Raw genomic sequence first — 57671 nt, forward strand, 5'->3', positions numbered from 1 at the left:
TTAACTACATACACAATAATAAGGGTGACTTATGAGCACTAACTCGCATTCAGGCAACGACCTGCGTGAAGTAAAACAACTGGGGATGTGGGCATCAATCACCAGTCTAGGGTATATATTTTGGCTTGTTGGCGGCATGGAGCTGGTTGAGCGAATAGCTTATTACGGCGTAAAAGCCTCCGCGGGTTTATATGCAAAATCCCCCGTGTCGGAAGGTGGCTTAGGTATCGACTTACACGATTACGGCATCATCATTGCTGTATGGGCCATGCTACAAACCTTTATTCCTGTATTTACCGGCGGTATCTCAGATCGTGTCGGTTACAAAGAAACCATTTTTGTTTCGACCATTATCAAAATTTTCGGTTACCTCACCATGGCCATATTCCCAGACTTTTGGGGGTTTTTAGCCGGAGCCATGTTGCTTGCCGCAGGTACAGGGGTATTTAAACCCGGTATTCAAGGTACGCTCGTGCTGTCAACAAAGCGCGAAAACACCTCTATGGCTTGGGGTATATTTTATCAAGTCGTGAATATCGGTGGTTTCCTAGGTCCGCTAGTGGCCGTGCACATGCGCCAGTTATCGTGGGACAATGTGTTTTATGCTTGTGCGGCGATTATCTCATTTAACTTCTTATTTTTATTGGCCTATAAAGAACCAGGTAAAGATGAGCGTTTAGCCAGAGCGGCTAAAGTAAAATCAGGTGAAATCCAGCAAGAAGCGTTATGGAAAGATGCACTGCATGAGCTGAAAAAGCCGATCGTGCTTTACTACATGTTAGTGTTTGCTGGCTTTTGGTTTTTATATAACTCGCTATTTGACGTACTGCCTATTCATATTGCCGAGTGGGTTGATACTAGCATTATTGTCACCTCATTATTTGGCCCTGAAGGCACCAGCAACGGCATTTTACAATTCTGGCTTGGTCTGAATAACGACGGTACCAAGGTGATGCCTGAGGGCATGCTAAATCTTAACGCAGGCATGATCATGACCACCTGCTTTTTAGTCGCTGCCTTTACCGCCAAATACCGCATCACCACCGCGATGTTAGTAGGATGTATTTTAAGTATTGCCGCGATTATGTTGGTCGGTGCATTTAATGCCGCGTGGATGATTGTATTAGCCATTGTGATGTTCTCTTTCGGCGAAATGATGATTAGCCCGAAGAAAAACGAATTTATGGGTAATATTGCTCCTGAAGGTAAAAAAGCCATGTATTTAGGCTTTGTCATGTTACCGCAAGGGATCGGTTGGACATTAGAAGGCTACTTCGCCCCTAAGCTATACCAAATCTATGCTTCAAAAGAGATTATCTCGCGTAATGAGTTAGTCAGCCGTGGCATGAGCCAAAGCGACGTTGATGCGATTCCACAAGGTGAAGCCTTTATGCGCTTAGTAGATTTTACTGGTATGGAAGCTCAGCCATTAACGCATATGCTGTATGAAGCCAATAACATTGGTATGGCATGGTACATCATCGCTGCTATCGGGATTATTTCAGCTGTGGGTATCTTTATCTACGGAAAATGGTTATTGACCATGCAGCGCCAACAAGCCGCGGCGTAATAGCCAGTAGCACTCGATGAGTGTACAGATTCATTAAGCCACAATATCAATACCAATAAGGGAGGCAGCAATGCCTCCCTTTTGCTATCTACGATAAAATGACAGGCTTTATCGAATCTAGAGCGCTTCGCTGCTAGGACGCTACGCGGCTAGAATCTATAAAATCTTAGCAGCGAGTCCAGCCATCATTGTTAGCAAGCCAAAATAACGTTGTCATCCCATAGTAAGAGCCTAGATCGCTTCGCTGCTAGGACTTTACGCGGCTAGAATCTATAAAATCTTAGAAGTGAGTCCAACCATTATTGTTAGCAAGCCAAAATAACGTTGTCATCCCATAGTAAGAGCCTAGATCGCTTCGCTGCTAGGACGCTACGCGGCTAGAATCTATAAAATCTGAACAGCGAAGCAGTCACTACCCATATCGCAGCATTCGTTTTGTTCATTTTCTAGCAGGACAACGTCCGCCCTAGCAGCAAAGCGACCCTAGCAGGACGAAGTCTGTCCTAGCAGCGAAGCGACCCTAGCAGGACAACGTCCGCCCTAGCAGCGTAGCGACCCTAGCAGGACAACGTCCGCCCTAGCAGCGTAGCGACCCTAGCAGCAAAGCGACCCTAGCAGGACAACGTCCGTCCTAGCAGCAAAGCGACCCTAGCAGGACAACGTCCGTCCTAGCAGCGAAGCGACCCTAGCAGGACAACGTCCGTCCTAGCAGCGAAGCGACCCTAGCAGGACAACGTCCGCCCTAGCAGCGAAGCGACCCTAGCTGCACTTATGGATGAAAATCAAACAAAAAAAGAGGGAGGCATTGCTGCCTCCCTCTTGCTTAGTTTCTTAAGTGATGATTAAGAAATGGTTGTTTTTATTCACTTACCTAGTGAGAAGTCGTCGCGTGAACTTTATCAAGGCCGTAAGTTTTACCTTCGGCATGACAAGTTGCACAAGATTCAATCGGTACACCTGCAGCAGACATTACGCTATCACCAGCAACTGTAGCACCATTGCTCTTAAAGTGAGCAAGAGCCGCAGCACCAGAGTGCGCATGACAACTACGACATGCTTCAGCAACAGGAGAGATAAATTCTCCGCCACTGATTGCAATTGAAGTTCTGCCAGAGGTTAACGTACCAGTGCCAGAGAAAAATGGCATAGCATCGCCTGCAGCATTTGCATCTTTATGACACGCTTGGCAATTGGTTTTACTAGCTGGATAGTTAACCCAAGTTTCACCATCTGTACCTAAGTAAATGCCAGCGCCAGTGCTACCCGCAAACATACCGCTGTGGAAACGGTGAGCAACTGTGACTAAGTCACGGTTGTAATATTCTAGGCCTTCAACCACTTCAAACGTTGGTGAGCCATTAGCATCCACACCAGATTGCTTGTACACATCTGCATGATAAGAACCAGGGTAATTGTTGCTATGACAATCGGCACATTGTGTAAAGTTAGTCACACCATGGTTAGGTGATTTAACATGCGCTAAATTGTCATGACATGCATTACATTTCGCTTCATCAGCCGTTGTACGGTCATTACCAGCTTGAGTCGGTGCGCTATAAGCTGTTAGCTCAGGGCTAACAAAACGTAAGTTGTCAGTGGTTTCAACACCCGCTGCAGCAACAGCATCAAACTTGAAGAACTTAGTGACGATATTAGCAGGAACCGCGACGTCACAAGCACCAGTATCTGTGCCTGCACCTGTTGCTAACATAGTATTAATCACTACTTTGCCAGTCGTTGAGTTACCACACATGTTCATTTCTGAAGATACTGAAATTGTTTTTCCATCAAGTTGGTTGGCAGAAAGTGCTTTCGTTAAGGTTATTTTGCCACCACTAACGATAAACATTTCAGGATTAGTTACTGTGTTAACACTCAAACCACGAACATAATCACCATTACTATCAAGAGTACCAATTAACATGTCGTCACCGGATGCTTTCTTGTTCAAGTACTGAGTTAAATCAGTACCATCAGCTGCAACAGCACCATTTAGATTAACGTTATAAACAATCGTTAATACATCTGCAGCAACATCGGCAGAAACAACCTCAAACACTAAGCCAGTTTCGAAAGCATCTCGACGATCAACACCGTGAGCTTCCATTGGGCTTAAACTTCCTGCACCATGACAGCCTGAACAGACCGCATCACTTGAAGGAATAATCCCTCTGTGATTTTCACCGGTAGCTAAATCAACATCAACGTGACAAGACACACACGCCTCAGCATAAATGTTATCGTTCCACTGAGTGCCATTATCATGACAAGCAGTACATTCATTTAGCTCTGTAGGAAAACCAATTTCACCAAACATTTCTTTGGCTTCGCCCGTTAGCGAGTCAGCAATATGATGACCTGCGTGGATAGTGTGGATCATGGCATTGAAGTTAGCGTTATAACCTTTATCAGGATCATCTTGTCCGCCGGCATATGCAGGGTTATGACAAGCCACACAGTTTTCAACTTTTTGATAGTTATGGTGAGCGTCAATGTTAGCGATACGCATATCTGTATCAGCGAAACCTTCCATTGGGCTGTGACATTTAATACATGCCGCATTAGACACTGAGTCTTTTGCTGATACCGCAAGTTCACCAGTAGCAGGAATAAAATCTAACGGTGTCGATAAAATTTTATCGCTGATGCCAGTACCGTCAGCGTCGACCACATCATAGGTGCGGATCATGACACGTACTAAATCATTAGCATTACCACTCGCTAATACAACGGGTGCATTACCTTCATGTGTCCAAGTACCGATGTAAGTACCAGGGTTTGCGGCATCTTCAGTTAATGTACACGCGTCCTTATCACCAGCACTACCGGTAAGGTTACAATACATGCTGTTACCATAGCCATTGGCTAACGTATGGTTAGTCCATAACATTGGCGCACCAGTGTCTGTGGTATTCTCAGACTGACTGGTGACATATAGAGCGACTCTCTCAAGACCAGAGAATGGAACATCTGCATTACCCGTACCTTTACCCGATACGGTAAATTTAATACTAAAAGGTTCGCTACCAACCACAACAATATCGGCTGGATCAAGTTGCAAGTTATAATCGTATGCATTGTTTACGGTAGTTACCGTTAATCCTGCAGAAGTGCCATTAGAACCATCAGCACCAGCAGCACCATCTGCACCAGCAGCACCGTCGGCACCATCACTGCCGTCAGAACCACATCCTGCTAAACCAAAAGCAGCAATGAATGCCGCAGCAAGTAACGTTCTATTATATTTTTTCATTTTAAATCCCCCGATTTAAATGTGTAGGTTTTACACATACAAAATATAAGGAATTAGAGACAAATACCCGCGCGGTGTAACAAACCTGTGATGTTTGGTTGCAAATTCGTTAACAGGAATTGGTGATTTTACTTTTAAGTATCCCAAAATATGAAATAGCCAATTTTATATTTTGTAACCCTAAAGAGGTATTTGTAATGAATGAAAAAGTAGCAAAGGTGATGCAGAACAAAATATGGTTATAAACCACTGATTAAAAAGCTTAAACTATTTCAGCCTAACAGCCTCCCTAACAATAAGCGAGTGCTAATATATTGATATTATGAGTAAAAAAATTAAACCAATAACGCGCGAGTGATATCAATTATCATTTGTTTCACTTCTGCTGAATAGCGTCGATAATGCTCTGCACGTTCAATTAAACAATAATTTGGCATAGGCATCACTGAGTTAAGTCGGTCAAACTCTGAGTCGGGTAAACGCTCAACTCGCAATTGAGGAATTTGCTGTGCAAAAGAGCCCTCATGACAAATAGTCAACGCTAAACTGTCCATGGTCAGCAAATGCCAATACCAATCTTCGAGCTTTTTAACGCACTCAATATCTTCTAAAAGTAAGCCTTCGGTTTGGCAATAAAGCTCTAATGGATCAATACGATTATTAAATCCACGACAACGTAAATACACAATCGAATACTGAATAATGTCTTCAAGTTTTATCGGTTCAGCAACATCCCAAAATGCATGTTGAGTGTGACCCACCACGCATAACGATGTTGCACTACCAATCGGGTGGGCTTCTAACCCGTGGGTATCTTGAGTCTCAAAACCAATACCAAAATCTAAATCGCCGTTATAAATAAGCTCTTCGGTATCGGCTTGCCAACTGTGTAACTTAACCTTGCCAATGGTATTACGCGGGCACAAGCTCAATGCAACGGCAACGCTGGTAATAATACTGGGCGATACCGCAATATTAAGCACAGAATGCTTCTGAAGATTGGTTTTATCTGCCGCCACTCTCTCAATTTGACTCAACATATCGCACAATTGGCAAATAGGTTGATACAAACGCTCAGCTAATGGTGTAGGTTTAAGCCCTTGTTGACGGCGAAAAAACAGCTCATCATTAAAAATAATCCGCAATGAGGTTAAGCAACGGCTAATTTTAGGTGCAGAAACGCTGAGTTCTTTAGCCGCTATATTGGCAAAACCAGTTTCATAAATAATTTTAAACACCATTAAACTAAACACATCTAGTTCACTGACTTTTTTTAGGGCTTGTAAGTCCACATGTCACCTAACGAGCTGTAAAGATGAACATAAATTAGCATATTACAAACAATAAAAAGTTGATCTAGTGCTGAATTATGCAATCTACTTCAGCTTGTGTTAATACACGATATTCACCCGGTAATAAGGCGTTATCGAGCATAATGTTCCCCACGGATTCACGATGTAGAGCAACCACGGGATTACGAAAACGACCAAACATTCGCTTAATTTGATGATACTTTCCTTCCCGAAGTACCACCCTTGCTTGGTGCGTCGACAAAATCGTTAATTGTGCAGGCAAGGTCGTGATGTCTTCAAACTCAAAATACATCCCATTAGCAAAGGCATCGATGTAACTTTCATCAATTGGGTTGGCTAACGTGACAAGATAATGTTTATCGACTTTATGATCTGGCGCCATCAGCGCAGCAGACCACTTTGCATCGTTTGTGATTAACAATAACCCGGTTGAATGTAAATCCAGTCGCCCTGCAATATGTAACATGGTTGGATTAATACCCACGAGTAAACTCAATGCGGTGGGGTGCTTATCATCCACGGTGGCACTGACTACACCGTCAGGTTTATTAAGCATGTAATATTGCTTTTGGTATTGCTGCAGCACCACATCATTACAAACAATATGGCTAAACTCATCGATCTGTAAATCTGGAGATTTAGCCAATTTGTCATCAACAAAGACTTTGTTATCAATCAATAGCTGACGAACCGCTTTTTTTGACACTTGTAACGCACGAGCAATAAACTGATCTAACCGACCACGCTTAGACGCCATAAAACCTCATTAAGAGTGATACCAATTTTATTAAGAATACCTTATTCTGTAACAGGACTACATTAATAAGGAGTAACATGCTTTCGCAACCTGCTAGTACAGATTTGCGCCCAGACATGACCACAGCCGAATTTAAACAGGCGATCAAGTCACTGGACCTATTTTTACAAGAGAACATTTTTCAAAGTGCCATTAACGACACTTTAAATAAGCGATCGCAGTTTTTCGACTCTCTATTATGCCTCCTTTGGCAAGCTCTCGAGCTAGACAATAACCATATTTCACTCAATGCAGTAGGCGGTTATGGGCGACAAACCTTGCACCCATTTTCAGACATTGATATCTGCATCATCCACGACGGACAACTGTCGGCAACCGACGGCGCTAAAGTCAGTGGTTTTTTAACCCAATTGTGGGATATCGGTCTCGACTTAGGCCACGCCGTTCGTAGCCTAGATGACACGTTTCAAGCCTGTAAAGACGATGTCACCATTGCCACCAGCTTGCTTGAAATTCGCCATTTATACGGTAACACCGACCACCAGCAAATCGTTTTAGAGGCATTATACGGCCAGGATTTATGGCAAAGCCAAGCGTTTTTCAATGCCAAACTGAGTGAACAACAAGAGCGCCATGCCAAAGCTCAAGGCACCTCATTTAGTATTGAACCCAACTTAAAAACCAGTCCGGGTGGAATTCGCGATATTCAAACTCTCACGTGGGTTGCCCGTAAACATTTTGGCGTAGCCAGCATGCAGTCATTACGACGCTTTGGCTTTTTAACCAACGATGAATACTCAGAGCTAATGGAATGCCAACACTTTTTGTTTAGGGTACGCTTTGCCCTGCACCAAGCTGCTCAACGCTCAGAAAACCGTTTATTACTGCAACATCAAGCCGAAGTCGCTAAATTAATGGGCTTTGGTGATGGGATGCCAAACGGAGAAAGTGGCAACATTGCCATTGAGAAAATGATGCGTCAGCTGTTTAGGGCAATGAAACGCATTGGTGAATTAAACAAAATTTTAATGGCCTATTTCCAGCGGGAAATCATTCCGCAACTCAATCCCGACATTATCCCAATTAACGATAACTTTGAAATTGTCGACCAATACATTCATGTACGTGATGAAACGGTATTTATCGACCGCACTCAAATCATGGCGCTGTTTGAGTTTATCGCGATTCATCATGACAAAATTATCGGTATTACCGCCGAAACGTTGCGCTCACTGCGCCAAGTAAGACGCCGCTTAATGGGCGACTTACAAGACTTTCAGCGTTGCCGCGAACAATTTAAAGCCATTTTTAACCACCCTCAGGGCATGGGGTTAGCTATTACATTAATGCATCAGCATGGTATTTTGGCCTCTTACTTACCGCAATGGCGTGAAGTCGTTGGCCAAATGCAATTTGATTTATTCCATGCTTATACGGTCGATGAACACACCCATAAGGTGCTTAAAAACATTTATGCCTACGGTAAAGACATTAAAACGCTCGACAAAGATTTAGCGTTAGCAGCTGATATTTACCAAAAAATGTCTAGCAAATCGACCTTGCTATTTGGGGCGTTGTTTCATGATTTAGCCAAAGGCCGCGGCGGCGACCACAGCGAACTTGGTGCGGTAGACGCCAACATGTTTGCCATCTTTCATGGTTTAAAAGTGTCGCAACAAAAACTGATTAGTTGGCTGGTAGAAAACCATTTATTAATGTCTATCACCTCGCAGCGAATGGACATTTACGATCCTGAAGTGGTGAACAGCTTTGCCAAAAAAGTCGGCACTTTAACCCGCCTAGATGCCTTATATTGTCTCACCATTGCCGATATTCAAGCGACTAACGATGACTTATGGAACGATTGGAAAGCCTCGCTATTAAAAGATTTGTACTTTATTACCCGTAAAGCATTACGTGGCGGCTTTGAAAATGTATTGCAAATTCGTACTCTGGTGCGCGAGCACAAACAGGAGGCGCTCAACCTGTTAAATGCAGACGAAGCCACAACCGTAGCCATTAAAACCTTATGGAAACGTTTACCCATCGCGTTTTTTAGTAATGCCGAAGCAGAAGATATTGCCAGGTACACTCAAGCGATATTGCTGCACAACCAAACCCCGGTTGCTGACGGCGAATACAACACCTTAATATTACTCGATGACGCTGTAGTTAAAGGTTGTAGTGACGTATTTGTGTATACCAAAGACAGACATGGGTTGTTTGTTAAATTATTTAATACCCTCGCGGCATTGCGTATTTCGGTCAAACAAGCGCAAATTGCCCGCACGAAAGATGGTTATGTTGTTGAAGCCTTTAAAGTGCTCGATTTTGATGAGAAACCGATCACCAGCGTCCAACGCCGTAAGCAAGTGATGAACAAGTTACATCAAGTGCTAGACAACGATGTCACGTTGCCTAAAAAGCGTGAGTCTAGGCGCCATCAAAGTTTCGACAATCAACCGAGCATTGAGTTTTTGTATTCACGTAAATCGACACGCACATTAGTCAATGTATCGGCCTTAGACACTAGCGAATTTATGGAGCAAATCGCCAGTGCCTTTAGAACTCTCGACCTTAATATCCACTCGGCCACGATCAGCACGGTCGGTGAACGGGCAGATAACGTGTTCTCAATATCCAATAAGCAAGACCAGCAATTAACAGCAGAAGAACAACAACAACTGTCTGTTGAGTTAGTCAACGCCATCACCGGCTAAATAACACACATTAGCCATAGTCATTGATTTGTACTTTGCTTTGAGCAAATCAATGGCTATGCGATAATCTCAACAATTTCATTGTCGATTTTAGGTCATCATGTCATCAGCGTTTACGTACACCAGCGAATATGTACTCGATAAAGCTTACTTTGAAGAATGCTTTACCCAGTCTGTCGACCCAAAAATACCACCCAAGCAATACCTTAAAACCGCAATATTTGCGATTATCGGGTTAGGCATATTACTGCTCGATAACGTCAGTCAATTAGCGGTGAGCAGTAAAGAAACCTACTATTTAGGGTACTTCTTTATTGGTTTAGCCGTGGTCGAATGGCTAAGTATCCGCTTTAAAAAAACCTGGTGGTTATGGCGACAAATGATGAGTAAAGCCGCGGGTGACACAGTAACACTCGTCATTGATGATCAAGGTATTCATAGTCAATCGACTCATGTAAATCAACAAATTTTATGGACTGAAGTTTACCGCATCAGCCAAACCGATGCGGGCTTTTTAATTGCACTGCAAAAAAGTACAACCTACTTGTCTAAACGTTGTTTAGATGCTGCAAGTATCGAGTTTATTACTAGTAAACAATCGTAAAAAAGCTAGGCTAATGCCTCGCTAACGCGTTGCTGAATATGGCTGAGCACATCCTGTTCAAACCAAGGATTACGGCTCAGCCAAATATTATTACGCGGGCTGGGGTGCGGCAGAGGGACGCAAAGTGGCCCAAAGCTGCGCCATTGTTTTACTGTTTCGGTGAGGGTTTTGGGTTTGCGAATTAGCGGATGATTGGCTAACTCATTAGTGATTAAACGCTGATGGCTTAAATAATAATGTTGAGCATATTGGCCAACTAATAATATTAATTCGACTTGAGTTAAGTGAGCTAATAATAATGCATGCCACTTAGGGGCGCATTCAGGCCTTGGTGGTAAATCACCCGATTGACCTTTCTTGGCGGTCGCTGCGCTATAACTCCCTGGATAACAAAAGCCCATTGGCATAATGGCAACCTGCTTAGCATCGTAAAACACCTCACGGCTTACACCCAACCATTCACGCAATCTGTCACCACTGGCATCATCAAAAGGAATGCCCGTGTCATGCACTTTACGCCCAGGCGCCTGACCAATAATCAATACCTTGGCTTGAGGGTCTATTTGCACCACAGGGCGTACACCATGTGTTAATGATGCCGCACAAAGCTGACATTGATTAACCTGCTTGAGCAGCACTTCAAAATCGCTCATATAAATATTCCCTTTTACACTCTATCCAAAGGAACTAAGCTGCAGTAGTATTTGTCAAAATAACAAAGTTCTCCCAGAAGGAACAACCATGCCATCTCTTATTACTAGCAAAACAATGACCCGCCTTACCCTTGCGACAATATTGGCCAGTTGCGCTGTACTTAGTTTTAGCGCAAGCGCATTACCACAAGCACCTGATAAAGATGTTGCCTCGCTCAAGCAAGCTTGCCAACAAATCGCGCTTGAAGACCAATTACCTGAAGCAGAAATCCCGTCTTTTCTTTTAGACTGTGTCAACGACCAGTTAACCGAAATGGGTTATGAGCGCATAGCTAGCCTAGATTAAATCTAGGCTTAGATTAAACAAATACTAGCTTCCACATTAATAAAAAACGCCGTTAAGGCGTTTTTTTGTGGCTATTACAGCATATAAAGCCTTTAAAAAGCCTGACAAAAAATGGCTATCGATGCGCCAATGGCCACAAACCATGATAACGATCGTAACGTGCCGTAATTAAGTAAATACATGGCATGGTAAACCACGCGAGCAACAACGTGTACTATGGCTAATAGTGCCACCACATCAGTGACGTTATTAGTAATTAACGCTGTCAGCACTGCAATCCCAAATACCATTAACGACTCAAATGCATTTTGATGCCCAGCTAAAGCACGTGCACCAAAACCGGTAAGCAGTGCTTGTTGCGCACGCGGATGGTTATTGTCATAACGGCCAGACTTACCCATCGCTATGGCTAACGGAACCTTGGCGGCATATGGCAGTAACATGGCAATCAGTAAACAAATCAATATGGTATGCATGGTATCCCTTCTCTATTTCTTTTTTAAGTTATTAAGGTCTTGATGACCATCAAAACAATGGCCTGTGATGACTCGTTAGGCAAATGCTGGGTGATATTTTTCGCTATTGCAGCGCATTCTTGTACCAACAAAACACCTATCTTTAAATTGTTTTGTATCAAACGGTTAAATATTAACATTAGCTAAACTATATGATTTAGACACAAATACCAACCTGATTGATAGGTCTAACTATACTTTATCTTGAAAGTTATTCCCCTCCTGCACGGTCAATACTGATAACTCCTAACAAGTGTGGTAGCTGCAGCAAATCAAACTTGTCACGAGTCAACAATAATAAGCAGTAATCACACAATCAACATTGTAAGGAAGACAATATGAATACCAAAGCACAAACCAGCTTAACAGGTGCAGCACTCGCATTGGCTATGGCCAGTTTATCGGGTCAGGCAATGGCGGCAGAAACCAGTACTGCGCCCATGGCCGCTGGTGAAACAGATCTAGTACATTGTTACGGCGTTAACGTCTGTAAGGGTCACAACGATTGTAAAACAGCCGACAACGCCTGTGGCGGTCAAGCAAGCTGTAAAGGTACAGGCTTTGTGGGTATGCCATCTAAAGCGTGTGCCGATGTGGGTGGCACACAAAAAGACGATTGGGTTGGCAAGGTCACTAAAGCTGATTTAGTACACTGTTACGGCGTAAATGTCTGCAAAGGCCACAATGATTGTAAAGGCGCTGATAATGCCTGTGGCGGTATGGCAAGCTGTAAAGGCACTGGTTTTGTTAGCACTACAGCAAAATCTTGTGCAGATATTGGCGGTAAAACAAGCTAGTTGATTTACGTAAATTGATTTAAGTTAATTTACCGCAATAGTTAAACTCAAGGTTGATGGCCCTAGTGCCTCTATTCCAACTAGGGCATCAACCTATTAATCATAATGATGAGATCGCTCAATGCCAGAATCAGTAATAAAACAAGACTTTCTCGGATTTGGTTTAGGGTTACGCACCGATCATTTCGAGCATATTTTACAACACCAACCTGATGTTGATTGGTTTGAGGTGTTGTCAGAAAACTTCCTAGTCGCAGGCGGTAAACCGCGTTACTATCTTGATGCGATAGCTGAACAATATCCCGTGGTAATGCATGGCGTGTCGATGTCAATTGGCAGTACCGATCCATTAGATATGGATTACCTTAAAGTCTTAAAAAAGCTCAGTAACGACATTCAACCAAAATGGATTTCAGACCATATTTGCTGGACATCTATTCATGGTGTTAATAGCCACGATTTATTACCTCTGCCCTATACCGAAGAAACCATTAAGCATGTGGCTGAGCGGGTGCGTCAAGTTCAAGATGTGTTAGGTCGCCGGATATTACTCGAAAATGTGTCGAGCTATTTGTCTTATCAAGATTCGACCATGGACGAATGGGACTTTTTAAGCCAAGTGGCAGAAGCCGCAGATTGCTTGATATTACTCGACATTAATAACATTTATGTCAGCGCCCGTAATCATCATTTTAATCCGCTGGATTACCTTAAAAAGATCGATCCTCGCCGAGTACAACAATTTCATTTAGCTGGCCACAGTGATTACGGCGATTATGTTATCGACACCCACGACCACGATGTGCCGCCGTCTGTTTGGACACTATATCAGGCAGCACTTGAGCGCTTTGGCCCCATTAGTACCATGATAGAGCGCGACGCCAATATTCCGCAATTTCCTGCACTTTATGATGAATTACGCCAGGCTAAACACATTGCCGAACTCACCTTTGCAGACAGTACCCAAGCAGAATTTCACACGTTAAGTCAGTCTCGATTGGGTCATCAATCACCAACAGGTAATCATAAAGTAGATAATAAGCAAATATTACGGGTACCATCATGAGCCGCTTAGCTGAAATACAACAGCAGTTTATGGCGTATTTATTGTCAGATGAGACCAACAATGACCACAGTACATGTCAATCCGCTATGCAGGCTAATGTATCTCAACAAGCTGGGATAAGCGCAGATATTCGCTTAGCGATTTACGCCAATGCATATCGAATTCGACTAAAAGAAACCATTGAAACCGACCATGAAATACTAGGCCGCTATTTAGGTGATGATCTGTTCGATAAGATGGCTGCTGACTACACGCGCGCGCATCCGTCGGCCAATCAATCTCTGAGGCAATTTTGTGATGCTTTGCCCGATTTTTTACAGCAAGATTTATTTTTTAAACAACATCCTATTATTGCTGATTTAGCTCGATTTGAACGACGCTTACTTAATGCTTTTGACGCTGCCGACAGCACTAGCGCGAGCTTTAGCGATTTGCAGGCTATATCGCCAGAGTTGTGGCCTAATTGCTGTTTGCGCTTTCATCCCAGCGTACAAATATTTACCTTTAACAGTAATGCCGTCGAAGCCTGGCAAGCATTAAAAGCCGATTCCACGCCACCCGCACCTGATTACCTGTCAACTAGAGCCTGGTTACTATGGCGCGGCCAAACACGCTTAACCGAATTTGCCTCCCTCACCGCAGCACAACATGCCTTATTACTGGGCTTTATTCAGGGCAACAACTTTGCCGAGCAGTGCGAACAAATGCTCGAATGGCACGACGAACAATCAGCCCCAATGATGGTATTGCAGACCATGCAAACCTGGTTTCAACGCGGCTTAATTCGAGCGGTAGTAAGTAGCTAATTTACGTTAACTCATGTCTGGACAAAGCTTGATAACTACCTTCTCGTCGTCCCGGCAGTGCTTTTGAGCCGGGATCCAGGTGTTTGTTTGCTTTGTACTTATGTACTTTATGGCCTGCGGCCACTAACGTCGTGGCGCTTCGCCCACACCAGAGCAAAGGGGTAAAGCGCTTGTACCCCTTTGCAAACCCTCAGCGTTCCGGCAACATTTTCGCTTTTTAACCAAAAAACAGCAGCGAAAAAATTGCGACGGAAAATTATCGAGCTTTTGACCGCATATTTATCCCTCTTCGGCCACCTCTTTATGGTAAAGAATGAAAATGCTAACGCTTCAGATGGGAGTCTGATGTGAATGGATTCACAAATGTCGTGGTGGCATGGATGCCAAGGAACGACCCTTCCCCTCCAAAGCTAGCCCGCTCTGATAGGCAGGATGCCTGAATGCCTTGAAGCACATGGATGTGCGTGAAAGGCCATGGCTAGCTCACGTCATTTTCTTCAACGGCCTCAAGTTCAGAGTTGAATTTGAGCATTTGAAAGCTAAGACCAACTCCTTTTTGGACAAAAGTGGCTAGAATTTATTTTTTATAACGTTGCCCATATAAATTCTAACCCCACGAAATTACTGCTCATGCTCTATAAAAGAACAGTTGTATTAGGGAGGAGTATTTTCTGAGCTAACGATAGTTTGTCCTTTGTCTGGCCATGTCCGATGATTTATTAACTTTGGAATGTTATGGCTTTCGGCCTCTTTCTCTTTCGCATTCTTCCGCATGAGTTGTTGAATCAAAGTACATCGAGTACAAAACATCATCGCCTGTTTGAGTTATGCTTATTTCATATTTTAGCTTACCATCGACAATACTTGGATATATATTCACCCCATGAATATCGATATTTTTATAAAAATCATCAGACTTATTAAGGCATTTACTCCTGAGTTTATTTTTGTGAAATACATCTTTTATCGAAAAAATAAAATCTAAAGCATTAGCATCAATATACAAAGACTTCCCATCATGATCTTGTGTATAACGAATATAGTCTGAACAAGCTCCATTGATAGACCTGCCAACATATATATATGAATTTAAGGTGTACACTCTAGATGATAGTTCATGTTTATTTTCCATTTCCACACAATATTTATCAAAAATGAATTCAGGCTGTTTGATGTAAACGACAGCACCTTCATTCTCTTGCCCTATATTGTACAATTCACTAGAGCAGTGAGTCGCTTCAGAATTTAGGCATAAACCTTTCATTTGCTCAATAAAAGAGCTGCTACTATAAGCTTCAGTAGCATTTAAAAATAATGGAAAAAAGAATAAAAAAAGTATTAATTTTTTCATTATGATGTTGCTCCACTAATCATATTTACTGTTATGTTTCTAATATTCAGGGTACGCGCATAAAACAATGGAGATACCTAAATCAGCAGTGTTTTTTAATAACGGTGGTTCTAAATAGATGCTCATATTTATGCTGTCAACACAAAACCAGCCAACAAAGTATTCAATTACCCCGCCAGTAGAGCGCAATTTATTGAAGAAGTCTTTGTGCTTTTCTAATTCTGCATTTTTTTGAGCTATGAACTCTTCGAATAAAACGTCTTCTGCATCTATTCGTTTGCCATCACATAAATCTAAATTCCAGAACATGTCCTCATATGAACCACCAAAAAGCCTACCGTTTTTAGTTATCCTCAAGTCACCTGTGTCATGTGAGTTCGTAGGTGATAAAGATAACGTGTCACTTATCGTTTTGGCATCAACTTTGGGATGTGAAATTTTTAATGAGACACTAAACTTATAATCTGGCACTGACTATCCCTAGAAACATAAAATTTTAGTATTTATGCGCTGCTCTATTTGCTAAGCATAAATCGCTTGTTGGACTTGGCCGATGATACATCCAAATTAATCGGTACGATTTATGCTATAGGAGTTTGCTTTTTAACGGTAGTGGTATTTTGTACAACCTTTCATCTAATCGTCTGTTCTAATTATACCTTTTAAGGTGGGATTGATGATGTTTAATCTTTTTCATTGCTCGGTTATTGCCTTTCCCCTGATACACCTTGCTAACTCGGAATGAGGAAAACGAGTAATATGCCTTGCTTTAAAGGGATTGATTCAACTCTGAACCTGAGGCCGTTGATGAAAATAGCGTGAAGCTCACATGGATGTGAGCTTAGCTTTCGCGGTACAGGATGTACCATCGGAAGCGTTAGCATTTTCGAATAAGGCTGAGGCAGTTACCCAATAAAGTCAAAAGCAGGATCAATCCCCATGGCGACTTTTCGCTGTTTGAAAATGTTGCGGGGCGGCTGGGAGATCCAAGAGGGAACAGCCGTTGGTTTCCTCTTGGTCTGGTGTGGGTGAAGCGCCACGACGTTGGTGGCCGCAGGCCATAAGTACAAAACGACCAAACAACAAAATAACACCTGGATCCCGGCTCAAAAGCATTGCCGGGAAGACGTATCTAATTGAGCTTACTTGTCGCTGGAAGCAAAGCCTCACAAATCGAAACGGCACCTAGACACTATAATGATGAATAGTCATTTTATTACAACTGAAAGCGTATCGCTTAGTCACTCACTTTTGGGCAAAGGCGTGTTTAAAAGTGGCCTAGTCAATGACCGTCAATTTCACAAAATGACTAAATCTCTACTACGTTCTGCCTCTGATAATGTTAAAATCTGCGCATCAGAATTACCGAGAAACTCAATGTTTATCCATCATGTTAACGACATCGACTGGCTAGTGATCACAGCTTTTGAAGAACTGAAAACGATGTTTATCGAAGAAGCCGGTACGATACCCGCTTGCTTCTCTACCGCCAGCGAATTGAACTTGGTTGATCAAGCCAAGCGCACTTATGGATATTTGCCTGCGCACAGCGGCGTAATCACCGATATAGGCACATATCAAAGACAAGGTAACGAAGAAGATTTGAACCCACAGCTTGCCTGCTTTGTTGAGGGGCGTGGTCGGGTATTTATCTATCACGGCGGCTTTGTAGCTTTTGTGGATGACGAGCAAACCTTTATTACCCGAATAGACTGAAATTATTCAGTAAGTTGAAGACTTTTTACAAAAGAATAGGTGAGCTGGCCATATTTGAACCAATTTTTGGTGAAAAATGAGTTAGAAGCCCAATCAATATGCCCAATTTGCTGCAACTGAAATCATTGATGATTCCGTTACTTTGTTCACCAATAAAAGGCACAACACATACTCCAACTCGCTAGTTCCCGATAAACTTAAACCATAAAAAAGCCCCTACCCATAAAATGAGAAGAGGCTTAATGGTCTATTCGGTGGTCTAGATCACATCAAACAGCACAACAATAAATCAATAAATCAATAATCAAACCCAAGTTGCGCTTTAATGCCGTCATTAAACGCGTGCTTTATCGGCTGAACCTCGCTGACTGTATCGGCTAACTCAATGATGTCACGATGACAGGCGCGGCCGGTGATAATGACATGCTGCATTGGAGGGCGGTTTCTCAAAGCCGTTAATACTCGCTCAAGGTCGATGTAGTGATAACTGACCATATAGGTTAACTCATCTAGCAACACCATGTTTATCGATTCGTCTTTGAGAATTTTTTCGGCTTCAATCCAGGCTTCCATTGCAGCTTGGGTGTCTTTTTCTTTGTCTTGAGTTTCCCAGGTAAAACCGGTTCCCATGACATGAAACTCAACGCCTGCGCCTTCTAATAAATTACGCTCGCCACAAGCCCAGGTGCCTTTAATAAATTGCACTACAGCCGCTTTATGACCATGACCCACAGCGCGAGTAACTGAGCCAAAACCTGAGGTTGATTTTCCTTTGCCGTTACCGGTTAACACTAACAAAATACCCTTTTCATCTTGCGCTGCAGCAATTTGGGCGTCCACGCCTTGCTTTACTTTTTGCTGACGCGCTTTGTGACGCTCTGCTTTAGTGGCATCAATCGCGTTGGTTTGTTCAGTTTGTTGGTTATCCGTTGTCATAGCTGTATTCCTGTCAATGTGCTCATATTCAAATGCGCTTATATTACGCCAACAATACGAGCGATTGGCTGCAAATGGATCTGATTAATCGGTATTTGTTGTACATCGAGTGCATGTACGCTGAAGTCTTATTGCTTATTGCTATTGCTTTAACGCTAATGGCAGCCCTGCGACCACTAGCGTTACTTGATCGGCCATATTGGCGATAGCTTGATTTAACCACCCTGCCTCATCGACAAATTGACGATTGAGCTCGCCCATAGGCACAATTCCTGATCCAACTTCGTTACTCACTAACACCACATCACTGCGTAATTGAGTGAGGCATTCAAGCAGTAACGACTTTTGTTGTGGCCAACGGCCAGGATTGGGGTCGAGTAAATGATTGGTTAATAGCAGCGTTAGGCAGTCGACTAAGATAACTTGTTGCGGCTTATCAATTGCCTTTAAGGTTTGGGCAACATCAAAAGCTTGTTCGTGTAGTGTCCAGCTATGGGCGCTGGACACTCGGTCTTGCTGGTGTTTGGCAATACGTTGAGTCATTTCATGGTCTAGCGCTGTTGCAGTCGCAACATATACACATGAGTAACCGATGGCGGCGTATTCGGCAACACGCTGCTCAGCAAATCGACTTTTGCCACTGCGCGCGCCGCCCAACACCAAATGAATCACTAGCTTAACCCTACCGCTAATATCACTAAGTAACAGCAAACTTCGCTAATTTGTTGCGCCGCGCCCAAGGTGTCGCCTGTGTAACCACCAATCTGTTTGCGGAAAAAACCACCCAACAAAATACGGACTAACCACAGGGTAATGAATAACACAAAAGCAGCTAGGCCATTAAGCCATAACAGTACAAAAATGCCACTGGCGATCAAAATAAACAAATCGTTTAATTGCTGATCTTGGGCGACAGGTTTTGATTTACTGCTAGCATCATCACGAACATATTGCTCACTGAAAATTAAGCTCGATGCCACCACGCGGCTAAGGGTATGTCCGGCAACGAGCGCGCTAACGGCAGCCATTGGGCTATAAAGCGCAAGTTCAACCAATAATTGCCATTTAAGCAACAACACTAACCCTAACGATAAGGCACCATAACTGCCTAGGCGCGAATCTTTCATGATGCGCAGCTTGTCTTCTACTGTCCAGCCACCGCCAAAACCATCTGCGGTATCAGCTAGGCCGTCTTCATGGAATGCACCGGTAATAAGCACACCCGCAACCATCGACAATAAAATCGCAATGCTGGCTGGTAAAATTAACTGCGCCAACCAAAACACTAACGCACAAATTAAGCCGATAAGTAAACCGACTAGGCCAAAATAACGACTGGCCTTGTTGAGTTTGTCACTGTCGATCACTACCCAGGATGGTATAGGGATGCGAGTAAAAAAACTCATCGCCACAAAAAATAAATTTAACTGCCGCAACCATTTTATATCGCCAGACATTTTGTTCCCTTAAACCACATTATTAACGCCAGCATTATCAAAACTGGCCATTTGATTGTAAAAATTCACTGCGGCTTGTATCAAAGGTAGGGCCAATGCTGCGCCAGTCCCTTCTCCTAGCCTTAATCCTAACGACAACAACGGTGTTGCCTGCAACGTTTGTAGCATTAACTTATGCCCTTGCTCGTGCGACTCATGAGCAAACACTAAATAATCGTTTGATTGTGGTGCTAATTTTAGCGCAACTAATGCCGCAGCAGTAGCGATAAAACCATCAATGACCACTAATATTTTTTGCTCAGCTGCCGCCAAAATAGTGCCGGCCATTTGCACGATTTCAAAACCGCCCAAATGCGCTAGAATCGACTCAATGGACGTCAGTTCATTACGATGCAAATCAATTGCTTGATTAATTAATGTGATTTTTTTTACTAACGTCGCATCATTAATGCCTGTGCCGCGCCCGACACATATTTCAACATCAAGATTTAGCACTGCCGCCATTACCGCCGCTGCCGCACTGGTATTGCCAATGCCCATTTCGCCTAATGCAATAATCGTTGTGCCATTATTAACATGTCTTGCGACTAAATCCTTTGCCAGTTCAAATCCTTGTCGAACTTGTGCCAACGACATCGCCGGCTGTAAATGCATGGCTTGGGTTCCTGCACCTAAGCGCTGATTGACCACACCACTGTCGCGATCTAATGGCTGTAAAATGCCGCAATCGATGACTTCTAACGCAAACCCCACCTGGCGACAAAATACATTAATCGCCGCGCCGCCATTAATAAAGTTATGCACCATTTGAGTGGTCACTTCGCTTGGGGCAATTGACACACCGTATGCGGCGATACCATGGTCGGCAGCAAACACTAACAACGTCGGCTTAGTGATGTGCAAAGCCACATCTGCAACTTGGTGACTCATTAACGTTTTATCACGGTTATATTGCACTCGTGCAATTTGCAATGCCAACGACTCAAGTTGTCCTAATGCACCAAGCGGCTTGGTTTTTTGATTAATGTTGTGCTCAATGGCATCATCGTATTCGCGACTCGGCGCAGTAATGGTAAATAACGACTCTGCTATCGATTGCGATATAGGCTTGGGCATAGATTGCGGTATAGATGCTGGCATAGATTTCGATATAGATAGTGGCTTCACTTCTTCATCCTGTTATCGACGGTGACGTAAAATAAACAAAAAGAACACACTGCCAAGTGATGCAGTAATGATACCGACAGGTAATTCTTGATTGCCTAATAAGCAGCGCGCAATCACATCAATCCACACCATAAATAAACCGCCCAATACCGCAGTTAATATCATCGGCTGACGTCCGGAAAACAATAGCCTAACCGTATGTGGGATCATTAACCCCACAAAACCAATACCGCCACAACTGGCCACTAACATGGCGGTAATTAATGAACACAGCAACAGCATGCTTAAGCGCAATTTTGCCACATTAACCCCAAGGGTATGCGCGCTTTCATCACCGGCTTGCAGCGCCATAATTTGTCGTTTAAAGGCGAGCATAATCAGTAAGCTCGCGCCAACGGTTACCGTAGGCAGCCATAACTGTGCCCAACTGGCTTTAGCAAAACTGCCTAAACTCCAAAATAGCACTGATGCGGTCGCTTGCGGGCTTGAAAAATACAGTAATAAACTGGTTAAGGCGCCGAACAGAAATGACGTCGCGACCCCAGATAACAACATGCGCTCAACTTGGCTGGTACGGCCAATACCCGACAATGCGACCACCAGCAGCACGGACAACGTGGCCCCAATAAAGGCACCCACAGGTAAACTGAGCATCGACCAGGACCACCAGGGTTGTTGTCCAACAGACGATACCAGTAGTGCTCCGTCAAACAACTGAGCAAATACTCCCGTTTGGCTGAACAGCGAAATCACCACCACTGCGCCAAATGACGCTCCTGAGCTAATGCCAAATAAATACGGATCGGCAAGCGGATTACGCGTTACCGTTTGCAGCACACTCCCTGCAATAGATAAACCGGCACCCGCCACAAACGCCAGTAAAATACGCGGTAAACGCAGCTCAAATATAATCCGTTGAGTTAAACTGCTCACCGGCGAAGTGTTATCCGCGCCAGTAATGCCGCCAAGTATGTCTGCCGGTTCTGGCGCAGGGTTATTGCTAAACAAGGATTTAAACACGCTGATGACATCTGTAAAACTAATGTTAGCGGCACCAAAACTGGCAGCAAAAAATGGCGTGAATAGCGTCGCCACAACAATGACGACTAACACACAATAGTATCGAGTTTGAGCCGGGTTACTCATCTTGTTGGCTCGCTCTGTTGGCGGTTTGATAACCATAAAAATAACTGATCAATGGTTTTGCATGCTGAGGATGAACATTCACCTCGCAACACACGCCAAACACATCACTGATTTGCCGCTCAGTCAGCACCGCGGTCGGATGACCTTTAGCAATAAGCTTACCCTGATCCAGTAACAGTAATTTGTCACACATGGCGCTGGCTAAATTTAAGTCGTGAATCGATGCAATCACGCTGATCCCAAGTGAAGCCACTAATTCCAAAATTTGAATTTGATACCGAATGTCCAGGTGGTTGGTGGGCTCATCTAAAATAAGGATTTGCGGCTGTTGTACAATGGCACGCGCAATAAGGGCACGTTGTTTTTCGCCGCCAGACAAATGTTCGTAAGGTTGTTGGCCATGCTGACTAAGGCCAACTTTAGCTAAAGCGCTGTTAATTAACTCGCGGTCATGTTGAGTTGTCGCATCAAATAAGCCTTTATGTGGTGTTAACCCCATGGTGACTAACTGCTCTGTCGTCAGGTCAAAGTAATGCGGCGTATCTTGTTGTACTACGGCAACCGTGCGCGCTAATGCCTTAGCTGAATAGGTCGTTAACTCTTTGCCAAACAAGTCAATATTGCCGCTGCTCGGGACAATATAACGGTATAAGCAACGTAATAGGCTCGATTTACCCGCGCCATTTGGGCCAATTAGCCCTAACATTTGCCCTTTCGGTAAGCTGAAATGAATATCGGCGAGAATGGTTTTACCGTTAACTTGCCAAAATAGGTGTTCAACATCTAATACTGACTCAGGCATGCTTTACACCTTCCCATGCCCAACATACTTCAATGAATATCAACATAATAACTCCCCTAAGTCACCCGCTTAGGTATGGGGGTTGAGGCAATTTAAAGCTGGTATCTGACTTATATTCAACGGCGAGTTGAATACCTACAGTTGCGGGTACAGTTTGGGCTTAACCCAATTCCCAATACTTTGAATTACATAATGATTAACGTGTATCTACCGCCACTTGTTGCGGCCAGTTTATCCTAAAGCTAACCTCAGGTTGAAACACTGAATTAGCAGCTAAAGGTGTATTACTGTCGCTAGGCTCAGTCCAGTACACATCAACAGACATAATAGCAGCATAGGGGATGGCTAGGTTAGCGAATAATCCGTTGTTTTGGCTGGCATTAAGCACATGCGCCATAATGCAACGCATTACCCCGCCATGAGTAATGACTAAGGCTTGCAGATGATTAGCTTCTGGCTCATTTGCAAGGTTAAGTGTTTGCCACATACTGTCGACTACCACCATAAAGCCTTGCTGCACCCTGTGATAAAAATCCACCAAACTCTCACCCTTATCTGGTGTATTCGCCACTTTCCATGGGTCTTGCCAGTACGCATCAAATTGGCTTGGACTGGCTTGATAAATCGCATCATAAGTTTGCCCATCCCATACGCCAAAATTGACCTCTTGTAAGGCTGGCAATGTCGTTAATGGTATGGATAACTGCTGCGACAGCGTATCGGCAAAGTGCTGACAGCGCACTAAAGGAGAGCTAAATATTTGCTTAATGGGTAAAGGCACACTACTAAAGGCTTGGCGCATTTGCTCACGCCCCTGCTCTGTGAGCGCAACATCAATTTGGCCACGGGCAATGTCACCGCCTTCGCACTCGCCGTGGCGTAAAAAAATGATTTTAGCTTGTTTCATTTAAATCAACCTCAGCCTTGCCCTTGTGATAAAAACTCGCGTACTATAGCCGTCTATACGTTTATATGTCCAAACACATTCTGAGTAGATAAGCATGTAAGTTAGCCCATTGATGAGCTCAATGAGGATATCGCCCTTTTAGATTGATTTAAGGGTATGCTTATCTTAATCAAGGTATCAAGCAATATAGTGATAAAAAGGTAACTGTTTATGGCGAAGTCGACTTCTCACAGTCAAACACTTGAACAACTTAACGCATTGTTAGCAGAGCGTATTGTGATTTTAGATGGTGCGATGGGCACCATGATCCAAGATCATAAGTTGGAAGAAGAAGATTATCGCGGCGAACGCTTTAAAGATTGGCATTGCGATGTTAAAGGTAATAATGACTTATTAGTGCTCAGCCAACCCGAGTTGATTAAGGCCATTCATGTCAAATACCTGCTTGGCGGTGCCGACATCATTGAAACCAATACCTTTAACGCCACCACTATCGCCATGGCCGACTATGACATGCAAGCCTTGTCGGCAGAAATTAACCTTGAAGGTGCCCGCGTAGCCCGCCAGGCTGCCGATGAAGTAGCAGCACAAACAGGCACGCCTCGTTATGTTGCTGGGGTGCTTGGCCCAACCAACCGTACCTGTTCTATTAGCCCAGATGTTAACGATCCTGGGTTTCGTAATGTCAGTTTTGATCAATTAGTCGAAGCCTATGTTGAATCAACCAGCGCCTTAGTTGAAGGTGGTGCCGACATTATTATGGTCGAAACCATTTTTGATACCTTAAATGCCAAAGCCGCATTATTTGCCATTGAAAAAGTGTTCGATCACATTGGCGAGCGCTTACCGGTGATGATCTCGGGTACCATTACTGATGCATCCGGTCGTACCCTTACCGGGCAAACCACCGAGGCATTTTATAACTCGCTGCGCCATATTAAGCCATTATCGATTGGCCTTAACTGTGCCCTTGGCCCAAAAGAGCTGCGCCCCTACGTTGAAGAATTATCACGCATTGCCGAATGTTATGTGTCTGCCCACCCAAATGCGGGCTTACCTAATGAGTTTGGTGGTTATGATGAAACCCCAGAAGAAATGGCCGAAGTCATTACTCAATGGGCTGAAGCTGGCATGCTTAATATTGTCGGCGGCTGTTGTGGTAGCACACCGGCCCACATTAACGCGATTCGTGAAGCGGTACTTAGACATGATCCAAGACAGCTCCCCGACATTCCTGTCGCCTGTCGGTTATCGGGTTTAGAGCCATTAACAATTGATCACAACTCATTATTTGTTAACGTCGGCGAACGTGCCAACGTAACAGGCTCGGCTAAATTTTTACGCTTAATCAAAGAAGAAAAATTTGAAGAAGCACTCGATGTTGTCCGTGAGCAAGTTGAAAACGGCGCACAGATTATCGACGTCAACATGGACGAAGGCATGCTCGACGGCGCCGCGTCGATGACCAAGTTTTTAAATCTCATTGCCTCAGAACCAGACATCTCACGCGTACCTATCATGATCGACTCATCAAAATGGGAAGTGATTGAAGCGGGTCTTAAATGCGTGCAAGGCAAGTCGATTGTTAACTCAATTTCGATGAAAGAAGGTGAAGAAGCCTTTATTAAACAAGCCACATTAGTAAAACGTTATGGCGCGGCGGCCATTGTGATGGCGTTTGATGAGCAAGGCCAGGCCGATACTCGTGCCCGTAAAACCGAAATTTGTACCCGTGCATATCGCATTTTGGTTGATGTGGTTGGCTTTGCCCCAGAAGATATTATTTTCGACCCGAACATTTTTGCTATCGCGACCGGCATTGATGAGCACGACAACTATGCTGTCGACTTTATTGAATCAATCAAAGACATTAAATCGACGTTGCCACACGCCATGATTTCAGGTGGTGTGTCTAACGTGTCGTTCTCGTTCCGCGGCAATAACCCAGTGCGTGAAGCCATTCACGCAGTGTTTTTATACCATGCGATTCAGGCGGGTATGGACATGGGGATTGTAAACGCAGGTCAATTAGCGATTTATGATGACATTGACCCAGAGCTTAAGCTTAGAGTCGAAAACGTGGTACAAAACTTACCTTGCCCAGTGGCCGATTCAAGCAACACTGAACAACTGTTAGACATTGCCGAAAAATATCGCGGTGATGGCTCGCAAGTGGCTAAAAAAGAAGACCTAGCATGGCGCAGCTGGCCAGTATCGAAACGTTTATCGCATGCTTTAGTTAAAGGTATCACTGAGTTTATCGATGAAGACACCGAAGCTGCTCGTCTTGAAGCCACCCGCCCACTTGATGTGATTGAAGGTCCATTAATGGATGGCATGAACGTGGTAGGTGACTTATTTGGCGCCGGCAAAATGTTTTTACCCCAAGTGGTTAAATCGGCCCGAGTAATGAAAAAAGCGGTCGCCTATTTAAACCCGTATATCGAACTTGAAAAAGTAGAAGGTCAATCCAACGGTAAAATTTTGATGGTTACCGTAAAAGGCGATGTGCACGACATCGGTAAAAACATTGTTGGCGTGGTATTAGCGTGTAATGGTTTTGAAGTCTTCGATTTGGGTGTCATGGTGTCGGTTGAGAAAATCCTCGACGCCGTGAAAGAACATAACATCGACATTATCGGTATGTCAGGACTTATCACCCCAAGCCTGGACGAAATGGTGCACAACGTGAAAACCTTCCACCGTGAAGGCTTAACCATACCAGCCATTATTGGCGGTGCTACTTGCTCTAAAATTCATACAGCAGTAAAAATTGCCCCACACTATCCACACGGTGCGATTTACATTGCCGATGCCTCACGCGCTGTGCCAGTCGTGTCGAAGCTCATTAATAACAACACTCGCCAAGCTACCATTGACGAAACCTATGCAGAATACGACATCATGCGTGAAAAACGCCTGTCGCAAACCAAGCGTAAAACCATCGTATCAATTGAAGCAGCACGTGAAAATCGTTGCCAACATGACTGGGAAAACTACACCCCATTCACCCCTAATGTATTAGGCCGTCAAGTGTTTGATGACTACCCACTAGAAGACTTAGTGGAGCGTATCGACTGGACACCGTTCTTTAGAAGCTGGGAGCTGCACGGACATTACCCAGAAATTTTAAAAGATAAAGTTGTGGGCGAAGAAGCGGTTAAATTATTTGCTGACGGCCAAGCGATGCTGAAACAAATTATCAGTGAAAAATGGCTTACCGCTAAAGCCGTTATCGGTTTATTCCCTGCTAATACCGTGAATCATGACGACATTGAACTGTATACCGATGAATCGCGCACCACATTAGAAATGACCACTCATCACCTGCGTATGCAACTTGAACGCGTCGGTAATGACAACTTCTGTTTATCTGACTTTGTTGCACCAAAAGACAGTGGCGTTGCCGACTATATGGGCGGTTTTGCGGTGACAACAGGACACGGTATTGATGAACATGTAGCCCGATTTGAGGCCAACCACGATGACTATAACGCCATTATGCTCAAATGCTTAGCCGACCGTTTAGCTGAAGCCTTTGCCGAACGTATGCATGAACGGGTTCGTAAAGAATTTTGGGGCTACGCCGCAGATGAGGTGTTAGATAACGAAGCGTTAATTCGTGAACGTTATAAAGGTATTCGCCCTGCACCAGGTTACCCAGCTTGCCCAGACCACACAGAAAAAGGCTTGCTGTGGGACTTGCTCAAACCCGATGAAACTATCGACTTGAATATCACCGAAAGCTTTGCCATGTACCCTACCGCTGCGGTTTCTGGCTGGTACTTTGCCCATCCAAAATCACGCTATTTTGGCGTGACCAACATAGGTAAAGATCAGGTTGAAGATTATGCACAACGTAAAGGCATGACATTAGCAGAAGCTGAAAAGTGGTTATCACCGATATTGGACTATGATCCAGAGTAAAGCGTGATTCTGAATAAAGTGTGATCCTGAATAGAGAATGATCCAGAGTAGAGAATGACCCTGAGTATACTCTAGTTCGCATATCATCTTGATGATGCATTTAACGTGTCATCAAGATGATTTATCTGCGACTGCAATTTTCAGCCTTAATATAGGCAAGCTTTAGCTTTAGCTTTAGCTTTAGCGTTAGAAAGAATCACCCATTACAAATCACAAATTGCTATTTACAAATAACAAAGTTTATTGATACACATTACCATTGTGCTTCAACCAACCGCCTTGGTGCTTTCCGCGTGGATCGTGGTGAGTCCAATGGATAACGCCGCCTTTATTATTAAACTCATACACACCGTAAAATTCTACGGTATCGCCAACATTTAGGCCGTCTATACGTGATGCTAAATCGATATTATGAGCAACCAGCAAGGTCGTTCCACTGGCTATTTTTAAAATAAACCGTTGATGACGACTGCCTTTTAGATCATCGGCGAGCATTTTTGTTACCTCACCAGACCCCGCAACTTGAACATTACTTTGTCGATTATCAATGGCATTTTGTAAGGCACTGTTACTGGCACTATCACTGGCAACGATATCAGCCGCGAAAACGTTTTGTACTATTTGGGTGGTTTGAACGTTTTTGTCTAAATAGCCAAATAACGCGATGCCGAGTAAGCCAATGAGCAGTATTTTTTTCATGAGAATCAAATCCTTTTGAACAATAATTACAATGAAGCGAATTAAAAACGCGAGGTATAGTCGCGTTTTTTATTATCTAAATTCGGGTCTGATACTGAAATTTTTAATGTCAAAAAGCTATTTCAGCGACTCTAGCCATTGGTTAAACGACGATGCAGGCATGGCACCGGATTGTTGGGCAATCACTTTACCTTGTTTAAATACCATTAACGTTGGGATCGAGCGGATATTAAACTGCGCAGCTAAAGCTTGTTGCTCTTCTGTGTTGAGTTTACCAAAACGAAATTTGGGTTCCCAGGTTTTAGCGGCTTGAGTAAACACAGGCGCAAAGCTTTTACACGGGCCGCACCAACTGGCCCAAAAGTCGACGACTAATGGCAATTCAGACTTATTAGCATGGTGGGCAAAGTTCGTCGTGGTTAACTCTATCGGTTCACCAATAAAGACAGGCTTTTTACATTTCCCACAAGTGGGTTGTTGTTCAAGACGTTCTTCAGGAACTCGATTTAAGGTATCGCAGTGTGGGCAAGCTATTATCATGTTTAGACCTCATCAACTTCATTATTGAGACGATTAAATCATAAACCTAGTTGGTGTGTTAATCGAATTATCGATGTTTGTTTTATTACACCAAACTTATGGCCCTAGACTTATGACACAAGATTGATAACCACAAACGCTTTCTGAACGCTTTCGGATCATAAATGCCTTCTGATCCAAACAATATGTGAACAGCCACGCCTTGCTCACAATAGATGACCTAATCGTGAATGTGACAAATGATGCTTACAATAAATAGCCCGATATTATTTTTGAGATTTCCAGCATTGAAGACTTACCTGTGAACTCAAATTTCACTTTACCGATAGCGGAGAAATAGATTTCTAATTCTGAATCTAAATCGAAAGTGCCTGATGTTTCGATTGAATAAGCGACAATATTTTTATAAGGCAAAGATGTAAAATCTTTTTTGCTGCCTGTAATGCCTTGAACATTTACCGCAATAATTCGCTTATTGGTAAAAACCACGCCATCACGCATCGTTTTATACGAATCGACGATTTGTTCATCATCTAACAGTAAATACTTCACTTTTTCAGCAAAATCAGGGTTTTGCTTAAGCTTAAAAAAGCCTTTATTATTAAAATCGATCATAAAATATCCTTTTTATATAAAACATTATCCGCAATGATTATTGTCTTCTCAACACACAAATCTAAGCAGGCAATCAGAGAACTTGCACTTAATACCATTAACACCCAGAAGTCACAGAAGTGATCTCAGGTTCACCAGCACTCTTCCAGTGGTACTGGAAATAACAATAACAGTAATTACTGGCTATGATTGTGGTGTTCTGCTGCTTTACAGACACAGGCTGCAACACTGGCTGCAACAACGAATACCAAACATGGCCAAACATTGCCAAACAAACAAAACGGACATGTTATGAGCGCTAAACTTTTTGGGTCTTCAAATCTATTGTCTCTTTTTTCACTTTAGTCTCAACATATGCCTGATAACGGCCGGGCTTATGATTAATAGCAATGAGTACATTTAACATCGCAGCGCCCATTACCGACAAGAACACCACCTCGACAGGAAACATCAGCAAGGAAGAACTCAAAATAATGGTGTCGACTAATAAGCCAAAATTACCGGCGCGAATTGAATACTTATTTTGCAAATATAGCGCCAAAATACCCAAACCACCTAAGCTTGATTTATGCCGAAACATAATCAACATACCCACTCCAATCAACATTCCGCCAACCGATGCGGCAAATACGGGATGGACATTATCGATATGAATAAGCATCGGCATGTAATCTGTCATCACTGAAATGATGGATACTGAAATGAAGGTATTAATGGTGAAACGCTTAGAGAGTTTGGTCCATGCAATGTAGTAAAAAGGCACATTGACTAAAAAGAATAACACCCCAAAACTTAACGATGATAGGTGCATACCAATAATGGCAATACCAGCGCTCCCACCGGTAATCAGTTGATTACTGTTATAGAGGGTTACACCTAAAGACACCATGACACCTGCACAAAACAAAGCCAATATGTCTTCGTAAAATCGGTGTGTTGGGAATTGCATGAGTTGTCTATCCTTACTGTTAGAGATAATTATTCATGCTGCAAACACAATGCGTTACGCCAAAAGCTTAAAGTAGCAACATATTAAGGGCGCGCAGTGTAGCGAATCGAAGTCGATTTATCAGGTCGGGCCAGAAGAGAAATATTGTGAAGAACACCCCGATTGTACACATTTGTTTACGATCAACATATATACTGTAAATTTAATGATACTAGGTATATTATTGATAATGAGCTCAATATTGAAAATATTCACTCGCACATGCCTCCTCGAACGGTAAACATGTGAGCTTATAGATCAATTAAAGCTCCAAGCAATAAACACGCATGCTAGATATGCATTACACCGTGAGCTGCCACATATCAAAAGCCTCTTGGCAAAGTTGCTCTCTAAATCTTGGATGGGCAATGTCAATAAGCGCACGAGCACGTTCTCGTAAAGATTTACCGCGCAAATAGGCTATACCATACTCGGTAACAATATAATGAACATGCGCACGAGTGGTCACTACGCCCGCCCCTGGCGATAATACTGTAGCAATTCGCGACACAGTACCATTAGCTGCAGTACTTGGCAGCGCAATAACAGAACGCCCACCTTCTGACAGCCCAGCTCCGCGAATAAAGTCCATTTGCCCGCCCACGCCTGAGTATATTTTAGTCCCTAAAGAGTCGGCACAAACCTGCCCCGATATATCAACTTGTAACGCCGAGTTAATCGACATGACATTAGGATTTTTACGAATGATTGCGGTGTCATTCACCTGCTCGATGTCCATAAAAATCACCGAAGGATTGTCATCGACAAAATCGTAAAGTCGTTGGCTACCCAGCGCAAAACCAGTGACCGTTTTTCCTGGATGCACTTTTTTACGACTGTTATTGATTACGCCTAATTCAACTAAATTCAGCACGCCATCTGAAAAGAGCTCAGTATGAACGCCCAAATCTTTATGCGCTGTTAAGCACGACAATACCGCATCAGGAATAGCGCCTATGCCCATTTGTAAGCAATCACCGTCGCGAACCAAGGTGGCAACATGCTGACCGATGGCCTGGCTGGTTTTATCACTTGAATCGATTAAATGTTGCGGCAATGGCTGGCTTTGCTCAAATACTGCAGCAAGCTTGTTGTAGTGAATAAATCCATCTCCGTGGGTACGAGGCATCATGGGATTAATGTGAGCAATAATTTTACCCGCCACCTGGCAAGCCGCGAGTGTGGCTTCAACCGAAATACCTAATGAGCAAATACCGTGTTTGTCTGGCGGAGAGACTTGAATAATAGCCGTGTCGATTTTTTGCTCACCTGAACGAAATAACTTAGGCACTTCAGACAAGAAAATTGGCACATAATCGGCATTACCTTGTTGCAACAGCGAGCGCGTGGGTGTGCCAGCAAAGTAACAACGATGGCGTAGATGCCCCTGTAAACTGGGATCACTTAGCGACTCAGCACCTTCGGTATGCAACTGCAATAATGTTAACTCTTGCTTTGTTAATGCATGTTGGGCTAACGCGTTTAATAATAATGTTGGAGTTGCCCCCATGGAATGAGTCCACAAGGTTTCGCCACTTTCAATTAAGGAGACGGCTTCTAATGCACTACTACAAATAATTGGTTTCATTAATATTACTCTAGGTAATTAAGCTATTTGTAGTGTAAGCGGTTAATTCCCCCTTTAATAGTGTTGGTAGTGGTAACGTTGAGCTAGCACAAAATAGTTGAGTAATTGAGACATGCAAAGAGGTAATTGATGATACTAACAGCCGAAAAACACGGCTATTTCAAGCACGTTTAGCTCATAGATTTAGTTTATAGATTTAGCTTCTCCGCCTAGCTCATGAATTAAGCTAATGACGTTTTATTTTACCAAAACTTCACTAGGTAACCGTGTAATCAACGAGGAAAAGTCGTTAAAAGAATCCAAAAATAACAATGTGATAATCCTTAAATAGCACCATGTGTATAAACATCGAAAAATAACTTAGGCTTTACTATTGAATATTAATCATCAACTTAGCGTTTAACAACCTCATTACCTCCGCTACTATGGCGACAACAATAAAACAAAAAAACAACCATACCCTTACAATTTGAATAATTAATTACAATTTATGCAAACTCTTAATTAATTATTTAAATTGCCGACGTTTATTATTTTTATATTCACTGAATGTAAAAATACAATCTTATATCGTCATAATTATACATAATAAACATAACACCAAGCACTTCGGTATAGACTTGATTAAGCTGAATAAAATTATGCATTACAGATTAAAAAAACGATTACCTATCTGTGTAATCTCATTATTATGCGGCACTGTTTTATGACGTGATTAATCATTTAATCACTTCGTTAGGAGATTAAATCATCAATAAGTTGCATTTTTATACTTAATTATTAGCGACAATAAAACACCAACAACAATCAAGAATATGCATTGTTATATCGATATGTTACCGTTTTAGATTGCTAATTTAGATTCAACGCAATCTACATAATACAATCTATCAATAAGCCAAAATCGGACGGCGACTAACATAATGACGTCTGATTTTTTATTATGAAAAACAGAGGTGAGATATGGATATACCTAATGCGTCGCGCCGGAGCTTTATAAAACAATGTGTCATTGGTGGGGTCGCTGTATATTCAGCGCCTTTATTGTGGGAAATGAGTCGCGCTAATGCGTCGATCATTTCGCCTGAACTGGCAGCACAATGGCAAACACAGGCTAAAGGCCAATCTAAACCTAAATTTCGCAACGACGGTATCGCTAAAGTCACTGGTCAAAAAGTCTATGGCCGAGATTACCGTGCAATGGACATGGCTGGCTGGCCAAAACAACAAGGCTATGCCTTTATTTTACGCGCTGCCGATGCATCGCATATTTATCAAGGATTTTCCCTTGAACACCTTCCAGCTTCAGCTAAACCATATAAAGTCATTACCGCGGCAGATCTTGCCCGCGATAAGGTAAAACTACCTGAATTTTACGGCGACAACATGTTGTTGCCTGAAGGGCAAACTGCCGCTTATCTGGGCCACGCCGTAGCCATATTATTATTCGATAACTTCCATGCGTTTAAACAAGCAAAGTCATTATTGCAATTTGATAATGCGCTACTACGTTATGGTGAGAAAACCCCTTTTGTATCTGACACTAAAGACCCTTATGCCAGCTGGCGTCTTATTCGGGTTGAAGGTGAGAATGGTGATCGCGAAGATGTTTATAGCCCGCTGCACGATGGATTGTTTTTCCCTAACATTAAGAACCATCAACCAGAATGGTCTGGCGATCCGAGTGCCAAAGGTACTGTGTCTGAACGCGGTCTTTTTTATGCAGGCGAAATAGAAAAACAAATTGAAAGTGCAAAAGAAAGCCAACAATGGCAAGTATTAGAGCGCGAGTATCGCACTCAAATTATCGACCCGATGATGATGGAACCTGAAGCCTTTAATGGCTGGTTTGATGCCAGTAGCCAAACGTTCCATACGGTTATTACCTCGCAATCTCCACAAGATTTTCAAGAGATGGCCGTGCACATGCTGTCGTCTGGTCCATTAGCAGAAAAAGTTAAAAACCTCGTGGTGCATTCGCCTTATATCGGCGGCGGTTTTGGCGCTAAAGATCATTCAATATTCCCGTATTATGGCGTGCTAGCCACTATTTATGCTAACGGTCCCGTACGTTTAGCTAACGACCGCTTTGAGCAATTTCAATCAGGTCTTAAGCGTCATCCTTTCATCATGAAGAGTCGTTTAGCGGTAGATAAAGCCACCTTAAAAATTCAAGCGTTAACCTCACAGATGACTGTTGATGGTGGTGGCCGCGTTAACTTCAGTCCGTCAGTCACCTCCGTTGGCGCAACGGCAATGCAAAGTATTTACTACACGCCGCGCAACGATATTATTGCCACCTCTTACGCGTCGCGTAATCCAGATGCTGGCTCGATGCGCGGTTACGGTACATTGCAGTCGATGACCGCAATGGAAGGCATGATCCACGAGATAGCCGCTGAGTTAAATGTTGATCCTTTTAAGTTACGCGCGGCTAACGTGATGGAGTCAGGACAGCGTAATACTCAAGGTGCTATCCCAAATGGCACCTTACGTTATCGTGAAATGCTCGACATGGCTGAACAAGCCCCTGTATGGCAAAACCGAGCTGCTACAAAGGCTAATTATGAAGCTAAAAATCCAGGCATGCGTTACGGCGTAGGCTTTGGTATTGCGACCAAAGATTATGGAACTGGTGCCGCTGCACCAAGTGCGGCAATTAGATTAGCCAAAGACGGTAAAATAACCTTAGAAATTGGCTTTATCGAAATGGGGACTGGCACGCAAACGTCTCAAGCGGTTGTGGTTAGTGAGTCATTAGGTAATTTTGCCCACGAAGTAAAACTGGCTGAAATTGATATTTGGGATGCAATGCAATTGGTGCAAACCGATAATCCATACATTATTTCCCAGCAACGCCAAGATGAAATGGCCGCCAACCCACGCTGGACACCGGTGAAAGCAATGGCATCATCAGCATCTATGTCGGCGTATTATCAAAGCCATGTCACTCGTATTGCCGCCGATATTATTTATCGTCACGGACTTTGGCCTGCTGCAGTGTCGATTTGGAACGAGTTGTATTTCAACACACCAATGGGCGCAACCAATCTCAATGATTCTCGTGATGGTCGTTGGACTGATGGCAAGCTAACTGCCATGGGCTTCCCACCGCTTTCAATCGATATTCTCGCCAAGCGTGCTCACGATTTAGGTTTAGTGGTTGGCGTAATGGGCCATGCCTTTAACCGTTGGGCTTGGGCTGAAGCTGATTTTGAAATTTTCGGCACCAAAGAGCGCATTGCTCTAGATGCATTAGCGCTGCAATACGGCGAAGGTGACAAATATCATGGTAGCGCAGATCGTAAAGCCCGCATGAGCTCAAACGGCTATCACTTAATTGATCGTCAAGCCATGAGCTATCCAAAGGCTGAGCTTAATAATGCCATGGTGACTTACTATGCTCCATGCGCAACCTTAGTTGAAATTGCCGTGAATGAAGGTAATGGCGAAGTCAGCTTGCTCAGTTCTCACACGTGGTTAGAAGCCGGTAAAGTGATTGTGAATGAGTTAGTTGAAGGCCAAATACAAGGCGGTCTTGCGATGGGGATTGGCCATGCTTTGCATGAAGAGTTACCCCCATTTGAAGCTGGTGCCGGTAATGGCACTTGGAATATCAACCGCTATAAGGTGCCGCTAGCACGACACGTTGGCGTTTGGAGCCAGCAACATACTATTTTACCGCAGTTGTCTGAAACGGATCCGAGCCGCGGCATTGCCGAGGTGGTCATGATACCTGTGGTTTCTGCGCTAGTTGAAGCTGTTTATCAAGCTACCGCAGTGCGTTTTTACGAATTACCTATGACAGCGAAAAAAATCAAGGAGGCCATGGCATGAGCCAGTCAATTAAGTTAACCATCAACAACCAAGCTATTGGCCCGATTGACGTCGGCGATGGCACCATGATGATTGAATTTTTGCATGAGTATTTAAACCTCACTGGCACTAAGTTTGGTTGCGGTGCTGGGGTGTGTCATGCCTGTACTGTTATCGTAGATGACGAACAAGGCATGAGCGAAGTCGTTCGTACTTGCATCAACGGTGTTGAGCGTTTCAACGGTAAACGTATCCGTACGGTAGAAGGCCATGCTAAGCAAAACGCTCAAGGCGAAATCACTGCACTAAGCCCTGTACAGCAAACCTTTTTGGAACATTTCTCGTTTCAATGTGGTTGGTGTACCTCGGGTTTTGTCAATGAATCGACCGCATTAATTGAGCGACTACAACGTAAACCTATTGCCAAAGATCAAGTAGAACGCGTGATTGAAGAAGCCTTAGGCGAACATGTTTGCCGCTGTACTGGTTATGTAAAATATTATGCTGGGATGAAAGATTTGATCCTCAAGACAAAGGGGTTAACCCTGTCATGAAGCCATTATACCGAAACTATTTAGCCCGCCAGATAATGGTACGTAAGCTAAGCCTGAATGTATTGCTCAGCTTAAGCCTTGGGTTGTTTGCCAGTGCTTGTAGCGCGGCGGATGACAGTGGCAACCAGCGTGACGATATCGAACGTGGTGCTTATCTGATGAAGATTGGCGACTGTGTAGCCTGCCATACTGCCGTAGGCGGGCGAGAGTTAACCGGTGGACTACCATTTGAAACCCCGTTTGGGGCGGTATATTCAACCAATATCACCTCAGATAAAGACACCGGAATTGGCAAATACAGTTATGACGAGTTTTTTGATGCTATGCATCATGGCGTCGGCGTTAACGGTAATTTGTATCCTGCTATGCCCTACACCTCTTACAGTCTGCTAACGGATGAAGATACCAAAGCGATATATGCTTATTTGATGAGTACTAAACCCATTAAGCAAGCCAATCTCGATAATGATGTCTCTTTTCCTTTTAACGTGCGTTTTGGCCTGAAGGCGTGGAACTTAATTGCCCATGATGCTGAAGAGTTTACGCCGAAAGAAGACAAAAGTGAGCCGTGGAACCGAGGTAATTACTTAGTCAATGCGCTAGGCCATTGTGGTGAATGCCATACTCCTCGAGATAGCTTATTTGCCATGGAACAAGACAAACACTTCCAAGGCGCTGTTATCGAAGGTTTAGAGGCATCAGATATTACTCCCGCTGAGCTTAACCGACAAAACTGGACTCATGATGATTTAAAGTCTTTGTTTACTGAAGGTTATTCTCGCAAAGGTACAGTCTTCGGTGGCATGTATCCTGTGGTATACCACAGCTTTAGCCACTTAACCGATGCTGACATGCACGCGGTAAGCAGTTATCTGCTTGATACTGATGAAACCGTTGCAGCTAAAGCGCTGACCTTTAATGGCCACCAGCGTGAATTACCAGGATACAACCTATACATGGGTTATTGCGCTGGTTGTCATAGTCAAAATGGTGAAGGTCGACCTAATGTTGCTCCAGCAATGGCGGGAAACGCCACATTAGATAAGGCTAGCCCACACAATGTTGTCGCGGTCATGCTTAAAGGCATAAAAAGCCAACACTACAACACCACCACCAGCTTTTATGCCATGCCAGGTTATGCCGAGAAGTTGTCTGATGAACAACTTAAAGACTTAACCAATTATCTGCGCGTCACCTGGAGTAATCAGCCAGGCGATGTAGATGTGGATACAATTCATGATTTAAAAGAAGTGATATTCGAACATGATTAAGCGTTTAAATCATATGTTTTGAATGATGTGTAAAATCTGTGATTAAGCAAAAGCCGACCCTTGGTCGGCTTTTTCGTTTCACTAACGATTAATGGCAAAACCAACACCATAACAAGGTTTACCCAACGACGTTACAACACATCGTTAAGGTCTTGTATTGCATCAATCACCATGCCTGTACCAATGCTAATCAACAACAAATCAGTACCCACACGGACAATCTTTTGTCCTTCTGGCGTACGACCTAGCTGAACAGTAAGCGCTGATGGTACATCGTAGTAAACAACATCAGCAGGCAATGAGTAACCTTTTCGCCATTGTTTAGCACTGCCCGGTGGTTGACAGCCATTATTCTTTTTGGCTAATCCTGGTGGGCAATGCTTAGCATCACGGGTGGTATTATAGTAATTAATAATAATCACCTGGCGATCATTACTAAAATAAGTCTGATAAGTTTCTTCATGCTTTTTTTCATGTTTATCAGATTTATGTTTACCGCTATTACCCTGCGAGTCGTTGTCTTTAGCGAAGCTGTAACCTGAAGAGCACATCAATAAGGTGCTGATAATGATCAATGGGATGATGTGACGATTCATAAAATGGATTCCTTTGCGATTCAATAGGCGTTGGCTACAATAATTAACCAGCAATAAGCCTTACCGTTAAAAAAACCAAATACTATTAATGATACGGTTGATATGGGTGCAAAGGTAGTCTTATACCTCGCGATTGTCGACTCTAGGTTACATTATTGATTATTAATGTTCGCGTATAATGGTTACTTTTGTTTCAATGCCAATTGTGAAAACAAAATCCCATCCCAACCATGCTGCATAAATTGGCGAATATTTTGATGATCATCCCCCTGTGGTGTAGCAACCACATCACGATAGTGTTGACCAAATAATGTTAATGTTTGCTGCGGGGTTAATTGCTGGATTTGCCCGAAAGTAAACACCTTACAAGAACCAGAATTCTGCCCAGCATCATTTAATTGGTCGCCATTTTTAAACGCGCTTGGGGTAAAATCGAAATGCGCATCAATCAATGCCATAGTCTCTTCAAAACGCAGAACATCTGCTTGCTCATCTAACGATGTTATAAATTCATTCACTGGTTGTACAGACATAAACGTTACCCTACTTCATCAACATAATGGGCAAAACAATAACAAAATAGCGGCCGTTTCTATAGTGAAAAAACTGAATATATAAACCGACATTATTAAATTCGCAAAAGCTTATGTAGCGAACGTTGAGATCACTTGATTCGCAATACTGTTAATGGGAAATTAACTGACGAATTAAACATCACGGCCTTAAACACAACATATTATTCCCGTTTCATTACGGCAAAATCTGGCCGTGGTAACGTTTCCAACATGCTGTATAAATAAATCACCACCAACGACAATATGGCGCCAATGATAAACAACCAATACCCACCAAGATGATCCAGTATGATCCCACCGCCCAATGGTGCAATCGCAAAGCCCACTTCATAAAATGACGACGCCCCAAAATAAGCCCCGCGTAAATGTTTAGGAGCAAGGCGATCGATATGTACATTCATGGTGGGGAATAAAATGGTTTCCGCTAGGCTCATAACCACAATGGCACCAATCCAACCCCAAAATAAATCTATCGGGTTATAAGCGAGCCAAACTTGTGAAGCCATCAGCAACACTAACCCAAACTGAATACGATGAATTAAACTGTAACTCGCCATTAAACGCAGTAATAAAAATTGGGTCGACACAATCACTAACGCATTGGTAAAAATCATCGCTGAGATGAGCTGCAATAAGTCTGGAGCGTTAGCACGGGTAAGATATTGGATAAGCGAACTGTCCATTTGAGCATAAATGAACATGCATAAAATATTGGCAAAAATAAGGCATTGCAAAAGCTTATCTTGCAATAAAATCGCGACGACTTGTTGGCGACTAACATGTGCAGGTTTACGTTTAACGGCTGCGACAGGGTCGCCCATGGCAGGAATAAGTTCATCTGGCACTTGCTCAATAGTGCCATTAACACCTTGTGTAGCCTGGTGTGCAAACCCCCAATATAACAACAATATCAATACCGCAAATGCTGCGGCTGTAATGTAAAAACTCGATTGTTGTCCCGTTAAACCTAACCATACACCTAACATAGGGCCGACTGCGCAGCCAACATTAACAATAAAGTACAATGACTGCATTGCTAACTCACGAGTCTGTGGGTCGTCAATAATATCGCCGATGGTGGCAGAGGTAAGCGGTCGCCATAATGAGGTGGCAATAGAACACAGCGTCATCACAATGGCATAGCCGGAAACAGAGTCAACTTCGGCCAAGAGTGAAAATGAAATAATGTACAAAATGCCGGTAAGGTACATGAGTTTTTGACGACCAATTCGGTCTGATAATGCACTACCAATAAAGCTAGTGAACACTGCAATAAATGCAGCACAAGACAAAACCAGGCCAACTTCGGTTGCGCTTAAGGCAAATTTTTCATACAAAATGACCGCCAAAAATGGCCACACCATGAAATAACTGCCTCGGGTAATAAACGAACCAAACAACAAAATCCACATCAACCTTGGAAATTGCTTAAACCGCGCTATAGAGATATCGCTGTGCACTTTTTATCCTTAAAGAGTGACGCTGAAATAAATGATGACAGGCAAAATTGATTGGGTTTTGTAAAACCGTTTAATACTTTAATCGTATCGAAGTTAATGACATTGAGCCACCATTAAAATGCGCCAGACTAGGCGCATTGACTCTGCACATTAACTCGGCACATGGGCAACGACACTAAATAACCTGATGTCAGGATAATAGAGAGTGAACTTACAGATGCCCTACTTTGACCAAAATCACCGTTTCTTGCTCCACATACGGATTATGCTGACTTAAATGCGGGCTGCGGATCCAGGTACCGGCAGGATAATGACCCAGCTCATCGATAAACTCTCCGCTAATGACATAGATTTCTTCGCCGCCAAAATGACGATGCGGTTGAAAATGTGCGCCAGCGGGCCACTTCACTAATGCAGTCGATTCTGTACCATGTTGGTGTAACGGCATAACTTGCAACTGACCCTGTCCCTGCAACCACGGAGTTTCATTGGTATTAATAGCCACTTTTTGTGAATCTGTAGGTTGAAACTGATGCAGCTTAACCAACAACGTACAACCTTCAACACTAAACGGCGCATGGACAAAGCCTTCAGGATTGCGTAAATAGGTGCCAGCCGGATAATCGCCGGTTTCGTCAGAAAACACTCCATCAAGCACTAAAATCTCTTCACCTAAGGGATGCGGGTGTGAGTTAAATTTAGCGCCTGCTTCATATTGAACAATGCTGGTTGCATGGCCACGCTCAGCCTCTTCGCGTTCAAGGCGCTTACGCACAACACCCACTGCAGGGCTATTTTGCCATTCAAGATCAGCAGTATTAATCACCACTCGCTGGCTAAAATCCATGTTCAACATATTGATACCTCACAACCTATTAATGACATTAGTGTAAGGCTTTCGCTATCGATAAAAAAGTAGGTACTTTTTGGTACCTACTGCTCGTTTACAAACCCACATCGAAAGCGTATCAATAAAAAAGCCCATTCATTGTCAATAAATGGGCTTTAATGATGAGTCAATGTTAACAATTAAATACTGTTATGTTGAATCGCTTGGCGTTGTTTTTTATAGGCTTTAGCCGACGCTGGGATGGGTGTTGTCCGCCCCGTTTCTAGCCAGTTCTTTAATCGGTTAGCATCTGCCATATGGGTATATTTACCAAATGAGTCCAGTACCACAAATGCGACTTTGCGCTTATTCATTTCGGTTAACATCACTAAGCAGTGCCCTGCCTTATTGGTAAAACCGGTTTTGGTTAAGGCAATATTCCAGTTATTTTTAAACACCAGTTTATTGGTATTTTGAAAATCTAACGCGTAGCGCGGCGATTCAAAGTTAACGTGCTTTTTAGTGGTCGAACTTAGTTTGCCTAACAGCGGGTATGTTTGACTTTCTTTAAGTAATAAAATCAAATCGTTCGCACTTGATACGTTATCTGGCGACAAACCTGTAGGTTCTACATAATGGGTTTGGCTCATGCCTAACGCGGTTGCTTTATCATTCATGGCACGCACAAACGCCTTAAATCCGCCAGGATAGTGGTGCGCAAGTGATGTCGCCGCACGGTTTTCAGACGACATCAACGTTAATAGCAGCATTGTTTCACGAGTCACCACACTGCCTAAACGTACCCGCGAATAAATATTGCGCATGACTGGCGAGTCGGTAATGTTCACTGATATTTTTTCATCTAGTGGGAGTTTGGCATCCAATGTCACCATTGCGGCCATTAATTTCGTTACCGAGGCGATTGGAACAGGTTGATGAGGGTTGCTGGCATACAGCACTTCATTGGTGGCTAAATCGACCAGCATCGCACTACCCGATGCTAATTCTTGTTGAGGTTTGTTTTGCACAGCCTGAGCTGCAAAAGATACCGCGCTATTTAGCGAAGTAGCACATAATAAGGTGCAGGCAAAAAGGAAACGAAGCTTCATCACTCTCACTTGAAAAATTAGACTCTCTATTTTTCTGAGTATACGATAAAGGTTTAGTCCGACAATAGATAAATACTACTTTCGAGTAGGTTTTTAGCCATTAATTAACGTAGATCAAGTGTTCAAATTTAGTCTCGGCTAATATTCGCACAATTTAGACGGTGTGCGTGGTGAAGTTAAGACTCTTTCGCAAACAGGTTTATAAGAGTCGTGAGTCAAATACCGCTTTTGTTAGCTTCATGTTAAGATAAAATAAATCGTTAAAAACAAAGTAAAAAAGAGAGTGTAAATGGACATTAACTTGCGTTTTTTGAGCCGCTGGACTCAATGGGTCAATACCTTTTTTGCACCTAAAGCTACCCTTAAAACTGAGTCTGATGATGCACAAAAAGGACTTATCTCACTCAAAACCATCGCAAACCAATATCAACCGCGAACAGGTGAAGAACCCGTTAATGAAAATATGTCTTCACCGTTCATCTGCACTGCAGAAGATTTTATTGCTCGCGAATCGCAAATAAAACAAATCACCGACGTGATTAATTTATGGCGTAACCATCATGGTGAAATAAGCGCTATTGTGGCCCCCGCTGGCGCGGGGCTGTCAGCCTTTTTAGGCCAAATTCCCTCGTTATTAACAAACATCAATACACAACAGCAAGACGCCTCTACTTCTACAGTCAAACCGTTACCCGAAAAAGGGGTAATAATGAGCTTTTACACTGCCCCGCTTAGTGCCCGCGACGCGATTGCAAATGTATGCTACTGCTTTGACATGCAACCACCCGCTGCAATGACGGATACCAGTATTACGGACATCATCATTGCGATAAACAAACTACCAGCACAATTAATTGTTATCGACGATTTGCACAAGTTAATGTTAAGAATGATGGGCAATGCGCAAGCGCTAGTGACCTTTGCCACGATAGTAATGGAAACCCGCAAGCACCATTGCTGGATATTGGGCTGTGAAAAGTTCGCTTGGCAACGATTAAGTGCTCAATATGAAATTACTCACTTTATTAAGCATGTCATTACATTCGACTATTTCAATGCAAAAGAACTTGCCAGAATACAGACCAAACAGCTGGTCGATTTAGGCCTAATGAGCGACGACTATTTAAGCCAAGAAACCGGCAACACAGAAAGTCATCGCGGCCAAAAATCATCTGAAGCAACGCACAACAAAAATGACAATGATGATGCCGTCAATCCATACGAAGACCAATTAAAGCAATTGCATATTATCAGTCAAGGTCACCCGAAACTCGCCATATTATTGTTACAGTATTCGTTGACTCATCAAGCCGATATCGCTCAAAGCAGCGGCAGTGAAAAATCTGACAATAGCACCAAGCATAACAGCAGTACAGGCAGTGATAACAACTCAAAACAATGTACTGATATCTGTAAAATTAACGCATCCGCTTTGCCGTCATGCCAAGACAGTGACTTATTTTCATTAGCTGAAATTTATGTCCATGGTGGATTGCGAGTCGCACAACATGCACACATTTTTGCTCAAACAATTGAACAAAGTAGCTTACAGTTGGCTTATTTAGCACGCCAAGGACTGATCATTGCACAATATTCGCAGCGAGATTTTGCTCAACACTTTTATTTTATCACTCCGGCATTATCAAAAATTATCGCCAGCCACTTGGTCAATAACAATAAGCTGTTTCATTAAACGAGGCGAACATGGACGATTCACGCAAAGCATTACAAGCATTTTTAGAGATCATTTCATTTGATCGCATAGTCAGTATTTTACTGCTGTGTTTGATCGCGTGGTTATTGTTAATCTCTATCGAGTTTTTATTAAAGCAGTTAAATAAAGCGCTGCCTAAATACCGCTTAATTTGGAATAGGTCATACCCATTTGTGCGTTTATTCGTGTGGCTGTCTGTCATTATTTACTCGATTGTTGGCATTATTGACCCGCACGAAAACCTCATTCTTGCCGTCGTTGGTTCTATCAGTATTGTGATCGGTTTAGCGACACAAGAGCCGGCAAAAAATATGATTGCAGGGTTTATTATTATGATAAACCCGCCCTATCGTGTTGGCGATATGGTCACATTGTCAGGCCATTATGGTGAAGTGATAAAGCTTGAATGGAGTGTGACCTGGCTGCGCACATTTGACGACAATACCGTCATGATACCTAATGCAGAAGCCTTAAAAACAGCAGTGTCTAATGCCAACAGTGGTGCATTAGATGAAATGGTCGTGGTTAAGTTTACCTTGCCTATGCATGTCGACCATAAAAAAGCCATTGCCCTCGCCCGCGAAGCCACACAATGCTCACCTTATACGTTTTTAAATAAGCCTATTATTGTCAATTTAGGTAACGAATATGACTTAGGCGATTTTTTACAAACCATTACAGTAAAAGCTTACGTGATGGACGTACGCCTAGAGAAAAAGTTTATGAGCGACATTAATATCAGGGTATTAAGTGCATTTAAAAATGCCCATTTTTATGATGAACAGCAAACGCCGACACCTTAATTTGCGCTATAATCGCGCCAATTAGCACAGTAACGACAGATTATTTAGCATTGGGAATACCATAATGACACAAGATGAAATGAAAAAAGCCGCTGGCTGGGCTGCACTACAATATGTCAAAAAAGACACCATAGTCGGTGTTGGCACAGGCTCTACAGTCAATCACTTTATTGATGCACTTGCGACAATGAAAGATGACATCGAAGGCGCGGTATCAAGTTCAGAAGCCTCAACTAAAAAGTTGATTGAATTGGGCATTGAAGTATTCGATTTAAACAGTGTTGACATGATAGATGTCTACGTTGACGGCGCAGATGAAATCAACGACCGCATGGACATGATTAAAGGCGGCGGCGCGGCATTAACTCGCGAAAAAATTGTCGCAGCAGTCGCGAAAAAGTTTATTTGTATTGTTGATAATACTAAGCAAGTATCCATTTTAGGTGAGTTCCCGTTGCCTGTTGAAGTCATTCCAATGGCGCGCTCTTATGTGGCACGTGAATTAGTCAAACTTGGCGGTGACCCAGTGTATCGCCAAGGGGTTGTGACCGACAACGGTAACGTGATTTTAGACGTCTACAACATGCAAATTTTAGATCCTAAAGTGATGGAAACTAAGATTAATGCCATTGTAGGTGTCGTCACTAACGGCTTATTTGCCAACCGCGGTGCAGACGTATTACTAGTGGGGACGCCAGATGGCGTCAATACCGTCACCTTGTAATCATCCCTAATGGCTTTTAAATAGCCTCAGCAATTACTGAAAAATGGCCTCGCAAATTTGCTAGGCCATTTTTTTAACGGCTTTAAGGATTAACTATACGCTGAACTAAATCACCATTTCCTCAAGATTAGTTCTCGGTGCCAAAGGATTTCTTAAATTCGGCATCAGCTTTTACATCCACATTGAATAAATAATTGACCTCGATATAAACCTTTTACCGACTTGCACCTGTCAAATAACTACACAATCATAATGGACAGTTTGGAATATTAAGGATGCCGGTATCAATCAGCCTAATTCACAGCCAATAAACCACCTCGCGCAGCTAGACGACAATCAACTTGTTGCCATTGCCACAACTGGGTGTCAGCAGGCATTTGAACAACTGTATCGCCGGCACCACCAGCGGGTATACGCGATTTGTTTTCGACTCAGCGGCCAAAAGGCACTTGCCGATGACATCACTCAAGCGTGTTTTATTCGCTTATGGCACAAGCTGGGGCAATTTAAAGGCGATAGCCAGTTCACTACCTGGCTGCATCGGTTATGTGTTCGCCAGGCCATTAACGATTTAAAGGCGCAACAATCGTTGTGGCGACGATTTTTACCTGCAGAAGATATTGCACATCAAGACATGCCAAGCGTTGAATTAACCGATTACCATTTACTCGACAAATGTATCGCTAAGTTACCGCAACGAACTCGCATTGTGTTTGTACTGTGCGCGATTGAAGGTTATCAACACAACGAAATAGCAGCGCTGCTGAACATTGCAGTGGGCACCAGCAAAGCGCAGTACCACAATGCAAAACACTTATTACAGGAGATGCTGGCATGAGCGCTAAAAAGCATGACCTAGACCATTTAATCGGCACTTTGCCGCCTGAGATTGCGCCAACGACAGACTTATGGGATGGCATTAAGCCGCGCTTAACGTCGAAATTAACGCCGCAAAAAGCGCTTCATAAACATGTCGTTCGCCCGTTATGGGCAATAGCCGCTACATTCCTAGTGTGTTCATTATTATGGTTAACACAATGGCGCGACGAACCTGTACTACCTCAAGAACAAACATTAATACAGGTGCAAACAGCAAACATCACGACTGCAACAGTAGACACATCGGCATCAATTAATGTGGATAATCACTTAATCGAATTGATAAACCAAGTTGCCCAAACTCATCAAAACCAATTAAATGGATTTATCCGCAATCAATATACAGTGAGCTGGCAGTTATCCGCAGACAACAATGAGCATATTCAAGCAGACATTGCCAAGGCGCTCGCAGAGCTAGAAAGCGCGTCAAGTCAAGTGCAAGCAGCATTGGCACAACAGCCGACTAATCAACAACTTTGGCAACTATGGCGCTGGATAATGCAGCGTCAAATCACCCTATTACAGCAAGGGCAAAAATTGCCTTTTACCCACACACGTACAGCACAAGGAAATACCCTATGAGCAGCATAAAATACGCACTATTAGCGCCATTAATGGCCATAAGCGCCTTATCTATTGCAGCAGAGTCGGTCGACCAGCAACACGATGTCGTTGCTAACCCCAACGTGAGTATCAAAGTACAACGTGGCAATGTGGAATTTATTAGCTGGGACAACAACAGCATCCAAGTTAAAGGCGAACTAGACGAGCTAAGCAAAGGGTTTATATTCGATGTAAAAGGCAATATGGTGGTGATTGAGGACAAACTTCCGCGTAGCTATCAAGGCAGTAATAAACAAGGCTCGCAACTGACCATTTATCTACCCAAACAACTTAACCTTAACGCCGAAGGCGTATCAGCCGATTTTAGCGTTGCCAAGTTAAGCGGGCAAGTTGCAATGGCATTAGTCAGTGGCAACATTCTGGCGGGACAATTAAACGGTGATACCAAGTTAACAACGGTGTCAGGTAACATCACCAGTGACCAATTAAACGGCAAAATTAATCTTGAAACCGTATCAGGGGACATCAAGGATAATGGCAGCCAGGGTCAAGCTGAGCTGAGGTTAGTCAGTGGCGAACTCAATACCGACAGCGACTTTACCCAGGTTACGATTGACCAAGTTTCTGGTGATATCAGTGCGACCTTAAAGGCAATATCAGTATTAAATATGGTCACGATTAGTGGCGATGCCCAATTAATACTGGGTGCTGAACTGGCAAACGCTAGACTAGAAACCATAAGCGGTGACATGAATTTACGCTTTACTGAGCAGCCTAATGTAAGCTTTACGATTGATGGCGGCCCAGGTGGCAAAATTGATAATCAATTGACCGACGATACTCCCTTAAAGCAGAAATACTCGCCAAGTAAAACCCTGCAATTTAACACGTTGTCAGGTGATGGCCAGGTGAATATCAACACCATTAGCGGCCGAATCATCCTACATAAATAGCTCTCACATAATAAATAGTTCTCACATAATAATGCCCGACTAAGCAAGACAAACGCATAAAACAAAATGCCCAACGACAATAATATCGTTGGGCATTTTATTACCACACCTACATTTGGGCTAATTATGCTTAAGCAACTTCACTCACAAACTAGGTTAAGCTGAGGTTTTATTTAACTGATTTGACTTCGTCATCAGTCAAAAAACGCCATTCGCCAGGCGCTAAATTGGCATCTAACTCTATGCTGCCCACGGCTTCTCGGTGAAGGTTTACCACTTTATTGCCTACCGCAGCAAACATACGTTTTACTTGGTGATATTTACCTTCGCTAATGGTTAAACGCACTTGAGTTGGCTCTATAATCTCCAGTACCGCAGGTTTTGTTAATCCATCTTCATTACGCAATTCAATACCATCAACAAAGGTTTGCACTAGGCTCTCGTCTATCGGGTCTACTAATTCAACAAAATAACGTTTACCGCAATCTTTCTTTGGTGAAGTGATTTTGTGCGACCATTTACCATCACTGGTGATCAGCACTAAGCCTGTCGTGTCAGCGTCTAAACGTCCAGCAATGTGTAAAGTGTCGGCTTTTTCAATTTCAATCAAACTTAATACCGACGGATATTGCTCATCAATCGTAGAACAAATGGTATCAACCGGTTTATTCATCATGATGTAACGATCGCCTACAATGCTGATAGACAGGCCTTCTAGGCACACATCCATTTGCGGCAACACCTTAAAACCAGAATTCTTAACCACCTCGCCATCACAGGTCACATCACCACGATGCAGGGCTCTTTTGGCCAACGAACGGGTCAATTCGGTACTTTCACAGATAAATTTGTCTAAACGCACAATACACACTCACTCTAAATACAATGGCGCTATTATGCGGCTTACACGGTTAAATAGAAATCAATCAGTGAATTTTTTACGGTATACGTAATTTTTGGTTACATATCCTCAGTCCATCTGAGGCAAAAAGGACTAAATGCGCCTTGTTTTCTAGCCTAGTAAGGCCTTAACATAGTATTCACAACAATGTTGGGGTTTTCCTTTAGTTAAGGACCAACAATAATAATAAAAATACAAAATGCTCGTACGCCAATATTTGGCGCCTAAAACACAGCAAAGGAAATACAATGAAAAAGTTGGTTATTGGAGGTCTTTGTGCCTCACTTATCGCAGGCCTAAGCGCTTGTAGTGATGACAAGGCTGTCGTTGCACCCGTTGCAGACGTTGCTAAAACAGCCACCGCTGTTGCCGTTGAAAAAGCATTAACGTCTGGTATCACATTCGACAACATCGATAAAACGGTTCGTCCACAAGACGATTTCTACATGTACGTAAACGGTGCATGGATGAAGAATGCTGAAATTCCTGGCGACCGTACCAACATTGGTGCGTTTTACGACTTACGTGAAAATGCCCGTGATGACGTTAAAGTCATTATCGAAGATTTAAGTGCTACGCCAAATCTAGCTGACGGCAGCGATGAACAAAAAGTAGCTGATTTATATCGCTCATTTATGGACGTTGAAACCTTAAATAAAATCGGTATCGCGCCAATCCAAGCTGACTTAGATAAAATTGCCGCCTTAAAAGACAAAAATGAATTAACCGCATTTTTTGGTGAAAACCAAGCTAACGGCGGCGGAACACCATTAGCGTTTTATGTCGAAATCGATGCAAAGAACTCTAGCCGTTACGCGACCCATATTTGGCAATATGGATTAAGCCTTCCTGAAAAAGATTACTATTTTAATCAAGAAGAGCGCTTCGTTAACATCCGTAAAGCCTATGTTGAACACATTGAAAAAATGTACACGCTAGCTGGATTACCTAATGCGAAAGCCAGTGCAGAAGCGGTACTTGCACTAGAAACGCAAATTGCTGACAAACACTGGGATGTGGTAGAAACGCGCGACAGCACCAAAACATACAACCTATACCAAGTGAAAGATCTTGCGACACTTGCACCAGACATTAACTGGGAAGGTTATTTAGCGGCTGTGGGTGGTGATAAACAAACAGATATCATCATTAACCAACCAAGTTATATCCAGGGATTAAGCCAGGTTATCAAAAGTAACGAGCTTGACGCATGGAAAAACTACCTAACGTGGATGACGTTAACCCACAATGCAAGCAACATGTCTGAAGCATTAGACAACGAAAACTTTGCCTTTTTCTCGAAAACCTTAAACGGTCAAGAAGAGCAAGAACCACGCTGGAAACGCGGTGTGAGCACAGTAAGCGACACCCTAGGTGAAGTAGTGGGTAAAGTGTACGTTAAGCGTCACTTTGCGCCAGAAGCTAAAACCCGTATGGAACACCTTGTTGAAAACCTACGCGGCGCTTATGGTTCAAGCATCGAGTCATTAGATTGGATGAGTGCAGACACTAAAGTGGCTGCAAAAGACAAATTAGCAAAATTCAATCCAAAAATTGGTTACCCAAATAAGTGGGATGATTACACTAAATTAACCATTAAAGCAGATGATTTAGTGGGTAACGCTAAACGCGCTGCTATTTTTGAACACAACAAAAGTTTAGCTAAATTGGGTCAACCAATTGATAAAGACGAGTGGCACATGACGCCACAAACCGTTAATGCTTACTACAACCCAACCATGAATGAAATCGTGTTCCCTGCAGCGATTTTACAACCGCCATTCTTTAACCTAGAAGCTGACGACGCGGTTAACTACGGTGGTATTGGTGCGGTTATCGGCCACGAAATGGGCCACGGTTTTGACGACCAAGGTGCTAAGTTTGATGGCGAAGGCAACATGCGCGACTGGTGGACAGAAGCTGACTTAAAAGCATTTGAAACCAAAGGTAATGCATTAATTACTCAATACGATGGTTATCAAGTATTTGACGATTTACACGTAAACGGCAGCTTAACATTGGGCGAAAACATCGGTGACTTGTCAGGCGTTACTATCGCTTACAAAGCTTACAAAATGTCACTTGATGGCAAAGAAGCGCCGGTCATTGATGGCCTAACCGGCGATCAACGTTTCTTTATGGGCTTTACGCAAATTTGGCGCGTGAAGATGAAAGAAGAAGCAATGCGTAATCGTGTAGCCACTGATCCACATTCACCTGGTCACTTCCGTGCACTAGGCGCACTGTCTAACATGCCTGAGTTCTATACTACTTATGACGTGAAAGAAGGCGACAAGATGTATATCGCACCAGAAAGCCGTGTAAAAATTTGGTAATCACCAAGTGAATAGCTGACCTAGGTCACATTTACACACAAAAAGGGCATCATTTGATGCCCTTTTTTATAAGTAAAAAACAGTAAACCACTCATAAATAATAACAATATTAAATTTAGATGCATCAATAGGCTTTATTAAACCTTGTTCATTCAGCCCCTATTCAGCGAAAAAGCGGTACAGTGATTTCACAGACATTTTGCTGGAGTTATTCGATGAATAAATTGTTTCGTACGTTTTTTATCTTCTTAATTTTACTGTCAACCCGAGGCGCGATTGCTCAACCTAACGAAGTTAAATATAACAAGTTAGCCGAGTCATCTGATTTCAGCCAAACGTCGCACAATGACATTGACCAGCTAGTCAGCCTACGCGAACACAATACTCCCGCTGCAATTCAAGATACTCACGACTTACATGCATTAATGACTCGCGCTCCTCAAGCGCAGCAAGAGCTTGTAGACTTACTAAACCATATTAATCAAATGAGCCAGACAACAGCTATCATTCCTGCTACGAAAAGTTATGCTCGTGCCGCGCAAAAAGTGCAATTAAAGTTTAATGGCGACGCCAGCCAATTAACCGATATCGCCCGCGCCAGTGTGGTAGCCAAGGATGTAAGCAGCTTACTGGTAAGTTTTGAACAATTGCGCCAACACACTGATATTGTGCAATTAAAAAACCGATTTGCGACACCTAAAACCTCAGGTTATCGTGATTTAAATGTATTGGTTAAATTGCCACAAAGCCAAATGGTGGTAGAAGTACAGTTTCATTTAAATGACATCGCCGAGATTAAAAGTGGCCCAGAGCATCTCGTTTATGAGCAAATTCAAGCGATAGAGTTACAAGCAAAAAACCAGTCAAGAACAGTAAACGATATAGAAAAAGCCAATATTGCTAAGTTACGCCAAGACTCTCACAAGCAATACCATAAAGCTTGGCTAAACTATAAACGTCAAAGTATCTATCCATCATCAATACAAGCCGCGTAGTTATTCGCAGTAACAAACACCCTTTGGCGCTCATTTGAGCGCTTTTTTTTTGCCAGAAAAATGCATGCTCAAACACTTCTGCTATAATCGCGCCCAATAGCTTCCTGCTGGATATACACATGAACGAAATTATTGATCAACTGCAAGAGTTAAGCGAAACCGTACCGGTACCATTAGAGCTGCCTACTTTTGAGCAACTTGTTGAAGTTGAAGAGCAAATTCTTATTGGCTTACCTAAAGATTTAAAAGAATTTCTGCTAGAAGCCAGTGATGTGATTTATGGCACCATTGAACCGGTAACGGTTGCCGATCCTAACTCACATACTTATCTTCCTGAAGTGACCTGCTACGCGTGGTCTATTGGTATGCCGCGTGAACAAATTGCAATTTGCCAAGTCGGTGATGGCTTTTACTGCATTAACGAAGAAGGTGAAGTACAGTTTTGGAAAAATGGGCGTTTCAAAGAGGAAGGTTGGGAGTCATTGTGGGATTGGATTGAAGACGTGTGGCTTGGACAGTAAAATACTGTTGCCAATACAATAAACGTTAACGCATAGAAATACAGGAATAAACATGTCTAAGAATACCGGCTTGAACGCGATTGAAATGCAATATTTACGCTTATCTTTAGGCCTAACAACTGAACAAGTTGCCAGCCTGAGTGCCACCAGCAACGAAGATGTATTGGCCTGGGAAGCTGGCGAAAAAGATGCTCCCGTACCAGCACAAAAAAAATTACTCGATATCGATGACATTATCGAGATGCAAGTGCTAAACACCACCGATGGCATTGAAGAGTTATTTAAAAAAGAGCCAAAGCGCCGTTTAGCGTTTGTGGTTTACCCAACTCAAGCGCTTTACACTCAATATAACCCAGAGTTTTTAAGCTCATTGCCGCTAACTGAATTGTATAACACAGCAGCATGGCGCATTAAAAAAGAGTGTAAATTGTTGCTTGAAGTCGATGTGAGTTTAGTGGCATTGGATGCCGAAGCGTACAAAGCTTATCGCGCAGACACTGGCGCAAGTGAAAGTCGTGAAAGCCGTGCAAAATGGGCTGCGACTCAGCTTTAATCAATATTGTCGTCAAAATGATTGCGGTCTAGCATTCACTCAATTTTGACAATTAAAAAAGCCACCTAACACGTTGAGTGTTAGGTGGCTTTTTAGTGGTGCTTAATGAGCTTACAGTTAATCCAGCTTTAAAGCCGGATTAACGCCACTCATATCACTATCAAATTAGAACTTCATTGTCACTTTAGTGTAAACATAACGGCCTAGTGGGTTATGTACGCCCATTGCATAACCGTAAAGATCTGCATCGCCGTCACCAATCGCAAATGATGGTTCTTCATCAAACACGTTATTTACACCAACCGACAGTTTAAACATATCATTAATGCGGTATGAGCCAGACATATCAACTAACAACTGCGCGTCAACAGTACGCGTTTTGTTGTAATCTTCAAACTCGCCGATGTAGCTTAAGTTTACGTTGGCAGCAAAGTCGTCCATCATCCAGTTAGTTGTCGCTAACCAACGGTGTTGTGGATACTCGTACTCACCAGTGTAATCGATAGTCTCGCCATCAACTTCTTTTTCGAAGCTGATCAAGTAGCTGTACTCTAAACCGAACTTAATATCGCCATAGTTACTTAGCTCAAGGCCATAATGAGTCGATAAGTCGATACCTTGCACTTCTTGCGAACCGATGTTAACAAATCCAGATTTGATCACATCAATCGACCCAAATGTTTGACCTGCTTGTGGCGCAGTTCGTAAACACACGGTGCTGTTTTGATCGCCACAGTTTTCATCGTAAAGCTCTTGGTTTTGCAGTGAATCAATTTTGTTATCTTGAACAATATTGAATAAATCAAAACCAATATCAAACTGCTGACTTGGTGCCCAAATCATACCAATATTCCAGGTTTCAGACTCTTCAGCATCTAAATCAGGGTTGCCGGCAAAGATAAAGTTATAATCTAATAATCCACAGTCGACATTGTCGGCGGCACAACGATAGCTATCGATTAAAAAATCACTCTTTTCTGATGGGCCTAAACCAATTTGCGCAAGTGAGGGTGCACGGAACCCCGTAGACCAAGAACCACGTGCCGTTATCTCATCGTTAATGCCCCATTGGAAGGCAATTTTAGGGTTAGTGGTTGAACCAAAATCGCTGTAGCTGTCATAACGACCGGCTAACTGTAATTCAAAATTATCTGCAACAGGAATAGATAATTCTACGTAGGCGGCATGTTGATCACGCGAACCAAATGCAGATACCGCTTCAGTTCCAAAAATCAGACCTCGCTGGAACTGCTCATCTGGAATGTCACTGACACTTTCTTCACGATACTCTGCACCTGCTGCCATCATGATATCGCGATCTGCGATAGTAAATGCATGGCCAGTAATACTCGCATCATAGGCGGTAATGCTCGACTTACCCTGTCTAACTAAACTAGTGGTAATACGGTCAATCACATCTTGCGAGTTAGCTACGCCACCAAATGGATTGTAATTACCCGCATCGATTTCAGCTTGTAAGTAGTCAGTTCTTACCCAGCCTTGTGAACGATCGCCTGTTTGCGTTGATTCACTGCGGCCACGCTGCGCAGACACTTCCCAATCCCAATCATTTATGACGCCACGAAGACCAGCCACAATACGCATGGTATCTGATTCGATGTCCCAACGACGTGCGCCGGCATCAACGGTACGGTAACGGCCAATATCAATATCCTGCCCAAAAGGATTGTCTGGATGAGTACCAGGTACGGTCATTTTTGCTTTTTCATCCAATGGCGTTGGTGCACCGCCGGCTTCAGAAGTGTTGTGTTGTACAGACAATTCCAAAAATGCCGTTAAATCTTCACCTAACATGTAATCAAACTGGCCAATTGCTCCTACTCGTTCAGAAGTAGGAATGGTCATGTTGTATGGGCCATAGTCAAACAAACAATAATCATCACTGACGCTATCTGCAGGGCAATCAGGGTCAATGGTTTGCACGCCATTCACATAAAAATAGCCAGGATAGCCACGTGATGAACGGTAATCTTCACCACCGTAAGGTGATTGATAAGCTGTGCCAAAACGGCCCATATCTTCTGCAGATAAAGTACCGTTAGTAAAATAATCTAAAATAACTGACGCGCTGCCTTTATCGGCTTTTACGCCCCACACTAAACTTGCTGTGGTTTCGTCATAACCCGTACCACTGTCGTCGCCATAACCTAAGTTAATTTCAATGCCTTCAATGTCTTTTCTCAAGACAATGTTCACCACACCCGCGATAGCGTCTGAACCATAAATGGCTGACGCGCCATCTTTTAGGATGTCGATACGCTCAATAGCAGAAACCGGAATGTTGTTAATATCAACAAATGAGTTTGAAATACCTTCGGCAAATGCACTCGAACCAACCCGACGACCATTGATTAACACCAATGTCGCATCTGGGCCTAAGCCGCGTAAACTGATTGATGCACCACCGTTTGCGGTAGAATCCTGGCTGTTACCCCGGGTAGAAAATGCACCAGAGCCGTTAGCAGGCATACGTTCAAGTAATTGCTGTAGGTTGTCAAAACCCATGTTAGCAATATCGTCTTTGTTGAGTGATTGTACTGGCGAAGGCCCTTCAATATCAGTCCGTTTGATACGAGAACCCGTTACTTCAATGCGTTCAACTTTTGCTTGAGCGTCATCAGCCGCTTGAGCAATAAGTGAAACAGGAGCAAAAGAGAGTGAAACAGCGATAGCGCAGGCGCTTCGTAATAGGGTAGTTTTTTTCATGATCATCCTTAACGTTAATTTATTGTTTTATATCCATGACTACTGCAAACTGCGGCAACAACATTACCGCTTACTACTTTCTTGGATGCTAATCTACGTGTTCAAGTTATGTTAAATTTTAACAATGTCAATACATTGTAAGCACAATGCCGTAATGTAAATGCAACCAATCACTTAATCAAGAATAAACAATCAAAAAAAGTGAATTTAAATTCTTTTTATATGGAGGTCAGATGAGTGATCAAAAGCAAGTTAGTGCACACTTTCATGCAAACCTAGGCCTGTACTGGCTTGTCTCAGGTGCGTTGTTAATTTCAGTGAGTATTGTTGGTATTCCTTTGTTATTGCTGTGGTTTCCTTTAGGTTTATGGGCAACCAAACGGTATATTGCCAATATGAGTGCTGAGTTGACTCCCCAAAAACTGATTGTGCGTAAAGGATTATTAACCCGCACAGAGAACACGGTCCCTTTGGATAAAATAACCGATATGGCGCTTATCCAAGGGCCGTTAATGCGGGTGTTTGGTATACACAAACTGACCGTCGAAACGGCTGGGCAATCGGGTATGGGGTCGTTGATCAATTTAGTCGGCGTTGTCGATGTGCAAGCGTTTAGAGAAAAGGTGTTATTGCAAAAATCATTACTAACAGAGCGTCAATCTACGGTTGTAGATAACGTCGATATCGATCAATTATTGCTTGAGAACCTGCAACAAATGAATGCTACTTTGCTGCGTATTGAACAAGCGTTAACGCCACACTCTCCACAATAGGTTTTTGCTATTTATCATGTCGAATAAAAATAAACATATCTCTTTTACTACTCAAATTCATACTCTTTTAAAAGCCACAGGCCCGGGCATTTTAATGGCTGCCGCAGCCATTGGCGCATCGCATTTAGTTGCCTCTACTCGTGCTGGGGCCGAGTTTGGCTGGCAGTTAGCCTGGCTGATTTTACTCGTCAACATCCTAAAATATCCCTTTTTTGCCGCAGGCGCGCGCTATACAGCTGCCACAGATGAAAGCCTACTTCAAGGCTATCAAAAGCAAGGTAGAGGCTATTTAATGCTATTTACGGGGCTTAATGTCATCGCAGCGATTGCCAGTACAGCAGGGGTTTGCATGTTAACCGCGGCAATGCTGACGCAATTTGTGCCATTATCAATTGATGTTTTAGCACTGATGGTATTACTCAGCTCGCTAACGTTATTGATTTTTGGTCATTACACACTGCTCGACAAAATGACTAAAGTGATTATGTTTGCCCTTACCCTGACGACGTTAATCGCCGTCGCATTAGCCTTTAATCACCAAACGGGTTTGGCAACGCCATTGGCAAGTGAATCACCCTGGCAATGGGCTTACGTAGGCTTTTTAGTGGCGATGATGGGATGGATGCCGGCGCCCATTGAAGTCAGTGCCTGGAATTCATTGTGGCTCATTGAAAAACGCAAAAGCCAAACCGTCACCGCAAAACAGGCCATTTTTGATTTCAATTTAGGCTATGTCACCACCGCCATTCTCGCGATTGTGTTTTTAGCATTAGGCGCAC

General features: G+C 43.1%; 50 protein-coding genes and 1 riboswitch (1 of these 51 running past the window's edge). Of the genes, 24 read left to right on the forward strand and 26 right to left on the reverse strand.

Annotation, left to right across the window (positions count from 1 at the left end):
* Positions 1–31 precede the first annotated feature (31 nt).
* Entirely contained in the window at positions 32–1570 is a 1539-nt protein-coding gene (locus tag AC19MX_RS03175; protein WP_432399094.1) for an MFS transporter, read from the forward strand.
* Positions 1571–2441: 871 nt separating this feature from the next.
* Here AC19MX_RS03175 and AC19MX_RS03180 read toward each other — a convergent pair.
* The 3 genes from AC19MX_RS03180 to AC19MX_RS03190 all read right to left on the reverse strand — a co-directional run bounded on the left by AC19MX_RS03180 (position 2442) and on the right by AC19MX_RS03190 (position 6893).
* Positions 2442–4823, reverse strand: coding sequence for an OmcA/MtrC family decaheme c-type cytochrome (locus tag AC19MX_RS03180; RefSeq protein ID WP_432399095.1), 2382 nt, complete (start codon positions 4821–4823; stop codon positions 2442–2444).
* A gap of 335 nt (positions 4824–5158) precedes the next feature.
* Positions 5159–6115: a LysR family transcriptional regulator gene (locus AC19MX_RS03185; protein WP_432399096.1), complete on the reverse strand. Its 957-nt coding sequence runs from the start codon at positions 6113–6115 to the stop codon at positions 5159–5161.
* Between the two features lie 64 nt (positions 6116–6179).
* A complete protein-coding gene (locus AC19MX_RS03190; protein WP_498296469.1) occupies positions 6180–6893 on the reverse strand; it encodes a 16S rRNA pseudouridine(516) synthase in 714 nt (237 codons plus the stop codon).
* 77 nt (positions 6894–6970) lie between these two features.
* On the opposite strand from AC19MX_RS03190, the gene glnD reads away from it, so the two are divergent.
* Together glnD and AC19MX_RS03200 are read left to right on the forward strand one after the other, a co-directional pair.
* Positions 6971–9613 carry a [protein-PII] uridylyltransferase gene (gene glnD, locus AC19MX_RS03195; RefSeq protein WP_432399098.1) on the forward strand — a complete coding sequence of 881 codons (2643 nt, stop codon included), beginning with the start codon at positions 6971–6973 and terminating at the stop codon, positions 9611–9613.
* A 100-nt stretch (positions 9614–9713) separates the two neighbouring features.
* Positions 9714–10217, forward strand: coding sequence for a YcxB family protein (locus AC19MX_RS03200; protein WP_432399099.1), 504 nt, complete (start codon positions 9714–9716; stop codon positions 10215–10217).
* A gap of 5 nt (positions 10218–10222) precedes the next feature.
* Here the strand turns inward: AC19MX_RS03200 and AC19MX_RS03205 are convergent, their stop codons facing one another.
* Positions 10223–10870, reverse strand: coding sequence for a uracil-DNA glycosylase family protein (locus AC19MX_RS03205; protein ID WP_432399100.1), 648 nt, complete (start codon positions 10868–10870; stop codon positions 10223–10225).
* 88 nt (positions 10871–10958) lie between these two features.
* Between AC19MX_RS03205 and AC19MX_RS03210 the strand changes: the two genes are divergently transcribed.
* Positions 10959–11216, forward strand: a complete 258-nt coding sequence (locus AC19MX_RS03210; RefSeq protein ID WP_432399101.1) for a hypothetical protein — start codon at positions 10959–10961, stop codon at positions 11214–11216.
* Between the two features lie 92 nt (positions 11217–11308).
* Here AC19MX_RS03210 and AC19MX_RS03215 read toward each other — a convergent pair whose 3' ends face one another.
* On the reverse strand, positions 11309–11692 hold the full coding sequence (locus tag AC19MX_RS03215) for an MAPEG family protein (protein ID WP_432399102.1): 384 nt from the start codon (positions 11690–11692) through the stop codon (positions 11309–11311).
* A gap of 377 nt (positions 11693–12069) precedes the next feature.
* On the opposite strand from AC19MX_RS03215, the gene bufA2 reads away from it, so the two are divergent.
* From bufA2 to AC19MX_RS03230, 3 genes are all read left to right on the forward strand, one after another.
* Positions 12070–12528 carry a BufA2 family periplasmic bufferin-type metallophore gene (gene bufA2 / locus AC19MX_RS03220; protein ID WP_432399103.1) on the forward strand — a complete coding sequence of 153 codons (459 nt, stop codon included), beginning with the start codon at positions 12070–12072 and terminating at the stop codon, positions 12526–12528.
* A gap of 121 nt (positions 12529–12649) precedes the next feature.
* A complete protein-coding gene (bufB, locus tag AC19MX_RS03225; RefSeq protein WP_432399104.1) occupies positions 12650–13594 on the forward strand; it encodes an MNIO family bufferin maturase in 945 nt (314 codons plus the stop codon).
* Positions 13591–14400 carry an HvfC/BufC family peptide modification chaperone gene (locus tag AC19MX_RS03230; protein ID WP_432399105.1) on the forward strand — a complete coding sequence of 270 codons (810 nt, stop codon included), beginning with the start codon at positions 13591–13593 and terminating at the stop codon, positions 14398–14400. The genes bufB and AC19MX_RS03230 overlap by 4 nt, the downstream gene beginning before the upstream one ends.
* Before the next feature lie 733 nt (positions 14401–15133).
* Here AC19MX_RS03230 and AC19MX_RS03235 read toward each other — a convergent pair.
* A complete protein-coding gene (locus AC19MX_RS03235; protein ID WP_432399106.1) occupies positions 15134–15751 on the reverse strand; it encodes a hypothetical protein in 618 nt (205 codons plus the stop codon).
* A 39-nt stretch (positions 15752–15790) separates the two neighbouring features.
* A complete protein-coding gene (locus AC19MX_RS03240) occupies positions 15791–16222 on the reverse strand; it encodes a DUF4279 domain-containing protein (RefSeq protein WP_432399107.1) in 432 nt (143 codons plus the stop codon).
* Between the two features lie 906 nt (positions 16223–17128).
* Here AC19MX_RS03240 and AC19MX_RS03245 point away from each other — a divergent pair.
* Positions 17129–17467 (forward strand): cytosolic protein, encoded by a 339-nt coding sequence (locus AC19MX_RS03245; RefSeq protein ID WP_432399213.1) that lies wholly within the window; start codon positions 17129–17131, stop codon positions 17465–17467.
* A 297-nt stretch (positions 17468–17764) separates the two neighbouring features.
* On the opposite strand, the gene cobO is transcribed toward AC19MX_RS03245, so the two are convergent.
* From cobO to AC19MX_RS03280, 7 genes are all read right to left on the reverse strand, one after another.
* Positions 17765–18403, reverse strand: a complete 639-nt coding sequence (gene cobO, locus AC19MX_RS03250; RefSeq protein WP_432399108.1) for a cob(I)yrinic acid a,c-diamide adenosyltransferase — start codon at positions 18401–18403, stop codon at positions 17765–17767.
* Between the two features lie 141 nt (positions 18404–18544).
* Positions 18545–19075 carry a bifunctional adenosylcobinamide kinase/adenosylcobinamide-phosphate guanylyltransferase gene (gene cobU, locus AC19MX_RS03255; protein ID WP_432399109.1) on the reverse strand — a complete coding sequence of 177 codons (531 nt, stop codon included), beginning with the start codon at positions 19073–19075 and terminating at the stop codon, positions 18545–18547.
* Entirely contained in the window at positions 19075–19860 is a 786-nt protein-coding gene (locus tag AC19MX_RS03260) for an adenosylcobinamide-GDP ribazoletransferase (RefSeq protein WP_432399110.1), read from the reverse strand. Before AC19MX_RS03260 ends, cobU begins: the two co-directional genes overlap by 1 nt.
* Before the next feature lie 9 nt (positions 19861–19869).
* Complete coding sequence (gene cobT / locus AC19MX_RS03265; protein ID WP_432399214.1) at positions 19870–20964, reverse strand: nicotinate-nucleotide--dimethylbenzimidazole phosphoribosyltransferase; 1095 nt, start codon at positions 20962–20964, stop codon at positions 19870–19872.
* Between the two features lie 75 nt (positions 20965–21039).
* Positions 21040–22173, reverse strand: a complete 1134-nt coding sequence (locus AC19MX_RS03270) for a FecCD family ABC transporter permease (protein WP_432399112.1) — start codon at positions 22171–22173, stop codon at positions 21040–21042.
* Positions 22166–22975: an ABC transporter ATP-binding protein gene (locus tag AC19MX_RS03275; protein WP_432399113.1), complete on the reverse strand. Its 810-nt coding sequence runs from the start codon at positions 22973–22975 to the stop codon at positions 22166–22168. The genes AC19MX_RS03270 and AC19MX_RS03275 overlap by 8 nt, the downstream gene beginning before the upstream one ends.
* 79 nt (positions 22976–23054) lie before the next feature.
* Positions 23055–23173: riboswitch (cobalamin riboswitch) on the reverse strand.
* The gene (locus AC19MX_RS03280) at positions 23172–23882 is read right to left on the reverse strand and encodes a histidine phosphatase family protein (RefSeq protein ID WP_432399114.1); all 711 of its coding nucleotides are present in this window, start codon (positions 23880–23882) and stop codon (positions 23172–23174) included. Its footprint overlaps the riboswitch before it by 2 nt.
* Before the next feature lie 210 nt (positions 23883–24092).
* Between AC19MX_RS03280 and metH the strand changes: the two genes are divergently transcribed.
* Entirely contained in the window at positions 24093–27809 is a 3717-nt protein-coding gene (gene metH, locus AC19MX_RS03285) for a methionine synthase (RefSeq protein WP_432399115.1), read from the forward strand.
* Between the two features lie 240 nt (positions 27810–28049).
* On the opposite strand, the gene AC19MX_RS03290 is transcribed toward metH, so the two are convergent.
* The 5 genes from AC19MX_RS03290 to AC19MX_RS03310 all read right to left on the reverse strand — a co-directional run bounded on the left by AC19MX_RS03290 (position 28050) and on the right by AC19MX_RS03310 (position 32239).
* Positions 28050–28508, reverse strand: a complete 459-nt coding sequence (locus AC19MX_RS03290) for a DUF3465 domain-containing protein (RefSeq protein WP_432399116.1) — start codon at positions 28506–28508, stop codon at positions 28050–28052.
* A 117-nt stretch (positions 28509–28625) separates the two neighbouring features.
* Complete coding sequence (trxC, locus tag AC19MX_RS03295; protein WP_124729954.1) at positions 28626–29048, reverse strand: thioredoxin TrxC; 423 nt, start codon at positions 29046–29048, stop codon at positions 28626–28628.
* Between the two features lie 246 nt (positions 29049–29294).
* The gene (locus tag AC19MX_RS03300) at positions 29295–29663 is read right to left on the reverse strand and encodes a PH domain-containing protein (RefSeq protein WP_432399117.1); all 369 of its coding nucleotides are present in this window, start codon (positions 29661–29663) and stop codon (positions 29295–29297) included.
* 298 nt (positions 29664–29961) lie between these two features.
* Entirely contained in the window at positions 29962–30612 is a 651-nt protein-coding gene (locus tag AC19MX_RS03305; RefSeq protein ID WP_498296473.1) for a YitT family protein, read from the reverse strand.
* Positions 30613–30952: 340 nt separating this feature from the next.
* The gene (locus AC19MX_RS03310) at positions 30953–32239 is read right to left on the reverse strand and encodes an acetyl-CoA hydrolase/transferase family protein (RefSeq protein WP_432399119.1); all 1287 of its coding nucleotides are present in this window, start codon (positions 32237–32239) and stop codon (positions 30953–30955) included.
* Between the two features lie 963 nt (positions 32240–33202).
* Between AC19MX_RS03310 and AC19MX_RS03315 the strand changes: the two genes are divergently transcribed.
* Genes AC19MX_RS03315 through AC19MX_RS03325 form a run of 3 tightly spaced genes read left to right on the forward strand, consistent with a single transcriptional unit; the run spans position 33203 to position 37880 of the window.
* Positions 33203–36076, forward strand: coding sequence for a xanthine dehydrogenase family protein molybdopterin-binding subunit (locus AC19MX_RS03315; protein WP_432399120.1), 2874 nt, complete (start codon positions 33203–33205; stop codon positions 36074–36076).
* Positions 36073–36609, forward strand: a complete 537-nt coding sequence (locus AC19MX_RS03320) for a (2Fe-2S)-binding protein (RefSeq protein WP_432399122.1) — start codon at positions 36073–36075, stop codon at positions 36607–36609. Before AC19MX_RS03315 ends, AC19MX_RS03320 begins: the two co-directional genes overlap by 4 nt.
* Positions 36606–37880 carry a cytochrome c gene (locus tag AC19MX_RS03325; protein ID WP_432399123.1) on the forward strand — a complete coding sequence of 425 codons (1275 nt, stop codon included), beginning with the start codon at positions 36606–36608 and terminating at the stop codon, positions 37878–37880. Before AC19MX_RS03320 ends, AC19MX_RS03325 begins: the two co-directional genes overlap by 4 nt.
* A 131-nt stretch (positions 37881–38011) precedes the next feature.
* Here the strand turns inward: AC19MX_RS03325 and AC19MX_RS03330 are convergent, their stop codons facing one another.
* From AC19MX_RS03330 to pbpG, 5 genes are all read right to left on the reverse strand, one after another.
* Positions 38012–38476, reverse strand: coding sequence for a hypothetical protein (locus AC19MX_RS03330; protein WP_432399124.1), 465 nt, complete (start codon positions 38474–38476; stop codon positions 38012–38014).
* Positions 38477–38658: 182 nt separating this feature from the next.
* Entirely contained in the window at positions 38659–39009 is a 351-nt protein-coding gene (locus AC19MX_RS03335) for a HopJ type III effector protein (protein WP_432399125.1), read from the reverse strand.
* A 203-nt stretch (positions 39010–39212) separates the two neighbouring features.
* Positions 39213–40511, reverse strand: coding sequence for an MDR family MFS transporter (locus AC19MX_RS03340; RefSeq protein ID WP_432399126.1), 1299 nt, complete (start codon positions 40509–40511; stop codon positions 39213–39215).
* A 211-nt stretch (positions 40512–40722) separates the two neighbouring features.
* The gene (locus AC19MX_RS03345) at positions 40723–41367 is read right to left on the reverse strand and encodes a cupin domain-containing protein (protein WP_432399127.1); all 645 of its coding nucleotides are present in this window, start codon (positions 41365–41367) and stop codon (positions 40723–40725) included.
* A gap of 173 nt (positions 41368–41540) precedes the next feature.
* The gene (gene pbpG, locus AC19MX_RS03350) at positions 41541–42449 is read right to left on the reverse strand and encodes a D-alanyl-D-alanine endopeptidase (protein ID WP_432399128.1); all 909 of its coding nucleotides are present in this window, start codon (positions 42447–42449) and stop codon (positions 41541–41543) included.
* Between the two features lie 289 nt (positions 42450–42738).
* On the opposite strand from pbpG, the gene AC19MX_RS03355 reads away from it, so the two are divergent.
* The 6 genes from AC19MX_RS03355 (at position 42739) to AC19MX_RS03380 (ending at position 48086) form a co-directional block, all read left to right on the forward strand.
* Positions 42739–44142, forward strand: a complete 1404-nt coding sequence (locus AC19MX_RS03355; protein WP_432399129.1) for a hypothetical protein — start codon at positions 42739–42741, stop codon at positions 44140–44142.
* An 11-nt stretch (positions 44143–44153) separates the two neighbouring features.
* The gene (locus AC19MX_RS03360) at positions 44154–44966 is read left to right on the forward strand and encodes a mechanosensitive ion channel family protein (RefSeq protein WP_432399131.1); all 813 of its coding nucleotides are present in this window, start codon (positions 44154–44156) and stop codon (positions 44964–44966) included.
* A 64-nt stretch (positions 44967–45030) separates the two neighbouring features.
* The gene (rpiA, locus tag AC19MX_RS03365) at positions 45031–45690 is read left to right on the forward strand and encodes a ribose-5-phosphate isomerase RpiA (RefSeq protein ID WP_432399133.1); all 660 of its coding nucleotides are present in this window, start codon (positions 45031–45033) and stop codon (positions 45688–45690) included.
* 283 nt (positions 45691–45973) lie between these two features.
* The gene (locus tag AC19MX_RS03370) at positions 45974–46528 is read left to right on the forward strand and encodes an RNA polymerase sigma factor (protein ID WP_432399215.1); all 555 of its coding nucleotides are present in this window, start codon (positions 45974–45976) and stop codon (positions 46526–46528) included.
* Positions 46525–47151: a hypothetical protein gene (locus AC19MX_RS03375; protein ID WP_432399134.1), complete on the forward strand. Its 627-nt coding sequence runs from the start codon at positions 46525–46527 to the stop codon at positions 47149–47151. Before AC19MX_RS03370 ends, AC19MX_RS03375 begins: the two co-directional genes overlap by 4 nt.
* Entirely contained in the window at positions 47148–48086 is a 939-nt protein-coding gene (locus AC19MX_RS03380; protein ID WP_432399135.1) for a DUF4097 family beta strand repeat-containing protein, read from the forward strand. Before AC19MX_RS03375 ends, AC19MX_RS03380 begins: the two co-directional genes overlap by 4 nt.
* A gap of 169 nt (positions 48087–48255) precedes the next feature.
* Here the strand turns inward: AC19MX_RS03380 and rsuA are convergent, their stop codons facing one another.
* A complete protein-coding gene (rsuA, locus tag AC19MX_RS03385) occupies positions 48256–48948 on the reverse strand; it encodes a 16S rRNA pseudouridine(516) synthase RsuA (RefSeq protein WP_432399136.1) in 693 nt (230 codons plus the stop codon).
* Positions 48949–49235: 287 nt separating this feature from the next.
* Here rsuA and AC19MX_RS03390 point away from each other — a divergent pair, with 287 nt between their 5' ends.
* The 4 genes from AC19MX_RS03390 to AC19MX_RS03405 all read left to right on the forward strand — a co-directional run bounded on the left by AC19MX_RS03390 (position 49236) and on the right by AC19MX_RS03405 (position 53392).
* On the forward strand, positions 49236–51323 hold the full coding sequence (locus AC19MX_RS03390) for a M13 family metallopeptidase (RefSeq protein ID WP_432399138.1): 2088 nt from the start codon (positions 49236–49238) through the stop codon (positions 51321–51323).
* A 215-nt stretch (positions 51324–51538) separates the two neighbouring features.
* Positions 51539–52318, forward strand: coding sequence for a RelA/SpoT domain-containing protein (locus tag AC19MX_RS03395; protein ID WP_432399140.1), 780 nt, complete (start codon positions 51539–51541; stop codon positions 52316–52318).
* A 119-nt stretch (positions 52319–52437) separates the two neighbouring features.
* Complete coding sequence (locus AC19MX_RS03400; RefSeq protein ID WP_432399141.1) at positions 52438–52839, forward strand: SMI1/KNR4 family protein; 402 nt, start codon at positions 52438–52440, stop codon at positions 52837–52839.
* Between the two features lie 52 nt (positions 52840–52891).
* On the forward strand, positions 52892–53392 hold the full coding sequence (locus AC19MX_RS03405; protein ID WP_432399142.1) for a DUF4447 family protein: 501 nt from the start codon (positions 52892–52894) through the stop codon (positions 53390–53392).
* A gap of 165 nt (positions 53393–53557) precedes the next feature.
* Here the strand turns inward: AC19MX_RS03405 and AC19MX_RS03410 are convergent, their stop codons facing one another.
* Positions 53558–56119 (reverse strand): TonB-dependent receptor, encoded by a 2562-nt coding sequence (locus tag AC19MX_RS03410; protein WP_432399143.1) that lies wholly within the window; start codon positions 56117–56119, stop codon positions 53558–53560.
* A gap of 233 nt (positions 56120–56352) precedes the next feature.
* On the opposite strand from AC19MX_RS03410, the gene AC19MX_RS03415 reads away from it, so the two are divergent.
* Together AC19MX_RS03415 and AC19MX_RS03420 are read left to right on the forward strand one after the other, a co-directional pair.
* The gene (locus tag AC19MX_RS03415) at positions 56353–56892 is read left to right on the forward strand and encodes a PH domain-containing protein (RefSeq protein WP_432399144.1); all 540 of its coding nucleotides are present in this window, start codon (positions 56353–56355) and stop codon (positions 56890–56892) included.
* A 16-nt stretch (positions 56893–56908) separates the two neighbouring features.
* Positions 56909–57671 carry the 5' portion of an NRAMP family divalent metal transporter gene (locus tag AC19MX_RS03420; protein WP_432399145.1) on the forward strand. The gene runs 497 nt beyond the window's last position, so only the first 763 of its 1260 coding nucleotides appear in the window; its start codon is at positions 56909–56911; the stop codon falls past the right edge of the window.

The sequence above is a fragment of the Shewanella sp. MF05956 genome, from assembly GCF_059758055.1.

What these genes read in the sequence shown, in the direction of transcription:
- AC19MX_RS03205 (WP_432399100.1), bottom strand. Translation starts at nt 10,870, where the DNA reads ATGAGCGATTTTGAAGTGCTGCTCAAGCAGGTTAATCAATGTCAGCTT.
- AC19MX_RS03345 (WP_432399127.1), bottom strand. Translation starts at nt 41,367, where the DNA reads ATGTTGAACATGGATTTTAGCCAGCGAGTGGTGATTAATACTGCTGAT.
- AC19MX_RS03390 (WP_432399138.1), top strand. Translation starts at nt 49,236, where the DNA reads ATGAAAAAGTTGGTTATTGGAGGTCTTTGTGCCTCACTTATCGCAGGC.
- AC19MX_RS03215 (WP_432399102.1), bottom strand. Translation starts at nt 11,692, where the DNA reads ATGCATACCATATTGATTTGTTTACTGATTGCCATGTTACTGCCATAT.
- AC19MX_RS03310 (WP_432399119.1), bottom strand. Translation starts at nt 32,239, where the DNA reads ATGAAACCAATTATTTGTAGTAGTGCATTAGAAGCCGTCTCCTTAATT.
- AC19MX_RS03190 (WP_498296469.1), bottom strand. Translation starts at nt 6,893, where the DNA reads ATGGCGTCTAAGCGTGGTCGGTTAGATCAGTTTATTGCTCGTGCGTTA.
- AC19MX_RS03405 (WP_432399142.1), top strand. Translation starts at nt 52,892, where the DNA reads ATGTCTAAGAATACCGGCTTGAACGCGATTGAAATGCAATATTTACGC.
- rpiA (WP_432399133.1), top strand. Translation starts at nt 45,031, where the DNA reads ATGACACAAGATGAAATGAAAAAAGCCGCTGGCTGGGCTGCACTACAA.
- AC19MX_RS03245 (WP_432399213.1), top strand. Translation starts at nt 17,129, where the DNA reads ATGTTTATCCATCATGTTAACGACATCGACTGGCTAGTGATCACAGCT.
- AC19MX_RS03380 (WP_432399135.1), top strand. Translation starts at nt 47,148, where the DNA reads ATGAGCAGCATAAAATACGCACTATTAGCGCCATTAATGGCCATAAGC.
- AC19MX_RS03270 (WP_432399112.1), bottom strand. Translation starts at nt 22,173, where the DNA reads ATGAGTAACCCGGCTCAAACTCGATACTATTGTGTGTTAGTCGTCATT.
- AC19MX_RS03320 (WP_432399122.1), top strand. Translation starts at nt 36,073, where the DNA reads ATGAGCCAGTCAATTAAGTTAACCATCAACAACCAAGCTATTGGCCCG.
- AC19MX_RS03355 (WP_432399129.1), top strand. Translation starts at nt 42,739, where the DNA reads ATGGACATTAACTTGCGTTTTTTGAGCCGCTGGACTCAATGGGTCAAT.
- bufB (WP_432399104.1), top strand. Translation starts at nt 12,650, where the DNA reads ATGCCAGAATCAGTAATAAAACAAGACTTTCTCGGATTTGGTTTAGGG.
- AC19MX_RS03400 (WP_432399141.1), top strand. Translation starts at nt 52,438, where the DNA reads ATGAACGAAATTATTGATCAACTGCAAGAGTTAAGCGAAACCGTACCG.
- AC19MX_RS03335 (WP_432399125.1), bottom strand. Translation starts at nt 39,009, where the DNA reads ATGTCTGTACAACCAGTGAATGAATTTATAACATCGTTAGATGAGCAA.
- AC19MX_RS03210 (WP_432399101.1), top strand. Translation starts at nt 10,959, where the DNA reads ATGCCATCTCTTATTACTAGCAAAACAATGACCCGCCTTACCCTTGCG.
- AC19MX_RS03315 (WP_432399120.1), top strand. Translation starts at nt 33,203, where the DNA reads ATGGATATACCTAATGCGTCGCGCCGGAGCTTTATAAAACAATGTGTC.
- AC19MX_RS03235 (WP_432399106.1), bottom strand. Translation starts at nt 15,751, where the DNA reads ATGAAAAAATTAATACTTTTTTTATTCTTTTTTCCATTATTTTTAAAT.
- trxC (WP_124729954.1), bottom strand. Translation starts at nt 29,048, where the DNA reads ATGATAATAGCTTGCCCACACTGCGATACCTTAAATCGAGTTCCTGAA.
- AC19MX_RS03175 (WP_432399094.1), top strand. Translation starts at nt 32, where the DNA reads ATGAGCACTAACTCGCATTCAGGCAACGACCTGCGTGAAGTAAAACAA.
- AC19MX_RS03360 (WP_432399131.1), top strand. Translation starts at nt 44,154, where the DNA reads ATGGACGATTCACGCAAAGCATTACAAGCATTTTTAGAGATCATTTCA.
- AC19MX_RS03200 (WP_432399099.1), top strand. Translation starts at nt 9,714, where the DNA reads ATGTCATCAGCGTTTACGTACACCAGCGAATATGTACTCGATAAAGCT.
- bufA2 (WP_432399103.1), top strand. Translation starts at nt 12,070, where the DNA reads ATGAATACCAAAGCACAAACCAGCTTAACAGGTGCAGCACTCGCATTG.
- AC19MX_RS03260 (WP_432399110.1), bottom strand. Translation starts at nt 19,860, where the DNA reads ATGTCTGGCGATATAAAATGGTTGCGGCAGTTAAATTTATTTTTTGTG.
- AC19MX_RS03280 (WP_432399114.1), bottom strand. Translation starts at nt 23,882, where the DNA reads ATGAAACAAGCTAAAATCATTTTTTTACGCCACGGCGAGTGCGAAGGC.
- AC19MX_RS03300 (WP_432399117.1), bottom strand. Translation starts at nt 29,663, where the DNA reads ATGATCGATTTTAATAATAAAGGCTTTTTTAAGCTTAAGCAAAACCCT.
- cobO (WP_432399108.1), bottom strand. Translation starts at nt 18,403, where the DNA reads ATGACAACGGATAACCAACAAACTGAACAAACCAACGCGATTGATGCC.
- pbpG (WP_432399128.1), bottom strand. Translation starts at nt 42,449, where the DNA reads ATGAAGCTTCGTTTCCTTTTTGCCTGCACCTTATTATGTGCTACTTCG.
- AC19MX_RS03180 (WP_432399095.1), bottom strand. Translation starts at nt 4,823, where the DNA reads ATGAAAAAATATAATAGAACGTTACTTGCTGCGGCATTCATTGCTGCT.
- AC19MX_RS03395 (WP_432399140.1), top strand. Translation starts at nt 51,539, where the DNA reads ATGAATAAATTGTTTCGTACGTTTTTTATCTTCTTAATTTTACTGTCA.
- glnD (WP_432399098.1), top strand. Translation starts at nt 6,971, where the DNA reads ATGCTTTCGCAACCTGCTAGTACAGATTTGCGCCCAGACATGACCACA.
- AC19MX_RS03330 (WP_432399124.1), bottom strand. Translation starts at nt 38,476, where the DNA reads ATGAATCGTCACATCATCCCATTGATCATTATCAGCACCTTATTGATG.
- AC19MX_RS03410 (WP_432399143.1), bottom strand. Translation starts at nt 56,119, where the DNA reads ATGAAAAAAACTACCCTATTACGAAGCGCCTGCGCTATCGCTGTTTCA.
- AC19MX_RS03375 (WP_432399134.1), top strand. Translation starts at nt 46,525, where the DNA reads ATGAGCGCTAAAAAGCATGACCTAGACCATTTAATCGGCACTTTGCCG.
- AC19MX_RS03305 (WP_498296473.1), bottom strand. Translation starts at nt 30,612, where the DNA reads ATGCAATTCCCAACACACCGATTTTACGAAGACATATTGGCTTTGTTT.
- AC19MX_RS03325 (WP_432399123.1), top strand. Translation starts at nt 36,606, where the DNA reads ATGAAGCCATTATACCGAAACTATTTAGCCCGCCAGATAATGGTACGT.
- AC19MX_RS03415 (WP_432399144.1), top strand. Translation starts at nt 56,353, where the DNA reads ATGAGTGATCAAAAGCAAGTTAGTGCACACTTTCATGCAAACCTAGGC.
- metH (WP_432399115.1), top strand. Translation starts at nt 24,093, where the DNA reads ATGGCGAAGTCGACTTCTCACAGTCAAACACTTGAACAACTTAACGCA.
- AC19MX_RS03290 (WP_432399116.1), bottom strand. Translation starts at nt 28,508, where the DNA reads ATGAAAAAAATACTGCTCATTGGCTTACTCGGCATCGCGTTATTTGGC.
- AC19MX_RS03230 (WP_432399105.1), top strand. Translation starts at nt 13,591, where the DNA reads ATGAGCCGCTTAGCTGAAATACAACAGCAGTTTATGGCGTATTTATTG.
- AC19MX_RS03275 (WP_432399113.1), bottom strand. Translation starts at nt 22,975, where the DNA reads ATGCCTGAGTCAGTATTAGATGTTGAACACCTATTTTGGCAAGTTAAC.